Annotated in this window: 49 protein-coding genes and 1 pseudogene (2 of these 50 cut by a window edge); 20 read left to right on the top strand and 30 right to left on the bottom strand. The window is 63.2% G+C overall.

Translation table 11 applies throughout. The features are described from left to right. Window positions 1–864, top strand: the end of a protein-coding gene (locus RQP55_RS05080; RefSeq protein WP_315609106.1) for a S46 family peptidase. Its footprint begins 1,269 nt before the window's first position; 864 of the gene's 2,133 nt are visible here — the last part of the coding sequence; the start codon falls outside the window, past its left edge; the stop codon is at window positions 862–864. Window positions 865–904: 40 nt separating this feature from the next. On the opposite strand, the gene RQP55_RS05075 is transcribed toward RQP55_RS05080, so the two are convergent. The 4 genes from RQP55_RS05075 to RQP55_RS05060 form a co-directional block, all read right to left on the bottom strand. After that, window positions 905–1,657, bottom strand: coding sequence for an enoyl-CoA hydratase/isomerase family protein (locus RQP55_RS05075; protein ID WP_315609105.1), 753 nt, complete (start codon window positions 1,655–1,657; stop codon window positions 905–907). Window positions 1,658–1,685: 28 nt separating this feature from the next. After that, a complete protein-coding gene (locus RQP55_RS05070; RefSeq protein WP_315609104.1) occupies window positions 1,686–4,733 on the bottom strand; it encodes an efflux RND transporter permease subunit in 3,048 nt (1,015 codons plus the stop codon). Next, window positions 4,733–5,776, bottom strand: a complete 1,044-nt coding sequence (locus RQP55_RS05065) for an efflux RND transporter periplasmic adaptor subunit (protein WP_315609103.1) — start codon at window positions 5,774–5,776, stop codon at window positions 4,733–4,735. Before RQP55_RS05065 ends, RQP55_RS05070 begins: the two co-directional genes overlap by 1 nt. Window positions 5,777–5,893: 117 nt before the next feature. Next, window positions 5,894–8,419 carry a TonB-dependent receptor gene (locus RQP55_RS05060; protein ID WP_315609102.1) on the bottom strand — a complete coding sequence of 842 codons (2,526 nt, stop codon included), beginning with the start codon at window positions 8,417–8,419 and terminating at the stop codon, window positions 5,894–5,896. A gap of 117 nt (window positions 8,420–8,536) precedes the next feature. Between RQP55_RS05060 and RQP55_RS05055 the strand changes: the two genes are divergently transcribed. From RQP55_RS05055 to RQP55_RS05025, 7 genes are read left to right on the top strand one after another with little or no spacing between them, the layout of a single operon-like run. After that, window positions 8,537–9,196 carry a GntR family transcriptional regulator gene (locus tag RQP55_RS05055; RefSeq protein ID WP_315609101.1) on the top strand — a complete coding sequence of 220 codons (660 nt, stop codon included), beginning with the start codon at window positions 8,537–8,539 and terminating at the stop codon, window positions 9,194–9,196. Between the two features lie 42 nt (window positions 9,197–9,238). Beyond that, on the top strand, window positions 9,239–10,162 hold the full coding sequence (locus RQP55_RS05050) for a hydroxymethylglutaryl-CoA lyase (protein WP_315609100.1): 924 nt from the start codon (window positions 9,239–9,241) through the stop codon (window positions 10,160–10,162). Between the two features lie 27 nt (window positions 10,163–10,189). Further along, the gene (locus RQP55_RS05045) at window positions 10,190–12,238 is read left to right on the top strand and encodes a hydantoinase/oxoprolinase family protein (RefSeq protein ID WP_315609099.1); all 2,049 of its coding nucleotides are present in this window, start codon (window positions 10,190–10,192) and stop codon (window positions 12,236–12,238) included. A 13-nt stretch (window positions 12,239–12,251) separates the two neighbouring features. Further along, window positions 12,252–14,138: a hydantoinase B/oxoprolinase family protein gene (locus tag RQP55_RS05040; protein WP_315609098.1), complete on the top strand. Its 1,887-nt coding sequence runs from the start codon at window positions 12,252–12,254 to the stop codon at window positions 14,136–14,138. A gap of 2 nt (window positions 14,139–14,140) precedes the next feature. After that, window positions 14,141–15,334, top strand: a complete 1,194-nt coding sequence (locus tag RQP55_RS05035; protein ID WP_315609097.1) for a CaiB/BaiF CoA-transferase family protein — start codon at window positions 14,141–14,143, stop codon at window positions 15,332–15,334. Next, the gene (locus tag RQP55_RS05030) at window positions 15,334–15,969 is read left to right on the top strand and encodes an N-carbamoylsarcosine amidohydrolase (RefSeq protein WP_315609096.1); all 636 of its coding nucleotides are present in this window, start codon (window positions 15,334–15,336) and stop codon (window positions 15,967–15,969) included. The genes RQP55_RS05035 and RQP55_RS05030 overlap by 1 nt, the downstream gene beginning before the upstream one ends. A 49-nt stretch (window positions 15,970–16,018) precedes the next feature. Continuing rightward, window positions 16,019–18,352, top strand: a complete 2,334-nt coding sequence (locus RQP55_RS05025) for a transketolase (protein WP_315609095.1) — start codon at window positions 16,019–16,021, stop codon at window positions 18,350–18,352. Here RQP55_RS05025 and RQP55_RS05020 read toward each other — a convergent pair. Genes RQP55_RS05020 through RQP55_RS05000 form a run of 5 tightly spaced genes read right to left on the bottom strand, consistent with a single transcriptional unit; the run spans window position 18,349 to window position 24,133 of the window. Continuing rightward, window positions 18,349–19,719: a deoxyribodipyrimidine photo-lyase gene (locus RQP55_RS05020; protein ID WP_315609094.1), complete on the bottom strand. Its 1,371-nt coding sequence runs from the start codon at window positions 19,717–19,719 to the stop codon at window positions 18,349–18,351. The two genes, RQP55_RS05025 and RQP55_RS05020, sit on opposite strands and share 4 nt — an antisense overlap. Before the next feature lie 52 nt (window positions 19,720–19,771). Further along, a complete protein-coding gene (locus tag RQP55_RS05015) occupies window positions 19,772–20,749 on the bottom strand; it encodes a metal-dependent hydrolase (RefSeq protein WP_315609093.1) in 978 nt (325 codons plus the stop codon). Between the two features lie 54 nt (window positions 20,750–20,803). Continuing rightward, on the bottom strand, window positions 20,804–21,196 hold the full coding sequence (locus RQP55_RS05010; protein WP_315609092.1) for a GxxExxY protein: 393 nt from the start codon (window positions 21,194–21,196) through the stop codon (window positions 20,804–20,806). 40 nt (window positions 21,197–21,236) lie between these two features. Next, a complete protein-coding gene (locus tag RQP55_RS05005; protein WP_315609091.1) occupies window positions 21,237–22,268 on the bottom strand; it encodes a 2-oxoacid:ferredoxin oxidoreductase subunit beta in 1,032 nt (343 codons plus the stop codon). Beyond that, the gene (locus RQP55_RS05000) at window positions 22,265–24,133 is read right to left on the bottom strand and encodes a 2-oxoacid:acceptor oxidoreductase subunit alpha (RefSeq protein ID WP_315609090.1); all 1,869 of its coding nucleotides are present in this window, start codon (window positions 24,131–24,133) and stop codon (window positions 22,265–22,267) included. The genes RQP55_RS05005 and RQP55_RS05000 overlap by 4 nt, the downstream gene beginning before the upstream one ends. Window positions 24,134–24,340: 207 nt before the next feature. On the opposite strand from RQP55_RS05000, the gene RQP55_RS04995 reads away from it, so the two are divergent. Beyond that, on the top strand, window positions 24,341–25,291 hold the full coding sequence (locus RQP55_RS04995; protein ID WP_315609089.1) for an alpha/beta hydrolase: 951 nt from the start codon (window positions 24,341–24,343) through the stop codon (window positions 25,289–25,291). A gap of 10 nt (window positions 25,292–25,301) precedes the next feature. Beyond that, complete coding sequence (locus RQP55_RS04990; RefSeq protein WP_315609088.1) at window positions 25,302–25,817, top strand: RNA pyrophosphohydrolase; 516 nt, start codon at window positions 25,302–25,304, stop codon at window positions 25,815–25,817. A 6-nt stretch (window positions 25,818–25,823) separates the two neighbouring features. On the opposite strand, the gene RQP55_RS04985 is transcribed toward RQP55_RS04990, so the two are convergent. From RQP55_RS04985 to RQP55_RS04965, 5 genes are all read right to left on the bottom strand, one after another. Next, a complete protein-coding gene (locus RQP55_RS04985) occupies window positions 25,824–26,330 on the bottom strand; it encodes a tetratricopeptide repeat protein (RefSeq protein WP_315609087.1) in 507 nt (168 codons plus the stop codon). 38 nt (window positions 26,331–26,368) lie between these two features. Continuing rightward, complete coding sequence (locus RQP55_RS04980; protein ID WP_315609086.1) at window positions 26,369–27,547, bottom strand: RsmB/NOP family class I SAM-dependent RNA methyltransferase; 1,179 nt, start codon at window positions 27,545–27,547, stop codon at window positions 26,369–26,371. Continuing rightward, window positions 27,544–28,998: an IMP dehydrogenase gene (gene guaB / locus RQP55_RS04975; RefSeq protein WP_315609085.1), complete on the bottom strand. Its 1,455-nt coding sequence runs from the start codon at window positions 28,996–28,998 to the stop codon at window positions 27,544–27,546. The genes RQP55_RS04980 and guaB overlap by 4 nt, the downstream gene beginning before the upstream one ends. A gap of 74 nt (window positions 28,999–29,072) precedes the next feature. Continuing rightward, a complete protein-coding gene (locus RQP55_RS04970; RefSeq protein WP_315609084.1) occupies window positions 29,073–30,536 on the bottom strand; it encodes a M28 family peptidase in 1,464 nt (487 codons plus the stop codon). Between the two features lie 130 nt (window positions 30,537–30,666). Continuing rightward, the gene (locus RQP55_RS04965; RefSeq protein WP_315609083.1) at window positions 30,667–31,422 is read right to left on the bottom strand and encodes a 3-hydroxybutyrate dehydrogenase; all 756 of its coding nucleotides are present in this window, start codon (window positions 31,420–31,422) and stop codon (window positions 30,667–30,669) included. A 153-nt stretch (window positions 31,423–31,575) separates the two neighbouring features. Here RQP55_RS04965 and RQP55_RS04960 point away from each other — a divergent pair, with 153 nt between their 5' ends. Beyond that, on the top strand, window positions 31,576–32,724 hold the full coding sequence (locus RQP55_RS04960) for an alpha-hydroxy acid oxidase (protein ID WP_315609082.1): 1,149 nt from the start codon (window positions 31,576–31,578) through the stop codon (window positions 32,722–32,724). Window positions 32,725–32,726: 2 nt separating this feature from the next. Here RQP55_RS04960 and RQP55_RS04955 read toward each other — a convergent pair whose 3' ends face one another. After that, complete coding sequence (locus RQP55_RS04955; RefSeq protein ID WP_315609081.1) at window positions 32,727–33,428, bottom strand: hypothetical protein; 702 nt, start codon at window positions 33,426–33,428, stop codon at window positions 32,727–32,729. Between the two features lie 215 nt (window positions 33,429–33,643). On the opposite strand from RQP55_RS04955, the gene RQP55_RS04950 reads away from it, so the two are divergent. Further along, a complete protein-coding gene (locus tag RQP55_RS04950) occupies window positions 33,644–34,177 on the top strand; it encodes a MarR family transcriptional regulator (RefSeq protein WP_410000267.1) in 534 nt (177 codons plus the stop codon). Between the two features lie 15 nt (window positions 34,178–34,192). Here RQP55_RS04950 and sdhA read toward each other — a convergent pair whose 3' ends face one another. Genes sdhA through sdhC form a run of 3 tightly spaced genes read right to left on the bottom strand, consistent with a single transcriptional unit; the run spans window position 34,193 to window position 36,784 of the window. After that, window positions 34,193–35,998 carry a succinate dehydrogenase flavoprotein subunit gene (gene sdhA / locus RQP55_RS04945; RefSeq protein ID WP_315609080.1) on the bottom strand — a complete coding sequence of 602 codons (1,806 nt, stop codon included), beginning with the start codon at window positions 35,996–35,998 and terminating at the stop codon, window positions 34,193–34,195. Further along, the gene (sdhD, locus tag RQP55_RS04940) at window positions 35,995–36,381 is read right to left on the bottom strand and encodes a succinate dehydrogenase, hydrophobic membrane anchor protein (protein ID WP_315609079.1); all 387 of its coding nucleotides are present in this window, start codon (window positions 36,379–36,381) and stop codon (window positions 35,995–35,997) included. The genes sdhA and sdhD overlap by 4 nt, the downstream gene beginning before the upstream one ends. A gap of 13 nt (window positions 36,382–36,394) precedes the next feature. Further along, complete coding sequence (sdhC, locus tag RQP55_RS04935; protein ID WP_315609078.1) at window positions 36,395–36,784, bottom strand: succinate dehydrogenase, cytochrome b556 subunit; 390 nt, start codon at window positions 36,782–36,784, stop codon at window positions 36,395–36,397. A gap of 125 nt (window positions 36,785–36,909) precedes the next feature. Here sdhC and RQP55_RS04930 point away from each other — a divergent pair, with 125 nt between their 5' ends. The 4 genes from RQP55_RS04930 to RQP55_RS04915 are packed head-to-tail and all read left to right on the top strand — an operon-like array spanning window position 36,910 to window position 40,363. Next, window positions 36,910–37,626, top strand: coding sequence for an SDR family oxidoreductase (locus tag RQP55_RS04930; RefSeq protein ID WP_315609077.1), 717 nt, complete (start codon window positions 36,910–36,912; stop codon window positions 37,624–37,626). Between the two features lie 55 nt (window positions 37,627–37,681). Further along, a complete protein-coding gene (bla, locus tag RQP55_RS04925) occupies window positions 37,682–38,521 on the top strand; it encodes a subclass B3 metallo-beta-lactamase (RefSeq protein WP_315609076.1) in 840 nt (279 codons plus the stop codon). Further along, entirely contained in the window at window positions 38,518–39,477 is a 960-nt protein-coding gene (locus RQP55_RS04920) for a 50S ribosomal protein L11 methyltransferase (protein WP_315609075.1), read from the top strand. Before bla ends, RQP55_RS04920 begins: the two co-directional genes overlap by 4 nt. A gap of 4 nt (window positions 39,478–39,481) precedes the next feature. Then, on the top strand, window positions 39,482–40,363 hold the full coding sequence (locus tag RQP55_RS04915) for a DMT family transporter (protein WP_315609074.1): 882 nt from the start codon (window positions 39,482–39,484) through the stop codon (window positions 40,361–40,363). A gap of 17 nt (window positions 40,364–40,380) precedes the next feature. Here the strand turns inward: RQP55_RS04915 and RQP55_RS04910 are convergent, their stop codons facing one another. From RQP55_RS04910 to RQP55_RS04890, 5 genes are all read right to left on the bottom strand, one after another. Continuing rightward, on the bottom strand, window positions 40,381–40,554 hold the full coding sequence (locus RQP55_RS04910; protein ID WP_315609073.1) for a Flp family type IVb pilin: 174 nt from the start codon (window positions 40,552–40,554) through the stop codon (window positions 40,381–40,383). Between the two features lie 90 nt (window positions 40,555–40,644). After that, entirely contained in the window at window positions 40,645–42,663 is a 2,019-nt protein-coding gene (gene ligA, locus RQP55_RS04905) for an NAD-dependent DNA ligase LigA (protein WP_410000270.1), read from the bottom strand. A 51-nt stretch (window positions 42,664–42,714) separates the two neighbouring features. Then, complete coding sequence (gene recN, locus RQP55_RS04900) at window positions 42,715–44,379, bottom strand: DNA repair protein RecN (protein WP_315609071.1); 1,665 nt, start codon at window positions 44,377–44,379, stop codon at window positions 42,715–42,717. A gap of 48 nt (window positions 44,380–44,427) precedes the next feature. Then, entirely contained in the window at window positions 44,428–44,862 is a 435-nt protein-coding gene (locus RQP55_RS04895) for an Rrf2 family transcriptional regulator (RefSeq protein ID WP_315609070.1), read from the bottom strand. 78 nt (window positions 44,863–44,940) lie between these two features. Then, window positions 44,941–45,738 (bottom strand): outer membrane protein assembly factor BamD, encoded by a 798-nt coding sequence (locus RQP55_RS04890; RefSeq protein ID WP_315609069.1) that lies wholly within the window; start codon window positions 45,736–45,738, stop codon window positions 44,941–44,943. A 168-nt stretch (window positions 45,739–45,906) separates the two neighbouring features. Here RQP55_RS04890 and RQP55_RS04885 point away from each other — a divergent pair, with 168 nt between their 5' ends. After that, window positions 45,907–46,590: a hypothetical protein gene (locus RQP55_RS04885; protein ID WP_315609068.1), complete on the top strand. Its 684-nt coding sequence runs from the start codon at window positions 45,907–45,909 to the stop codon at window positions 46,588–46,590. A gap of 31 nt (window positions 46,591–46,621) precedes the next feature. Here the strand turns inward: RQP55_RS04885 and RQP55_RS04880 are convergent, their stop codons facing one another. Then, the gene (locus RQP55_RS04880) at window positions 46,622–47,149 is read right to left on the bottom strand and encodes a KUP/HAK/KT family potassium transporter (protein WP_315609294.1); all 528 of its coding nucleotides are present in this window, start codon (window positions 47,147–47,149) and stop codon (window positions 46,622–46,624) included. Between RQP55_RS04880 and RQP55_RS04875 the strand changes: the two are divergent. Further along, window positions 47,141–47,308 (top strand): annotated as a pseudogene (locus tag RQP55_RS04875) (winged helix-turn-helix domain-containing protein); the annotation flags it as partial. The gene RQP55_RS04880 and the pseudogene RQP55_RS04875 sit on opposite strands and share 9 nt — an antisense overlap. A 50-nt stretch (window positions 47,309–47,358) precedes the next feature. On the opposite strand, the gene lepA reads toward RQP55_RS04875, so the two are convergent. Together lepA and RQP55_RS04865 are read right to left on the bottom strand one after the other, a co-directional pair. Beyond that, on the bottom strand, window positions 47,359–49,176 hold the full coding sequence (gene lepA, locus RQP55_RS04870) for a translation elongation factor 4 (RefSeq protein WP_315609067.1): 1,818 nt from the start codon (window positions 49,174–49,176) through the stop codon (window positions 47,359–47,361). A gap of 611 nt (window positions 49,177–49,787) precedes the next feature. Further along, entirely contained in the window at window positions 49,788–50,804 is a 1,017-nt protein-coding gene (locus RQP55_RS04865) for a PAS domain-containing protein (protein ID WP_315609066.1), read from the bottom strand. Between the two features lie 251 nt (window positions 50,805–51,055). On the opposite strand from RQP55_RS04865, the gene RQP55_RS04860 reads away from it, so the two are divergent. Continuing rightward, entirely contained in the window at window positions 51,056–52,366 is a 1,311-nt protein-coding gene (locus RQP55_RS04860) for an FAD-dependent oxidoreductase (RefSeq protein ID WP_315609065.1), read from the top strand. A gap of 94 nt (window positions 52,367–52,460) precedes the next feature. Beyond that, entirely contained in the window at window positions 52,461–54,215 is a 1,755-nt protein-coding gene (locus RQP55_RS04855) for a D-aminoacylase (RefSeq protein WP_315609064.1), read from the top strand. A 60-nt stretch (window positions 54,216–54,275) separates the two neighbouring features. Here the strand turns inward: RQP55_RS04855 and RQP55_RS04850 are convergent, their stop codons facing one another. The 4 genes from RQP55_RS04850 to fabD all read right to left on the bottom strand — a co-directional run. Beyond that, on the bottom strand, window positions 54,276–55,352 hold the full coding sequence (locus tag RQP55_RS04850) for a DUF2855 family protein (protein ID WP_315609063.1): 1,077 nt from the start codon (window positions 55,350–55,352) through the stop codon (window positions 54,276–54,278). Window positions 55,353–55,432: 80 nt separating this feature from the next. Next, window positions 55,433–56,551 (bottom strand): DNA polymerase III subunit beta, encoded by a 1,119-nt coding sequence (dnaN, locus tag RQP55_RS04845; RefSeq protein WP_315609062.1) that lies wholly within the window; start codon window positions 56,549–56,551, stop codon window positions 55,433–55,435. Between the two features lie 153 nt (window positions 56,552–56,704). Further along, window positions 56,705–57,454 (bottom strand): 3-oxoacyl-[acyl-carrier-protein] reductase, encoded by a 750-nt coding sequence (fabG, locus tag RQP55_RS04840; RefSeq protein WP_315609293.1) that lies wholly within the window; start codon window positions 57,452–57,454, stop codon window positions 56,705–56,707. Between the two features lie 11 nt (window positions 57,455–57,465). Next, a protein-coding gene (gene fabD, locus RQP55_RS04835) for an ACP S-malonyltransferase (RefSeq protein WP_315609061.1) crosses the window boundary here: on the bottom strand, window positions 57,466–57,671 show its 3' end. Its footprint extends 730 nt past the window's final position; 206 of the gene's 936 nt are visible here — the last part of the coding sequence; its start codon lies off the right edge, out of view — the gene reads right to left on this strand; its stop codon occupies window positions 57,466–57,468.

Below are 57,671 nucleotides of genomic sequence, written 5' to 3'. Positions count from 1 at the left end.
GGGTTCCAGGATCGTGACCGTACCCCGCGAGCTGAAGGCCTGAAGCAGATCGAGCGCCGCTTTGACGCCGGCGTCGATCGCAAGATCATGGAATGGGCACTGGACCATTATCGCATGGTCCCGGCGGGCGAACGCAACGACGTGATGCTGGCCAAGCTCGACGTGATCGGGCTCGACAAGCTCTATGCCGAGACCAAGCTGGCTGACACGGCCACCCGCCTGGCCTGGCTCGACAAGCCGGCGGCAGAGTTCGAAGCTTCGACCGATCCCTTCATCCAGCTCGCCGTCGCGGCCTATCCCTACAGCCAGAAGCGGCTTGACGAGGACAAGGAGAACGACGGCAAGCTGAACGAGGCCCAGCGCGCCGTGATGGCCGGCCGCATGGCCTTTGCCCGCGAACAGGGCAAGCCCGTCTACCCGGATGCCAACTCCTCGCTGCGGATCACCTATGGCCACGTCACTGGCCGCAAGCAGGATGGCGTTGCCTGGAGCGCCATCACCACCGCCGAAGGCATGGCCGCCAAGCACACCGGCAAGGGCGAATTCGATGCCCCGGACAAGGCGATCGAACTGGTCAAGGCCAAGGACTATGGCAATTACACCGCGCCCGAATTGGGCACGCTGCCGGTCAATTACCTGACCACGGTTGACATCACCGGCGGCAATTCCGGTTCAGCCACGCTCAATGCCAAGGGCGAACTGGTCGGCCTGGCCTTTGACGGCACGCTGGACGGGGTGATTTCCGACTGGCGCTTCAACCCGGCGATCAACCGCACCATCCATGTCGACCACCGCTACATGCTGTGGGTCATGGAAAAGGTCGATGGTGCAACCAACCTGCTCAAGGAAATGGGCGTCAAGTAAGGGCGCATGGCGGGGCGGGCCAATTGGCCTGCCCCGCAGCCTATCCGAACTGCGGCTTGCGCTTGGCAACGAAGGCGCTGGAGCCTTCAAGGAAATCCGGCCCGCTGAAGGCTTCGGCAAAGGTCGCCAGCGTCTGCGCGTCATCGTCCGACTGACCATCAAGCACGCGCCGGACAAACCGCTTCATCGCCGCAGTCGAATGCCGCGAATTGGCAGCGATGAGGTCTTCCAGATGGCCGGGGCTGTCAGCAATTTCATCCACCAGCCCGATCCGCAGCGCTTCCTGCGCATTAACCAGCATGCCGGTATAGAGCAGCCGCTTGGCCTGCCCCGGTCCAACCAGGTCGACCAGCAATTTGGTGTCGTGCAGCGGATAGACCAGCCCCAGCTTGGCCGGCGTGATCCCCAACCGTGCGCGCGGCGTGGCGACGCGAATGTCCGCTGCCAGCGCGATCCCGCAGCCCCCGCCGATGCAATCCCCGTCAACATAGGCAATCACCGGCTTTTCGGCCCGGGCAAGCTCATACTGCGCGCGATTGATCGCCGCCTGGTTGGCGGCAAGCCAGGCTGCATCGTCCTTGTTGGCCAACAATTCCGCAATGTCCGCCCCGGCACAAAAGACGCCAGGCTGGGCGGATTCGATAGTCAGGACCCGCACCGCCGGATCGATCATCGCCTGCCGGACCAATTCGGGCAGGCGTTCCCACATCTGCTGGTCAAAGGCGTTGCGCTTGTCGGGCCGATCAATGAACAGGCGGGCGACATGATCGCCAATTGCAAGCCGCAAGGTCATGTCGGTATCACTCTCCTTCAGGTCCTAGTCAGACCTCTGGCGGCGGCGCACCGCGCACCAGCAACAGATACATCGCCGGGATAACGATCCGGCTGAGCAGAGTCGAGGAAACCAGTCCGCCGATAATCACCCAGGCCAGCGGCGCATAAAGCGGAGAGCCTGACAGCGCGAGCGGCAGGAGGCCGCCAATCGCGGTCACCGAGGTCAGCAGCACCGGCAAGAAGCGGATCTCGCCCGCCCGCTCGATCGCTTCCATCAATTCCATCCCCTGCTGGCGCAGCTGGGTGGTAAAATCGACCAGCAGGATCGAATTCTTAATCTCGATCCCGATCAGGGCGATGAACCCGATGATCGCCAGGTACGACAGCGAATTGCCGGTAATGATCAGCGCCCACAGCCCGCCAAACAGGCCCAGCGGCACCACCCCGGCAACGACGGTCACCTCGCGGAAGCGCCCGAATTCCAGCACCAGCACACAGAGGATGCCGAAAACGGCCAGCATGGCGATGCCGCCAACGCCGTTATTGTTCCGCTCTGAAACCTCGGCCTGGCCACCTACGCTGATCGAATAGCCTGGCGGCAGCGGCAGCTTGCGGACCCGCTCAAGCGCATCGGCGTTGACCTTAGACGCCAGGAAACCGTCTTTCACGAAAGAGGTGATCGTCACCAACCGCTGCAGCTTGAAGCGGTTGATCGTTGCCGGTCCGGCCTCCAGCTTGGGCGCGGTCAGCTGCGAAAGCGGGATAGACGCACCCGACAGCGAACTGACGTAAACCTGATCGAGTAACGCCGCCGGCACCTCGCGCTCGAACGGCAACCGCACGACCACCGGATAGGAATCGCCCTCGGCATCGCGCAGGCTGCTGGCGCGCTCACCCGAAATCGCCAGGCGCAGGGTGCGCCGAACCGCATCGGGAGCGACATTCAGCAAGCCGGCCTTGGCGGGATCAACCGCCATGTCCAGGTCGATCCGGTCTATCGCCAGCGGATCGACCACATCGCGTGTGCCGGGGGTCTGGCGCAGGGTATCGGCAAACTGGGCCGACAGCCGCTTCAGCTCGCTCAGTTCCGGGCCGCTGACCCGGATGGCAATCGGCGCATCGATCGGCGGGCCTTGTTCAAACTGCTCCACCGTCACCCGGGCAGATGGATAGCGCGACAATTCCTGCCGCAGCTGTTCAACCAGCGCCGGCGTCTCGCTCGGCGAGAATTCCTTGAGCGTCACGAACAGCTCGCCAAAGCGGGTGTCGGCTTCACGTGGCAGGGCGTTGTAATAGATCTGCGGGTTGGAACGCCCGGTGTTCTCCATCACGTCCTTCACTTCGGGCTTCTGCTGCATGATCGCGGCCACTTCGCGCACGGCCCGGTCAGTGGTCAGCAGGCTTGAACCCTCAGGCGCTTCGATCCGCACCAGGAAATAGGGCACGTCGGCCTTCGGGAACAGGCTGAAGCCAATCCACGGAATCGTGGCGAACATCATGACGCAGGCAGCCATCGCCCCCCAAACCGTCTTGTGCGGGTTGGCCAGGCTCCAGTGCAAGGCTGGCCGGTACCAGTGCTCGATCCGCTCGGTGACCCAGCGCAGGAAGCGGTTGCCTTCGTGCGATTGGTGCGTCGCAAGGATCCGGCTTGCGGCAAAGGGTACCAGGCTCATCGAAACCAGCAGCGATGCGGCCACCGTCAGCAGCACGGCCATCGGCAGGCTGCGGGTAAAGTCGCCCGCCGTTTCGGGAAGGTTCGCCAGCGGCAGGAAGGCGAAGATCAAGACCCCGGTCGATCCCATCACCGCCAGGGTTATTTCCTTGGTTCCCTCAATCGCCGCCGTAACCCGGTTCTTGCCCATGCGAATGTGGCGCTCGATATTCTCGGTCACCACGATCGAATCGTCGACCAGCAGGCCCAGCGCGACGATAAAGCCCGAAACGGTCAGCTGGTTCAGCGAATAGCCCAGGATGTTAAGACCGGTCAGGCCAATCGCCAGCGAGGTTGGGATCGAAAGCATCACCACCAGCGAGGCGCGCGGCCCCAGCGGCAGCAGGGTAACCAGCACCAGCACCAGCGCGATGCCAAAGTCCTTGGCCAGCTGGTTCAGCTTGCGCTCGATATCGTTGCTCTGGTCGAACACCGGCACCAGCTTGATGTCTGGCGGCAGCTCCTGCTGGAACTGGTCCTTCACCGTCTTCAGCCGGTCGCGCAGGACCAGCGTATCGGTCATGTCCTTCTTGCGCACACCAACGAAGACCGCGCGCTGCCCATTAAGCCGGGTAATGTGCAGCCGCTCGGCCTCGGCCCATTCCACGTTGGCAACATCGCCTACCGTCAGCAGTTGCCCGTCACCGCCGCGCAGAGGGATCGCGCGGATGGCATCAAGGCTGCGATAGGCCCCGCCAGACTGGACGTTGAAGCGTCGGTTACCGGCATTCACCGCGCCGGCCGGCACATCAAGCCCGCCCTGAGCAATCGCCGTGGCGACCAGGCCCGGCGGCAGGCGGCGTTCGGCCAGTCGCGCCGGATCAAGTGCGATCCGCACTTCAGGTGCCGGCAGGCCATAGAGCTCCGTGTTGCGAACCCCATCGAGCCCGGCGAGCCGATCGCGCAGGTCCTCGGCATATTTCTCCATCCGCCGCCACGAAGCCGTATCGCTCACCAGCGCGATCTGCGAAATGGCCGCTTCGGTCGTGCGTGGCCGGCGGATTTCCAGCCGCTGGATCCCGGCGGGCAACTGCGCCCGCAGTGCGTTTACATCGCGCACGGTCCGGTCATATGACTGCTCGGCATCGGTGCCATAATCGAACCAGATCGAAATGCTGGCCAGGCCGTCGCTGGATCTGGAGGTGATGTCACGGACGTTATCCAGGCCTTGCAGCACCCGCTCGAGCGGCTTGGCCACGGTCTCTTCGATCTCGGCCGCATCAGCGCCTGGTAAGGTCACGATCACAACCGTCAGGGGGATCGGGAAATAAGGATCGACCGCGCGCGGAATGGCACGAAAGGCATTGAAGCCCAGCATCGCAAGCAGCAGGAACGCGACAAGCGTGATCTGCCAGCGACGAACGGCGGTTGCAACGAAGCCCATCAGCGCTTGGCACCCACGGGCGCAACCACTGCGCCATCGCGCATCCGGTCAAGGCCCGAAACGGCAATCACATCGCCGCGGTTCAGGCCGGAAAGCACCTCGATCCCCGCCCCAGAGAGCGGCCCCAGCGCAATGCGGCGCGCCTTGGCCCGCTTTTGCGCGTCAATCACATAGACAAAGCCCTCTTCAGCGCGGATCGCAAAGATGGCAGTCGGCGGGATGACCAGTCGGCTTGAAGCAGCGGCGGCCGGTGCGGCGATTGCCGCCCGCCCGACCAGGCCCGAACGCAGGCGGGGATCGGCCGGCAAGGCAATCTCCGCCACGAAAGCGCCGGTCCCGCGGTCCGAACGGCCACCGACCTCAATCACCGGGCCCGACAGAACGGTTCCTGGCAGGGCATCGAACCGGACTTCGGCCGGCACGCCCGCACGAACCCGCACCGCATCGCGATCCGCCAGCAGCACGCGCAGCACAAAGCCACTGCTGGCATCGCCAAGGGTGACCACCGGCATCCCCGCATCGATGATCTGGCCCGGCTCGGCGGTGCGGCTCAGCACGATCCCATCTGCCGGGGCGACAACCCGAGCGGTCTGCAGGGAAAAGCGCCGGGCTGCCACGTTCGCGCTGGCGCTGCGGGCGGCTGCCTCGGCGCCTTCAAGGCGGGCCTTGGTGATCCAGCCCTGCGCATAAAGCTGCTTAAGCCGGTTGAGTTCCGCCCCGGCCCGGTCACGCTCTGCGTTGGCTGCTTCCAGCGATGCATCGACGCTGGTCATGTCGAGCGTGGCCAGAACCTGTCCGCGGCGAACCACATCGCCTTCCTGTACGGTGATCCGGGCGATCTGCCCCGGGGTGGTGAAGCCAAGCGGGATTTCGCGGCGCAGCGCCGCCGTTCCGGCTGCCTCGATTGCCTCGGCCGGGGCTTCCTGCCCGACCGTGATCGTGCTGATCTGCAACGGATTGGCTTTGGGCGCAGGCTGGGCATCGCCACAAGCGGCCAGAAGCGGGATCAGTGTAATGGCGGTAAGGCGGACAAGGCTTTGCATTTAAGCACCTATGCCGATTTAGGTTTCAATTTGCAACCCGGCATTTCTGCCAGGGGCCGATACGAAAAGGGCCGATGGCTCTCGCCACCGGCCCCATCCTTGATTGTGATCGCTGGATTAGAACTTCATGCCCGCTTCCACGCCGATCAGGCGGCGCGCGCCCGGCGAGATGAACGAGCCGCCAAATTCGATCGCGGGGATCGCTTCGGCGATGTACTTCTTGTTGAACAGGTTCTCAGCAAAGGCGACGATGTGGTACTTGTCGGTTTCCAGGCCAAGCCGCGCGCTGAAGACCCCGAAGGTATCGCGCTGGGCCACGTCGTAGCGGGCATTGCCAACCACCGCCGGCAGCGCCAGTGCCGAAATCGGCAACAGGCCGCTGAAGATCGACGGACGCTCCTGATCCTGCACAGTGTGGAACCAGGTCGGGCCAGTCAGGCGATAGTCTGCGCGACCGGTGATCCGCAGCCCATCGTTGACCGGAACCTTGATGTCCGCGCCAACGTTGAGCGTCCAGTCAGCCGTGTAGGGTGACTTGTTGCCCACGGTGTAGGTGCGCGATGCGTTCTTCTTGATCTCGCTGTCGGTGACGTTGAACGAACCGAACAGCTTCAGCCCATCAACGACCTTGGCGGTCATGTTGATTTCAGCACCCTTCACATCAACCGTATCGATATTCGAAACCACGCGCAGCAGGCCAAAGCCGCCAACGAAGAATTCGAAGAACTGCATGTCGCTGATGCGGGTATAATAACCGGCGATATCGTAGGTCACGCGGTTATCGAACAGGGTCCCCTTGATCCCGGCCTCAAACGCGCTCGACTTTTCCTTGCGGTACTGGTCGTCGATCCGGACGTTTGCATTGATCGTGCCCGGGGTCACGCCGTTGTTAAAGTTGGCATTGATAAGCGCCGACGAGCCCTGGTTGTTGAAACCACCCGATTTGAAGCCAATGCCCCAGTTGGCATAGATGTTCAGCTCGCTTGTCGGGGTATAGCTCAGCGTGATCTTCGGCTGGAGCTGCTTGAACGATGCCGACTTTGGCGTCAGCGGGCCAAAGGCCTGACCCGGATTGATCGGACCGCCGGTGAAGGGGTCGGTCGCAGTCGGCACCAGCGAGTTCGAAGAACGATCTTCGATGTCATAGCGCATCGCCAGGCCTGCCTTGAACTGATCGTTGGGCTTGTAATCCAACGAACCGAACGCGGCATAAACCTTGGTGTCGAAGTTATCGGCCAGCAGCAGCGAAGTCGGGTTCGCGGTGTTCGGCGCGTTGTAGAGGTTCTTGATCACCCCTGCCCCGGTATCGCCGCCCAGGCTGACGCCGGTGGTGCGATCGATGCTCAGGAAATAGGTGCCGACCTGCCACGACACGGGACCATCGCCCGTGGAGACCAGGCGGACTTCAGCGCTGATGTCCTGCTGGTTGCGCAGCTGGTACTGGATCCCGTCACAGGTGGTATTGCTGTAAGGTCCGAACGTCGAGCCGTTTGCCGGAGCAAAGATGAACGGTACCGGGATCGCCCCGATCGCCCCGGGCTGATTGACCGGATAGCCGGTGTTGGCGGCAGTCGTGGCAAAGCACGAATTCACCGTGGCCTGCCCGGCCGGCTGCGCCGCGCTGATATAGCGGGCAAAGTCGGCCGACGTGCCATCGGCTACCAGGTTCTGCTTGATGTCCGAGAACAGCGCCCAAGCCACCAGCTTGGTGGTTTCAAAGCTGTGCTCAACCTTGATCGAGCCGTCGAAGCTCTTCTGATCATTGGTTGCCCGGATATTGTTGTAGAACCGGAAATCGTGGGCGTTCACGTCCTCATAGAACTTCGGGTTCACAGCTGCGAAGTTCGGCAGGTGGAACGAGGCGTTGAACGGCAGCGAAGCGCCGTGGAATTCGGCATAGCGCAGCTTCACGTCAAATTCAGTGGCATCGCCGGTCCGAACGATCAGCCGACCATCGACGTTGAACGATTCCTTGTCATCCACCGTCTTGCTGTTGCCCAGGAAGATATTGCGGAAGAAGCCATCGGAATGCTGGAAGCTGCCGCTGACCACCAGGCCTGCATTCTCACCCAGCGGGGTCGAGATATAGGCCGAGGCATCGACCGTGTTCTCGCTGGCGTACGACGCCTTGACACCGCCTTCGAGCACATCCTTGGGCTTCAGCGTCTGCAGCACGATCGCGCCGGCAGCAGCATTGCGGCCATACAGCGCGCCCTGAGGACCCTTGAGGATTTCGACCTGACGCAGCGTGCCCTGAACCTGGTTCAGCTGGGCCGTGTTGGTCTTCAGGATGCCATCGACCACCAGGGCGACCGAGCTTTCAGCATCGCGCGCGCCATTGATGCCGCGAATGTTGATCTGGGTATCCCCCGCTTCCGCCGTGCCGGTGACGATCGTCACCCCCGGGGTCAACTGGGCGAAATCGTCAGCGTTCTTGGCACCGGTGCTTTCCAGCATCGCGGCCGAAAGCACGGCGACCGAAGCCGGAACATCCTGCAACCGCTCGTTCTGGCGGCGGGCAGTGACGATGATAGCCTCTTCTTCATTGATGCCTTCAGCGGCGCTATCCTGCGCGAGAGCCGGCGTAGCACCAAGGACAAGGCCAACGGCTGAAGCCGAAAGCAGCAGGCGCGTGATCCGCATCGTAAAATCCTCCCTGTTCACCGCCGCCCGATCCAACTGCAATAATGCCAAGGCGGCTTGCGAGATGGGCAGCTTATTGTATACAAATGCCTCAGGTCAAGTCATTCAGGCAGCAACATGTCACGCGCGTCGGATCACGCCTATACGGTAATTCGGGGAATGATCCTCGCAGGGGAACTTCAGCCCGGCGCACAGCTTAGCGAGGAAGCGCTCGCCCTGCGCTGCGAAGTGTCGCGCACGCCAGTCCGCGATGCCTTGCGCCGGCTCGAATCAGACCTCCTGATCCGTCGCAGCGAAAGCCAGCGCAGCTTTGTGGCGGACTGGACCGATGACGATATCGAAGACGCCTTTGAGCTTCGCTCGATGCTGGAAGCCCAGGCCGCACGCCGGGCAGCAACACGGATCGCACCCGCCCAGCTTGAGGCCCTGCGTCATCATAACCGCGTGATTGGCGAGAGCATTGCCGGAGAGGTGGCGGATATTCCGAACTTCCTCGAACACAATCGCGCATTCCATGAGATCATTCTGGCGGCAGCAGGATCGTCGCGCCTGGCCAGCCTGCTGACCAGGCTGATCGAGCAGCCGGTGGTCTGGCGCACGGCCCAGAACTATGACCGCGAAAACTTGCAACGCTCGCACCGCGAGCACGAAGAATTGCTTGCCGCCTTTGCCCGGCGCGACGCCGGCTGGGCCGCCTCAATCATGACGGGCCATATTCGCCGCGCCTATTACGCCTATCTCGATGCCTACACCGCGCAGCGCATAGCAGCCGAATAGCCCTCTTGCAGTTTTGTATACAATAATGCCATAGCTGCCTCGATGACCACATCCCCCGCCCCTGCTGGAATCGAATTCGTCGAAGTTGGCCCGCGCGATGGGCTGCAGAACGAAAAGGCTTTGATTGCGACAGCGGACAAGCTGGCGCTGATCAATCACGCCATTGCTGCCGGTGCCCGCCGGATCGAGGTGACGAGCTTCGTGAACCCGAAAAAGGTGCCGCAAATGGCCGATGCCGACGATGTCTGCGCCGGCCTGCCCGACCGGGATGACGTTACTTACATCGGCCTGGTGATGAACCTGCGCGGCGCCGAGCGCGCGCTCGCCACCGGCCGGATCAACCAGCTTGGCGCGGTCTGCGTTGCCACCGATCGCTTCGCCATGGCCAACCAGGGCCAGACCAGCGACGAATCGGTTGATGCGGCCAAGGCCATCGTTGCCCTGGCAAGGGAACACGGGCGCACGGCCCAGGTCACCATTGGTGCCGCATTCGGCTGCCCTTTTGAGGGCGAAGTCAGCGAGGATCGCGTAGTCAAGATGGCCGCGCGGCTGGCCGAAGCAGGCCCGGTCGAAGTGGCGCTGGCCGATACCATCGGGGTAGGCAATCCGGCCCACGTTGCCCGCCTTGTCGAGCGTATCCGGCAGGCGATCAATCCGCTGCCCGTTCGCGTCCACTTCCACAACACCCGCAACACCGGCCTGGCCAATGTCTGGGCTGCAGTGCTGGCTGGTGCGACGGTCATCGACGGATCGCTGGGCGGTCTGGGCGGCTGCCCATTCGCCCCTGGCGCTGCCGGCAACGTGCCCAGCGAAGATGTGGTCTACATGCTTGAACGGGCCGGAATTGCGACGGGCATGGACTTGGCGCGAATGATCGAGGCGAGCCGCTGGCTGGCCGGAGTGATGGACCGAAAATTGCCGGGGATGGTGGCGCAGGCCCCCGTGTTCCCCAAAATTGCAGACTGACACAGATTTTCTCGGGAGTAGGATCGCATGGGTTATCGCCTTGGAGTGGATGTCGGCGGGACGTTTACCGACCTCCTCTTGTTCAATGTCGATACGGGTGGCTTCTGGCGGCACAAAACGCCGTCGACCCCGCACGACAGTTCGGAAGGTATCCTCAATGGCGTGACCGCGATCTGCGGCGCAGCCGGGATCAAGCCCGATGCCATTGAATACTTCCTGCACGGCACCACGGTTGCCACCAATGCCGTGCTGGAAGGCAAAGGTGCCAAGGTTGGCCTGGTCACGACCGAGGGCTACCGCCATATTATGCAGATCGCCCGCTCCTTTGTGCCCGGCGGCCTGGCAGCCTGGATCATCTGGCCCAAGCCGACCCCCCTGGCCCACCTGGAAGACACGGTCACGATCAAGGGCCGCATCGACGCGCAGGGCAACGAAGTTCGTCCGATCGATGAAAATGATGTGCGCACGCAGCTTGGCCTACTCAAGGCCCAGGGCGTCGAAGCCATCACGGTCAGCCTTATCAACGCCTATGTCAGCGGCGCGCACGAAACCGTGGTCGGCAAGATTGCGGGCGAAGTCATGCCGGGCGTGCCCGTTTCGCTCAGCCACGAGGTCCTGCCGGAAATGCAGGAATATGAGCGCACCCTGACAACGGTTGCCAATGCTGCGGTCCGTCCGGTCGTGGGTAAGTACGTTTCGAACCTGCGCACGCGCCTGGCCGATGCCGGCATGGCCGGCAAGCTTTCGCTGCTGCGTTCGGATGGCGGCCTGATGTCAGCCCAGAAGGCGGAAGAACAGCCGGTCAACATCCTGATGTCGGGCCCTGCCGGCGGGGTGACCGGTGCATTGTGGGTTGGCAAGAACGCCGGGATCCGCAACATCCTGACGCTTGATGTCGGCGGCACCAGCACCGACGTGGCGCTGATCGAAAACCTTGAACCGCGCCGCCAGCGCACCACCGAAGTCGGCCACCTCTCGGTCCGCGCCTCGGCCCTGGACGTGAAGACGGTTGGCGCAGGCGGCGGTTCGATCGCCTATGTGCCGGAATTGACCAAGGCGCTGCGTGTCGGCCCGCAATCGGCTGGCGCGGTCCCCGGTCCCGTGGCTTACGGCAAGGGCGGCGAACTGCCGACCGTGACCGATGCCAACGTGGTGCTCGGCTATCTGCCCGAAAACCTCCTTGGCGGGGCGTTCAAGCTTGATCGCGAAGGCGCCAAGAAGGCGGTCCAGACGATTGCCGATGCGCTGGGGATTGACCTGATGGCCGCCGCCCGCGGGATCATCGATATCGTCAACGAGAACATGTTTGGCGCACTCCGCATGATCTCGGTCCAGCAGGGCTATGACCCGCGCCACTTTGCGCTGATGGGCTTTGGCGGCGCTGGCCCGCTCCACGTCAACGCAGTGGCCCGCCTGATGGGTTCCTGGCCCGCGGTTTCGCCAGTTTCGCCGGGCGTGCTTTGTGCGCTGGGCGATGCCACCACCCGGATGCGGACCGAAACCGCCCGTTCCTTCTCGCGCCTTGCCACGGCCACCCAGGCTGATGAGCTGATCGCGATCCTGGATGAGATGGCTGCGCAGACCCGCGCCGAGCTGCTCTCTGATGGGGTTCCCGAAGCGGATATCACCAGCGAATTTGAAGTGGACGTGCGCTATGCCGGCCAGGCCTTTGAAGTGCCGCTGACGATCACGCCCGATGTGCTGCGCGCCGATGGCGTGGCCGGCATCCTCAAGCGCTTTGATGAAGAGCACCACCGGCTCTTCACCTTCAACATGGATACGCCGCACGAAATCGTGAACCTGCGCGCCGTGGCGCTGGGCAAGGCGCTGGACCTGCCCGCCGCCGAACTGCCCAAGGGCGATGGCAACCCGATCGCCGCCAAGATGCGCGACCACACGCTGTGGATGGACGGGCGCGAACAGGCGGCCGTCATCTATGACCGGTCCAAACTGCGGCAGGGGGATGTGATCCCCGGCCCGGCGATCGTGGTGGAAATGGATTCCACCACCCTGATCGAAAGCGGCTGTGTCGCCACCGTCGACGCTGTCGGCAACATCCTGATCAACCTGGCCTGAGGGGAGACGAGCCATGCCTGCAACCATCGTCGAAACCAACCCGACCCCCTTCAAGTCGATCCCGATCGACCCTGTAACGCTCGACATCATTGAAAATGCGCTGCGCAACGCCCGCATTGAAATGGACGCAACCCTGGTGCGCACCGCAATGTCGCCGGGTATCCGCGAACAGGGCGATGCCTTCCCGCTGATTGCCGACCATACCGGCAAGATGATCGTCGGTCAGTTCGGCAGCTTCATCGGCGGCTTCCTCAAGAGTTATGAGGGCACGCTGGAAGACGGCGACATGATCTTCCTGTCCGATCCCTATTCCTGCGGCGGCGCGATCAGCCACTCGAACGACTGGCTGGTGCTGCTTCCGGTGTTCAAGGACGGGCGCCTGCTGGCCTATACCGCGATGTTCGGCCACCAGAGTGACATTGGCGGCAAGGTCGTCGGCTCGATGCCGATCAACGCCCGTTCGATCTTCGAGGAAGGCGTCCGCATTCCGCCCGTCAAGATCTGGAAGAAGGGTGAATACAATGACGACCTGATGAAGCTCGTCATGCACCAGACCCGCAAGCCGGACTGGTGCCAGGCTGACCTAAATGCCTTGATCGCTTCGTGCCGCGTCGCCTCGCGCCGCGTGATCGAAATGGCCGACCGGTTTGGCGATGATGTTTACGTCTCTGCCACGCAGGAGCTGCTGGCACGCAACCACCGCGCGATGCAGGCCCTGATCGGCATGGCGATTGCCGAAGAGCCGGTCAGCTTCGAGGACTACATCTGCGACGATGGCGTCGGCTATGGCCCCTACAAGATCAAGTGCACCATGTGGCGCGAGGACGGCAAGGTCGTGCTCGATTTCGCGGGTACCGATCCGCAATCGGCCGCATCGATCAACTTCTTCCTCAACGAGAACATGTTCAAGATGTTCTTCGGCATCTACATGATCATGGTCTTCGACCCCCAGATCCTGTTCAACGACGGGTTCTATGACCTGATCGATGTGCGGATTCCGGAAGGCAGCCTGCTCAAGCCGAAGTTCCCCGCCGCGCTTTCGGGCCGCACCCACGCGCTGGGCCGGATTTTCGATATTCTGGGCGGCCTGCTGGGCCAGAAGACTCCGGAATTCCTCAACGCCGCAGGCTTCAGCTCGAGCCCGCACCTGTTCTACTCGGGCAATGATACGCGCCCGGGCAAGGGCGGCGAATGGTTCCAGCTGTTCCAGATCGGCTTCGGCGGCATTCCCGGCCGGCCGCTGGGCGACGGGCCCGACGGTCACTCGCTGTGGCCGGGCTTTACCAACGTCCCGAACGAGTTCCTCGAACGTTACTTCCCGATGCTGATCGAGCGGTACGAGACCGAACCGGACTCGGGCGGCGCGGGCCTGCATCGCGGCGGTAACGGCATTCACATGACCTATCGCTTCCTCAGCCCCGGCACGATCTCGATCCATGATGACCGGTGGTTCGTGCCGCCCTGGGGCGTCAACGGCGGCGAACCGGGCAAGCGGGCCAAGAAGATCCTGGAAAAGGCCGATGGCACCAGCGTGATTGTTGGCAACAAGGTTGAGGATGTCGAGGTCGAAGTGGGTGATCAGCTGCACTTCATCACCTGGGGCGGCGGCGGCTGGGGTGACCCGCTGGAGCGCGATCCGGCACTGGTCGGCCTGGAAATCACGCAGGGACTGGTCACGCCCGAAGGGGCAAAGGCCTATGGCGTGGTCGCCAATGCCAAGGGCGTGGTCGATGCAGCCGCAACCGAAGCCTTGCGCGCCGAAATGCGGTCCAAGCGCAGCGAATTGCCGCTGTTTGACTATGGTCCGGGGATCGAAGTCCTTCGCGCCAATTGTCAGGCCGAAACCGGTTTGCCCGCCCCGATCCAGCCCGTCTGGCCGCACCTCGAAGCCGCGGAGTAACCATGGCCGAGAACACTGGTGCGCTGAAGGGGCTCCGCGTCGTTGAACTGGGCCAGCTGCTGGCTGGCCCGTTCTGCGGCCAGCTGCTGGGCGATATGGGCGCAGACGTCATCAAGGTCGAACCGCCGGGCGCGGGCGATCCGTTCCGCGTCTGGGGCATGGGCGATGAAAAGGTTGTCTGGGAGGTACTGGCGCGCAACAAGCAGTCGATCTCGTGCAACCTGCGCGTTCCCGAAGGCCAGGCGCTGGTCCGCAAGCTGATCGCCACGGCTGACGTGCTGATTGAGAACTTCAAGCCCGGCACCCTGGAAAAATGGGGCCTGGGACCGGATGTGCTCCATGCTGAAAACCCTGGCCTGATCATCGCCCGGATGAGCGGCTATGGCCAGAACGGCCCCTATTCCGATCGCGCCGGCTTTGGCGGCATTGGCGAGGCGATGGGCGGCTGGCGCTATATCGTTGGCGATCCCGATCGCCCGCCGGCCCGGATGGGCGTTTCGATTGGCGATACGCTGTGCGCCACCTATGGCACCATGGGCGTGCTGGCTGCGCTCCACCACCGTGACAAGACCGGCCAGGGCCAAGTCGTGGACACCGCGCTTTACGAAGCCGTCTTGCAGGTGATGGAAGGCCTGGTGCCCGAATACGTGCACAACGGCTTCATCCGCGAACGTTCAGGCTCAATCCTGCCTGGCATTGCCCCGTCAAACGTCTATACCTGCAGCGACGGCGTCTACATGATCGGCGCGAACAACGATCAGATCTTCAAGCGGCTGGCCAAGGCCATGGGCCGTCCCGAACTGGGCGATGATCCGCGTTATGCCACCCATATCGCCCGCGGCGAACATCAGACCGAGCTGGATGATCTGATCAATGCCTGGACCCGCACCCTGACCATCGATGAAGTCGATGCGCTGATGATCGAACATTCGATCCCGGCTGGCCGGGTCTATCGTGCGCCGGACATGCTGGTCGATCCGCACTTCCAGGCCCGCGAAGCCATCATCGAGGTCGAAACCGAACGTTTCGGCCCGCTCAAGATGCAGAACGCCTTCCCCAAGCTTTCGGCCACGCCCAGCGGCGTGCGCCGGCCTGCCCCGTCGAAGGTGGGCCAGCACAATGCCGAAATCTATGGTGACTTGCTGGGGCTCAGCCATGATGAGCTCGATGGACTGAAGGCGGCAGGGGTGATCTGATGGCCAAGGGCGAAGGCGATCTGGGAGAGAACTACAAGGGCGCCTTCGACGGCCACCTGCCGTTCGGTCAGAAGCCGGCGCTCTTGATCGTCGACTTTGTGGTTGCCTACCTCGATCCCGCCTCGCCGCTTTATGCCGGGGTCGAGGATGCCCTGGCCAGCAACGAGCGGCTGCTCGCTGCGGCCCGCAAGGCCGGCATCCCGGTGCTCTTCACCAATGTTGAGTACACGCCCGGCGGCGCGGATGGAGGGGTTTTCTACCGCAAAGTTCCCGCGCTCAAGGCTTTCGACCGCGGTTCGCCGCTTGGCGCCTTCCCTCCCGGCCTCCAGCCGCAGGATGGGGAACTGGTGATCACCAAGCAGTACGCCTCTGCATTCTTCGGCACCACGCTGGCGGCAACGCTAACGGCAATGGGCATAGACACCTTGCTGATTACCGGTCTCTCCACTTCAGGTTGCGTCCGCGCGACGGCGCTGGATGCCTGCCAGTACGGCTTCCTGCCCTTCGTTGTGCGCGAGGCCTGCGGCGATCGCCATCCCGGCCCGCACGCGGCCAACCTGTTTGACCTCCAGGCAAAGTACGCAGAAGTCATTTCCGAAGACCAAGCACTCGCTCACCTCAAGGTGCGCGGCTGATCCGGCCGCGCCGCCGTTCCGCAATACTGCACCGCTTTACAGGCTTGCCATGCCAAAACGAGATTCGCGTGCCGAACTGATCCGCACGCTGGAAACCATCGATCAGCGGCTGCGCTGGATGTCTGCGTGGATCATCCACAATGCCAACCACCTGCGCGAAAGCCGTGACGGGCTGAAGGTGGGCGGCCACCAGGCCAGCTGCGCCTCGATGACCGCGATCATGTCGGCGCTCTATTTTCATGCCCTGCGCCCGCAAGACAAGGTGGCGGTAAAGCCGCACGCCGGGCCGGTGCTCCATGCGATCCATTACCTGCTGGGCAACCAGAGCCTTGAACAGCTCAAGGCCTTCCGCGGACTGGGCGGCGCGCAAAGCTATCCCAGCCGCACCAAGGACAAGGTGCCAGTCGATTTCTCTACCGGCTCGGTCGGCCTCGGGGTCGCCGTCACAGCCTTTGCCAGCCTGGTGCAGGATTACCTGATCGCCCACGGCCAGCTGCCCGAGGGCGAAGCCGGCCGCATGATCGCGTTGATGGGCGATGCCGAGCTGGACGAAGGCAACATCTATGAGTGCCTGATCGAAGGCTATAAGCACGATATCCGCAACTGCTGGTGGATTGTCGATTACAACCGCCAGTCGCTCGACAGCACAACTGCCGACCGGATGTTCCGGCGCTTCGACGATATCTTCGAAACCTGCGGCTGGCGCGTCATCACACTCAAGCACGGCAAGCTGCAGCGCGAAGTGTTCAAACGCCCCGGTGGGAAAGCTATCGATAAATGGATCGATGATTGCCCCAACGCGGAATATGCCGCGCTGACCTATCAAGGCGGAGCCGCCTGGCGCGCGCGGCTGAATGCCGACCTTGCCGGGGACCAGCCAGCGCTCGACCTGATCGCCAGCTTCGATGACGATGGCCTTTCGCGGCTCATGCTCAACCTTGGCGGGCACTGCATTGAAACGCTGGTCGATGCTTTCGAACGCGCACAGGATGATGTGCCAACGCTGTTCATCGCCTATACGGTCAAGGGCTATGGCCTGCCGTTCCAGGGCCACAAGGACAACCACGCCGGGCTGATGAACCCCACCCAGATGGCCGATTACCGGGCCAGCCTGGGCATCGCCGAAGGAACCGAGTGGGAACCCTTCTCCGGCCTTGGCGATAACAGCGCCGCCGCGCTCAAGGCTTACCTTGAACCTTTCCGGACGAAATTGACCCACCCGGCCCGCAAGGCAACGGCGGTACCGGCTCCTGTTCGTCTGCCCGTCCCTGACGGAGCCGAACAATCGACCCAGGCGGCCTTCGGGCGGATTCTGCTCGATCTGGCCAAGTCCGGCCATCCCATGGCGGACCGGATCGTAACGACTTCGCCCGATGTCACCGTCTCCACCAACCTGGGGGCCTTCGTGAACCAGCGCGGGCTGTTCCGGCGGCAGGAACTGAAAGACGTCTTTGCCGGGCACAAGATCCCCAGTCCCCAGAAGTGGGCCGGGCACGAGGCCGGCCAGCACATCGAACTGGGCATTGCCGAGAATAACCTGTTCCTGATGCTCGCCGCGCTGGGCCTGTCTGCGCCGCTGTTTGGTGAACGGCTGCTACCGATCGGGACGGTCTATGATCCCTTCATTTCGCGCGGTCTCGATGCGCTGAATTATGCCTGTTACCAGGACGCGCGGTTCCTGCTGGTCGCCACGCCGTCGGGCCTGACGCTGGGGCCAGAGGGCGGCGCGCACCAGTCGATCAACACCCCTCTGATCGGCATGGGCCAACCGGGCCTGACGCATTACGAACCCGCCTTTGCCGATGAACTGGCGCTGTTCATGCAGCGCGCCTTTACCGAAATGCAGGCTGATAACGGCGGCTCAACCTATCTGCGGCTTTCGACGCGGGTGATCGAGCAGCAGCCCCGCCGCGACAGCGACTGGGAGGCTGATGCCCTTGCCGGCGGCTACTGGTTGCGCCAACCCGCGCCAGGATCCCGCGCGGCAATCGCTTTTTCCGGTGCAATCGCGCCCGAAGCGATTTCAGCCTGGGAACAGCTGGTTGATGACCTGCCGGGTCTGGGCTTGCTCAATGTCACTTCGCCCGATCTGCTGCATCGCGGCTGGTCCGCTGCCTGCGCGGCGCGCTGGCAGGGCGGCCAGCGTGCAGCCAGCCATGTCGAGGCGCTACTGGGACAACTCGCGCCCGATGCCGGGATCGTCACCCTGCTCGATGGATCGCCTGGCGCGCTATCGTGGCTTGGCGGCGTGCGCGGGCAGCGGATCAGTCCGCTGGGGATCGATCGCTTTGGCCAGACTGGCGACCTGCCCGACCTTTACCGCACCTATCGCCTTGATGCCGATGCCGTGGTCGAGGCGATGGCCGAACTGCTGCTGCCTTAACCGCCCTTCATCGCCGCATGGGCAGCCAGGGCCCGGGCGCGGCCTTCGACATGCTCGACGATCTTGGCCGGATAGCCGCGCGGGCGCAGCAGGCCGGGATCGTGGATCTCGGCATCGCCAAGCCGGGCCAGTTCGGGCACCCACTGGCGGATATAGCCGGCGGCGTCGAACTTCGGGCTCTGCGTCAGCGGGGCCATGATCCGTACGAACATGTTGGCATCCACGCCTGATCCGGCGCTCCACTGCCAGTTGACCGCGTTCTGGGCATAGTCGGCATCGACCAGCGTATCCCAAAACCATTCCTCGCCGCGTCGCCAGTCGATCAGCAGATGCTTGATCAGGAATGAGGCGACAATCATCCGCACCCGGTTGTGCATCCACCCGGTCGCCCACAGCTCGCGCATTCCGGCGTCGACAATCGGATAGCCGGTGCGGCCCTGCTGCCAGGCTTTGAGGTCAGCCTCGGCCTCTGGCCCGCTGCGCCAGGGCAGGTGATCGAACTCTTCCTTGTAGGAACGCGCGCCATAGTCGGGGAATTGGTGCACCACGTTGGCGGCATAATCCCGCCAGCCCAGCTCTCCCAGGAAGACATCGACCGAACCACCGGCATTGGCCACCGCGTGCCAGACCTGTGCGGGGGAGACCTCGCCAAAATGCAGGTGCCCCGAAAGACGCGAGGTGCCGAGCATCGAAGGCAGGTTGCGCCGGTCGGCATAGCGCGCGGCGCAGCGAGTAAAGGTTTCCAGCCGTTCGGCCGCACCACCCTCGCCCGGCGTCCATTCGGCGCGCATTCTCCCCGCCCAGTCCGGCTTGGTCGGAAGCAGGCTCCAATCCTCCAACCGCTCGCTGGCGGGCCAAGCCGCCGGTGCCATCAGCTTCGGCGCAGGCAGCGGCGGCGCGGGCGGCATCCGCTCCTGTAAGGCCCGCCAGAAGGGGGTGTAGATCTTGAACGGCGTGCCGCCGCCGGTCAGCACCGATCCCGGCGGTGCAAGGTACATGCCGTGATGCAGCGTCAGGTCCAGCACCTTGGCCACCGCGCGTTCGGCATTGCGCCACCACGGCTCGACATGGTGCAGCGCGTGAACCATGTCTGCGCCCGTTTCAGCCGCAAGCGCCGCAAGCACATCCTCGCTTTTGCCGCGCCGCAGGATCAGCCGCGATCCGGCTGCCTGCAGGTCGGCGTCAAGGCTAGCCAGCGAATGATGCAGCCACCAGCGCGAGGCCGCGCCCATCCGGCGATGCTTCGGCGTATCGTCATCCAGCACATAGACCGGGATCACTGGACCGCGCTGGGCGGCGGCGTGGAAGGCAGGCTGATCGGCCAGCCGCAGGTCGCGGCGCAGCCAGACGATGGTGGGCGTGGTCATGGTGCCGCCTTCGTGCGACCGCGCTGGGCCAGCAAGCTGGCCTTTGGTCGGGTCATGGCAGCGGTGCGGGCGGGCGGCACTGCACTTTCGGCAAGGCCACCGAGAACTGACCACGTGCGCGCGGATCATAGAACCGCGCATCGCGCAGGATCACCGAACCGTTGGGCGCTTTCTCCGCAAAGGGCGCGCGCGACCAGAACAGGAAGGCCTCCGCCTGGGTTCCACCCGTCGCGAGTTGCGCCGCCGATGGCCAGGCGCAAGGCTGGTTGGTGATCGGCTTCGCGTTGCGTTCGATCGGGGGAACCCCCGCTTCAACCCGGAACCAGCGGTTCGGCGCCCCAACGATGAATTCGCGCTCCCAGAAAGCCAGCGGTACCGGCGCAGCAATGCGCACCGGATCGGCTATGGCCTTGCTGGTCGACGGGCCCTTGGTATCCAGCGCCCAAACCAGCTGCGTGCCGAAGGTCACCAGGCCATTGTACCCGATGTACAGGCTCATGGCGGCAATGGTCGCCAGCGCTGGCCAGCGCCACGACTTTCCGGCCCGCTCGCGGCGGCGCGAAAACCACACGCCGAAGCCCAGCAGCACCCACAACCAGAGATCGATGATGAACAAGACATCGCCGTGGAACCATCGGCTGGAAAACGGCTCAAGCAGCCGGATGCCGTAAACGTTGAACCAGTCGAACAACGGATGCGTCAGGCAGCCGAACAGGCTGAGCAGGTAAAGCCACCCGAGGCGGAGCGGAAGCCGCCCTTCCGGCCGCGTGCCGCGCCGGGCCTGCCAGCGATCGTAACCCCACAGCGCACCGGCCAGCAGCGCGGGCAACAGGATCAGCGCCGGTGGCCCATGGGTAATCCCGCGCCGGAAGCCAAGATGCTCGGTCCCGTCCAGCCAGAAGAAGCAGGCCGCATCGATATCAGGCAGATTCGCGCCAATGATCAGCGCCGGCATGGCCAGGCCGGTCCGGCGCTTGAGGCCAGCCTGCCCCAGCACCGCACCGATCAGGGAATGGGTCAGATTGTCCATGTTTTACTCACGCAAAGACGCAAAGGCGCAAAGATATTTCGCCCGGCCGCAGGCTCACCGGTGATTGTTGACCACGCGCTGGATGCCATCCTTGAACGTGGCTTGGCCAAAATTCATCAAGAGTCCCAGGGGCATTTCCAGCAGCCGCAGGTATGTCAAAACCTGCTTTGTGTGGACCAGGCTGACTTTTTCGGTGGACTTCAACTCAATGAGCAACGCGCCCTCGATGATCAAATCTGCCCTGAAAGCGTTGTCTACGACAACACCTTTGAACCTGATCGGAACCTCAACCTGCGACGCAACCGCAAGGCCACGCTCACGAAGGCTGGCAAACATCAAGGCCTGATAGACAGACTCAAGCAGCCCAGGTCCGACTTCACGATGAAGTTGGAAACCACAATCAACTGCCAACCGGGCCAGCTCTTCGATTTCCTCAAGGCGCGACATCTTCGCACCTTTGCGTCTTTGCGTGAGGAAAATCAAATACCTACAGGTCCGGCCCGCCCTCAGTCACGGTCCAGGTCTGGCCCTTGGCGAGCAGCTTGGCGAGGTTCGGTTCCTTGCCCGCGGTCGCCTTTTCACGCTCGGCCATGACCGCTGCCTCGAAGGTCGGGCGCGGATCGTCGTAAAGCACGCCCAGCGCCATCGGGAACGGTCCAAACGGCATTTCGACCAACATGTGCGCGATCGAGCGGTTGGTCACGTCGTGAACGATCACCCCTGCCGCCTGCCAGTTGCCATCAACCACATCGACCACCTTAAGCGTCAGCTTTTCGGTATCAAGGGCAATGCCCTTTTCACCCTTTGCGAACAGCATCGGCTCGCCGTTCTGCAGCCATAGCTGGCGGTCCTCGGCGCCCTTTGGTGCGGCGAAGTCTTCGAACCGGTCCTTGTTGTAAACGATGCAGTTCTGGAAGATCTCAACGAAGGCCGCACCCTTGTGATGGTAGGCCGCCTTAAGCACGTCCGGCAGGTGCTTTGACACGTCAAAGCCACGGGCGATGAAGCGCGCGCCGGCACCCAGCGCGAAGGCGCAGGGGCTGGCGGGCCGATCAACCGAGCCCAGCGGGGTTGAGGGGCTGGTCGTGCCCTCACGGCTGGTCGGTGAATACTGCCCCTTGGTCAGGCCATAGATCTCATTGTTGAACAGCAGGATCTGGCAATCGAGGTTGCGGCGCAGCACGTGCATCGTGTGGTTGCCGCCGATCGACATGCCATCGCCATCACCCGTCACCAGCCAGACATCGAGCTGTGGATTGGCGAGCTTGATGCCGGTGGCAAAAGCCGGGGCGCGGCCGTGGATCGTGTGGAAGCCATAGCTTTCGACGTAATAGGGAAAGCGGCTGGAGCAGCCGATGCCCGATACGAACACGGTGTTGGCCGGGTCAGCGCCCAGTTCCGGCAGGGTGCGCTGGACCGCCTTCAGGATCGCATAGTCCCCACAGCCGGGGCACCAGCGGACTTCCTGATCGGTTTCCCAGTCCTTGAGGGTGGTGGTGATGGGAGTAATCGCGTTCATGCCAGCGCTCCTTCGATCGCGGCTTCAATTTCGGCAATGGTGAATGGCTGGCCGCTGGTCTTGGTCAGCGGTTGGGCATCGACCAGGTACTGGTCGCGCAGCACGGTCTTGAACTGGCCGGTGTTCATTTCGGGCACCAGCACCTTGTCGTAACCCTTGAGCAGTTCGCCCAGGTTCTGCGGCAGCGGCCAGATATGGCGGACGTGCACATGGCTCACGTCCAGCCCCTTGGCCCGCGCCCGGCCAACGGCCTGGTGGATCGGACCATAGGTGCTGCCCCAGCCAACCACGGCCAGCTTGCCACTGGAATTGCCTAGGCAGACGTCCTGATCGGGGATCGACTTGGCAATGCCATCGATCTTGGCCTTGCGCGCGTCGGTCATCGCCTGGTGATTGGCGGGCGAGTAATCGAGGTGGCCGGTGTCGACCGCCTTTTCGATCCCGCCGATGCGGTGCATCAGGCCCGGCGTGCCCGGCTTGATCCATGGGCGCGCGCCCTTGGCATCGCGCTTATAGGGCAGCAGGGTCTCGCCAGCGTTCTTCTCGGCCAGGAACGAAACCGGGAATTCCTTGTAGCCCGCCGGATCCGGTACCTTCCAAGGTTCCGCAGCATTGGCGATATAGCCATCGGTCAGCATGATCACCGGGGTCATGTATTCCACCGCGATCCGGCAAGCCTCGATCGCGCATTCAAACGCATCTGATGGGCTGCGCGCGGCGATCACCGGGATCGGGGCATCGCCATTGCGGCCATATACGGCCTGGTAAAGGTCTGACTGCTCGGTCTTGGTCGGCAGGCCGGTCGAAGGGCCACCGCGCTGCGAATTGACAATCACCAGCGGCAGTTCGGTCATCACCGCCAGACCCATCGCCTCACCCTTGAGCGCGATGCCCGGGCCCGAGCTGGAGGTTACGCCCAGCTGGCCGGCATAGCTGGCGCCAATCGCCGCGCAGATCGCTGCAATTTCGTCTTCCGCCTGGAAGGTGGTGACACCGAATTCCTTCAGCCGGACCAGTGCATGCAGGATCGAGCTGGCCGGCGTGATCGGATAGCCGCCAAAGAACATCGGCAAATGCGCCAGCTGCGCGCCCGCAACCAGGCCAAGCGCAACCGCATCGGCCCCGGTGATCGTGCGATAGAGCCCCGCCGGGGTCGGGACCGGGCCCAGGTGCAGCTTCTTGACATGGCCGCCCAGTTCGGCGGTTTCGCCATAGGCGTGGCCTGCGTTAAGCGCGGCGACGTTGGCATCGGCCAGCACCTGATTTTTGGCGAACTTCTGGCTTAGCCAATCGATCAGCGGCTGGCGATCGCGGTCGAACATCCACAGCGCCAGGCCCAGCGTCCACATGTTCTTGCAGCGCAGGGCTTCCTTGTTGCCCAGACCGAACGGCTTCACCGATTCGAGCGTCAGCGCCGAAATGTCGAAAGCCAGCACCTGCCACTTGGCCAGGCTGCCGTCCTCAAGCGGATTGACCTCGTACTTGGCCTTTTCCAGGTTGCGCTTGGTGAACTCACCCGTGTCAGCGATGATCAGGCCGCCAGGCTTGAGCGCACCGACATTGGTCTTCAGCGCCGCCGGGTTCATCGCCACCAGCACGTCCGGGGCGTCGCCTGCGGTATCGACGCTGGTCGAGCCGAAGTTGATCTGGAACGCCGAGACACCAAACAGCGTGCCCTGCGGCGCGCGGATTTCGGCCGGGAAGTCCGGGAACGTCGCGAAGTCGTTGCCCGCGAGCGCGCTGGAGAGGGTAAACTGCCCGCCCGTCAGCTGCATGCCATCGCCCGAGTCGCCCGCAAAGCGGACAACCACGGCCTCAGGCGCGGCGTTGGACTTAACTTCGGGATCGGCCAATTGCGTTGCCATGCGTCTTCCTTGAACGACGTCAAACTTCAGGCGGATTCGCCGCCCCGTCTCTTGCGGAGCGCCCTAGTCCCGTCCCCGCCTGCCCGGCAATCAAGAAAAACTGCGCACCGGGCAACTCCGGTCACAAAAGGAGCGCCAAGGCGGCTAGTCAAGTGGCAAATCGCGACTTAACCTGTCGGTTAAATAGTCAAGAGAGAGGATTCCTGCGTGAGCGAAGCCACCCCATACGTCCGCCCCGATGTAAAGATGCTGCTGGACATGCTGGCCGCCATGGCCGGGCCGAAGATGAACGAAATCCCGCTCGCCGATGCCCGCGCCTCTTATACGCAAATGGCCGCGCTCGTTGAGGCAGACCCCGTTCCACTGGCAACGATCACCGACCTGACCTGTCCCGGTCCGCGCGGAGACATTCCGCTTCGCCTCTATGATCCGCGCGCCGATCGCGGCCCGGGGCCGGTGGTGATGTTCTATCATGGCGGCGGGTTCGTGATCGGGGATCTGGAATCGCACCATGCGCTTTGCACCACGATTGCTGCAGAACTCGATCTGCCGGTCGTGGCCGTCCACTATGCGCTGGCGCCGGAACATCCCTTCCCGGCATCGGACGAGGACTGCATTGCCGCCACCCGCTGGGTCGCGGAAAACGGGCTGAAGCTGGGCCGCGAAGTGACCGGGCTGATTACCATGGGCGATAGCGCCGGCGGGCACCTTGCTATCGTCGTGCCACAAGCCTTGGCAAAAGATCCGGCAAAAGTCCCCGTCATCCTGCAGGTGCCAATCTATCCCGCCACCGACGAATCGAGCGACGGTTCGATGACCGAATTTGCCGACGGCTATCTTCTGACCAAGGAAACGATGGACTGGTTCATGGGCTGCTATGCCCCGGAAGCAGGAAATCCGATGGCCTATCCGATCCATGGTGCACAGGCCGGCTCGCCGCCGACCCTCCTTGTCACCGCCAGCCTCGACCCGCTGCGCGACCAGGGGCGCCGCTATGCAGCAGCCCTCGCCGCCGCCGGGGTGGAGTGTCACTTCATGGAAATGAAGGGTTCGATCCACGGCTTCGTCAACCTGCGCAAGGCCGTGCCAAGCGCCCAGGCCGATTTGCTGGCTATTCTGGCGCAGGCGAAGTTGATGTTGGCGCGCATTTCGGCCTAAGGGCCGGGCGATGAGCGACCTCCCTCCCAAGACTGACCTCGCCGCCCTGCCCTATCGCCCCTGTGTTGGGGTTATGCTGGTCAATGCCGATGGGCTTGCCTTTGTCGGCAAGCGCATCGACATGCGCGGCCAGCCGGATGAGGGCGGAGTCTACTGGCAGATGCCGCAGGGCGGGATCGACGAAGGCGAAGACCTGCGCACCGCTGCGCTGCGCGAGCTGTGGGAAGAAACCGGGGTGGCGGAAGAACACGTCACCATCCTGGCCCAGACGCGCGAGGAAGTGCTCTATGATCTGCCAGACGATCTGATTGGCAAGCTATGGGGCGGCCAATATCGCGGCCAGCGTCAGCACTGGGTGCTGGCCCGGTTCAGCGGAGAGGATCACCACATCCGCCTCGACGCCCACGATCCCGCAGAGTTCTGCGAATGGCAGTGGCTGGAGCCCGCGCAGCTGCCGGACGTAATCGTACCGTTCAAAAAACGCGTCTACCGCGCCGTGCTTGACGCGTTTCGCGACCTGATATGACGCGGGTCAGTTGGCCGATACCGTCGGCTTGGTCTGCACTGCCTCGGCTGTCACGATCTGCGGGCTTGGTCCCTGTTGGATCGCCAATGCAAGGTCCTTTGCCGGGGCACAGCCGTTTCCGCAGACCTGTTCAAGCCGGACGAGGTTGCGGCGGGCCCGTTCTACCGCGCCTTTTTCCACCAAGGCCATGCCTTCGCCCGAAATCGCGTAGACGTTGCCCGGATCGCTTTCCAGCACTTCGCGATAATAACGCAGCGCCTTACCCTGCATCCCCTGCTTACGGCTCGCCTCACCTAGGTTGAGCAGGATCGCGACGTGGCCGGGCTGGATCACCAACGCTGCCTCATAAGCATCAATCGCGCCATTGGTATCACCGCTGGCAAGCGCCTTGCGCCCATCGGCAACCAGCAATGCCGCGCGCGGATCAAGCGGCACGGGCGGCGCTGACACGCTGACACTGGCCGTAACTGCCGCCAGCAACGACAAGGCCAGCGCGGCAGGGGTATAGCGCATCAATTGCTCCCAAAAGCTCGACATCGACCGGACTGTTATCACCTCTTTTTGAAGCAGGCGACGAAAAACCCATCGGTCCCGTCACGGCCCGGTGCGAGGCGCCAACCGGCACCGCGGGCCTCGCCCGCAGCCAGCTTAAGATCGTCAACCGTCCAGTCCGGATGGCGTGACAAGAACGCGCTCGCCTGGTTTGCCCCTTCGGCATCGAGCAGCGAACAGGTGACAAAGCCCAATCGGCCACCGGGTCGCAGCAGCGTTGCGGCCAGGTCCAGCAACCGCGACTGGATCGCAACATAGCGCGAGAGTTGCTCCGGCGTCAGCCGCCAGCGCGCTTCAGGGTTGCGACGCCAGGTACCGGTACCCGAACAGGGGGCATCGACCAGCACGGCATCGGTCTGTGCAACCAGATCGGTCAGCGCTGCCGCCTCTCGATTGGGGTCAAGCAGCCGCGTTTCTACGATTGTCACCCCGGCGCGCAGGGCCCGCGGTTCCAGCCGCGACAGGCGGGCGCGATCAACATCGCAGGCAATCAGTCGCCCGCGATTGTCCATGTCCGCCGCAAGGCCAAGCGTCTTGCCCCCTGCTCCAGCGCAAAGGTCAACCACCAGCTCACCCGCCTGAGCCGCCAGCGCCGCGCAGACCAGTTGCGAGCCGGCATCCTGCACCTCGATCTGGCCGCTGGTATAGGCATCCCAGGTCTCAACCTGGGTCCCATGCGGCAACCGGAGACTGCTCGGAGCAAGGCCGCGTTCGGCCGGTTCCGGCAATTCCAACGTTGCAGGATCCGCTTTCAGCCGATTAATCCGCAGGTCGAGCGGCGCGCGCTCCAACAAGGCCAGCGCGTCTGCGCCGCTCATCCCGCTTTCTTCCAACGCGCTTTCGAGCCAGGCCGGCGCGATCCCGCCTGCCGCGATCGCCTCGTTCGGTGCAATCGGTTCAGGAGCATGGCGTGAACCATCGAACAGACTGGCCAATGCGGAATCGTGCTGGGCCAGGCGCAACATCGCCGCCCGTCCGCTGACCGGGACCGGCCCGCAGGCCCGGATCGCCGCATAGGCCATTTCGCGCACCGCGCGGCGGTCTTTGCTCCCGGCAAAGCGGCGGGTGCGGAACCAGTCGCTGACAATCCGGTCCGCCGGGGCACCATTGGCGCGCACAGCGGCGATCACCAGATCGAGAATCTCGATCGCGGCCTGAACGCGGGCCTGCGGCGTCACAGCTTGTAGTTCGGTGCCTCGCGGGTGATCGTCACGTCGTGGACGTGGCTTTCCTTGAGGCCCGCGTTGGTGATGCGCACGAAATTGGCGCGGGTGCGCAGGTCCTCGATCGTGGCTGAACCGGTATAGCCCATCGCCGCCTTGATCCCACCCACCAGCTGATGAACGACATCACGGGCATGGCCCTTGTACGGCACCTGGCCTTCGATCCCTTCGGGCACCAGCTTCATCTGGTCCTTGATATCACCCTGGAAGTAGCGGTCCGCACTGCCGCGGCCCATGGCCCCGACCGAACCCATCCCGCGGTACGACTTATAAGCGCGCCCCTGGTACAGGAAGGTCTCGCCCGGCGCTTCCTCGGTCCCGGCCAGCATCGAACCGACCATGATGGTCGAAGCACCCGCCGCCAGCGCCTTGGCCGCGTCACCCGAGGTGCGCAGGCCGCCATCGGCGATGATCGGGGTCTTGCTGTCGGCTGCGGCGCGCGCGGCCTCCATGATTGCGGTCAGCTGTGGCACGCCCACGCCGGCTACCACGCGGGTGGTGCAGATCGAGCCCGGCCCGATCCCCACCTTGACCGCATCGGCCCCGGCATCGATCAGCGCCCGGGTCGCTTCATAGGTCGCAACATTGCCGGCAATAACCTGCGCCGAATTCGACAGCTTCTTCACCCGCTCAACCGAACGGGCAACGTCGCGGTTGTGGCCGTGGGCGGTGTCGATGATCACCACGTCGCATTCGGCCGCCAGCAGCGCCTCGGTGCGTTCAAAGCCCTTGTCACCCACCGTGGTTGCCGCGGCAACGCGCAGCCGCCCAGTGGCGTCCTTGGTGGCGTCGGGATAGGTGATCGCCTTTTCCATGTCCTTGACCGTGATCAGGCCGGTGCAATGGAAGTTCTCATCCACCACCAGCAGCTTTTCGATCCGGCGCTGGTGCAGCAGCTTGCGGGCATCGTCCTGGCTCACCCCGGCGCGGACAGTCGCCAGGTTCTCATGCGTCATCAGCTCGCGCACCGGCTGCGCCGGATTGTCGGCAAAGCGCACATCGCGGTTGGTCAGGATGCCAACCAGCCGGCCGCCCGCCTCAACCACCGGAATGCCCGAGATGCGGTTGGCTTCCATCATCATGCGCGCTTCACCCAGCGTGGCATCGGGGCCGATCGTGATCGGATTGACCACCATGCCGCTTTCAAAGCGCTTCACCGCGCGGACGGCGGCAACCTGTTCCTCGATCGTCAGGTTACGGTGCAGCACGCCGATCCCGCCCAGCTGGGCCATGACAATCGCCATGTCCGCCTCGGTCACGGTGTCCATCGCCGACGAAATCACCGGGATATTGAGGCCGATCTGCGCGGTCAGCCGCGTGCTGGTATCCGCCATTGAAGGCAGGATATCGGATTCGGCCGGACGCAGCAGCACGTCGTCGAAGGTAAGGCCGAGAGGAATGTCCATGGGTGCCACTTTGCGTCTGGTTGGAAGATTCGTGGCGGCCCATGTAAACGCACTCCCCGATTAGGGCTAGTGCCTCATTTAGATCGCGGTGGAACCTTTTTCAGGTCGGCAAAGTGCCGCACCAGCGCCACGTGAAAGGCCACGTCTTCAGCCGTGCCGGACAGGTCCAGCCCGGGCTTCACCTGATCGCCCGGCCGGTGATAATCGCCGTCAAAGAAGCGCTCCACCCGGGCAATGTCAGACCAGCTTGATGAAACCATCACCGTGGGGACATCGTGCGCCAGCAGCGCCCAGCCATCCTGGCGGCGGACATAGGCGTTGGCTGCATCGCCATCGACCACCTTGCGCTTTTGCGCCTTGGCCACGGCCAGGATCCCGGCATCAAGCGCGGTCAGCCCGCGCCCGACAATTCCGATCGGGGTGCCGCGTGGCGCCAGGGCAAAGCTGTCCAGATTGAAAGCTGCGACGATCTGGTCGAGCGGCAGTGGCGGGTTTTCGGCAAAGGCTTCGGCGCCAAGCAGGCCGATTTCTTCCGCAGTGGTAGCCAGGAAATAGACATCGCGGTCCATCGCCGGCCCCTTGGCCAGTCGCCGTGCAATCTCGGTCAAGGCGGCGATGCCGCTGGCGTTGTCGATTGCACCGTTGCAAACAAGGTCCTCGGCCGGCGCTGACGCGCATTCGCCAAAATGATCCCAGTGGGCCAGCAGCAGGATTGCCCCGGTTTCGGGTCGGCGACCGGGGATGCGCCCGATAACGTTGTGGGTATTGATCCGCGTTTCACGCGTGGTTGCTTCCAGCGTAACCGCAAGGTCCAGAACCTTGGCAGTAAAATCGGGCTGAGCCGCCAGGGCTCGCAATGCCGTCAGATCCAGCGGCCCGCCGGCGAGCGCCCGTTCTATCCCTTCCGCGCTGATATAGGCATCAAGATCGCCACCCAGCTCTTCGGTGGCCAAGGCATAGCCAGACCGGCTGCGTCGTGCGCGCACCTCGTCCAGCGTGCGCTCACCATCCAGGATGGTCATCACGGCCGCGGCTCCGGCCTTAAGCAGGGCGTTCTGGCGTAGTGCGCTGCTATCACCGCCTTCAAACAGCAGGGCGACCCGCCCTGCCAATTCGGCGCGGCCCACCTCGTGCTGGCCCTTGCCGACGAATAGCACCGGCGCGCTATTCAAAAGGGTGCGCTTGCCCGAGGTGAAAACTTCGGTTGAACCCAGCGGCGAGAACTGGGGGCGGCCGCGACGGCTGAACGCGACCCGGCTTGATGCGGGCTCACGCGCCACCAGCGTGACTGGGGCAAACCAGGCGTTGCGCGGATCATTGGTACCCGACTCAAGCCCGATATCGAACCACTGCCTACCGATATAACGAAGCGTCTTCGCCTCGCCGTCTGTTCCCGGCTCGCGGCCATCATAAGCATCGCTGGCCAGTTCGGTAACATGGGCCAGCAGAGCTGCCTCAAGCGCTGTATCGCGCCGCTGGGCCGCCGCTGGAGAGCACAGCACGGCTGCCGCCAAAGCCGCAGCCGTCAATCGATTCATCGCTCTCAGGCAACGTTTCATCGCCCCGTCCTACAGCAGGTGAGCATACGGACAAGCGGCTTTGAACATCCGCCATACAGATAAGGCGCGGGGGTGGCAGGAAGGTTACACTTCCATGGCGGGTTGTTCGTTATTCGGCCGTCCAGCCACCATCCATAGAGATGTTGGTGCCAGTCATGTTGCCGGCCTCCGCGCGGCAGAGGAACACGGCCAGAGCCGCTACCTCCTCGGGCTGGACGAACCGCTTGGTGGGCTGCTTGGCCAACAGGACATCGTTGATTACCGCGTCGCGGCTTAGGCCCCGGGTCTTCATCGTGTCGGGGATCTGGTTCTCGATCAGCGCGGTCCAGACATAGCCGGGGCTGATGCAGTTGGCGGTGACGCCGCTCGTTGCGAGTTCGAGTGCCAGCGACTTCGTGAAGCCAGCAACCGCATGCTTGGTCGCCACATAGGGCGCCTTGAACGGCGATGCGACCAGACTGTGCGCAGAAGCAGTCGAGATGATGCGGCCCCAACCCCGTGCCTTCATCCCCGGCACGGCAAGGCGGCAGGCGTGGAATACCGCAGAGAGGTTCAGGGCAACGATCTGGTCCCACTTTTCAACCGGGAACTCGTCGACCGGGGCCACGTGCTGCATTCCGGCATTGTTGACGAGGATATCCACCTCGCCCGCACCAGCGAACAGTGCTTCAACCCCAGCGGCGCTCATCAGGTCAGCCGGAACATGGCGGGCGCCCAGTTCCTGGCACAATGCTGCGATCTCTTCGTCCGACCCAAAGCCCGAAAGGATCACTTCTGCCCCTTCGGCATGCATCGCCCGGGCAATCGCCAGGCCAATGCCAGAGGTGGAACCCGTAACCAGCGCGCGCTTGCCCTTTAGAAACATGCTCGACTCCAAATGCCTGTTGAAGGACAGTTCATTGCGGACAGGGCGCGCGCCTGTCCAGTGGCAACACGCCGCTGATAAGCGGTCTAAGCCGCCGAGTGACCGATCAAGAAGTAGCTTTCCCGGGTAGCAGGCCTGCGCTAGCTCATGGCCATGCGCCTGACCGATTGCCACAACATCGCCGATTTTCGCGAACTTGCCCGCCGCCGCCTGCCCTGGCCCGTGTTCGATTACATCGATGGCGCCGCCGATGACGAGGTGACCAAGGCTCGCAACACCAGCGCCTTTGACCAGGTCGACCTGGTGCCGGATGTTCTGGCCGGGGTGGCAGAGATCGACACGTCGATCACGCTGATGGGCCGCAAGAGCGCCCTGCCTTTGATGCTCTCCCCCACCGCGCTGCAACGCGTGTTCCATTGGCAGGGCGAACGCGCCGTCGCCCGAGCGGCGGAAAAGTTCGGGCTGTGGTTCGGCATTTCCAGCCTGGCGACCGTCAGCATCGAGGAAACCGCCGCGCTGACCCAAGGGCCCAAGTTGTTCCAGCTCTACGTCCACAAGGACAAGGGGCTCAACCGTTCAATGATCGAGCGCTGCCAGGCGGCCAGGTTCGATTGCATCGCCCTGACCGTCGACACGATCGTTTCCGGCAAGCGGGAACGCTGCGCCCGCTCCGGCTTCACCTCGCCGCCGAAATTCACGGCCCGCAACCTGCTCGGCTATGCCATGAAGCCGCGTTGGGGGCTGGACTATCTGCTGCGCGAAAAGTTCAGCCTGCCCAATCTCGATACCCACGTAAACGAAGGCACCGGCGAAGCTGTCTCGATCGCCGGATACTTCAACACCATGCTGGACCAGTCGATGGACTGGAACACCGCCGCCGATATCCGCGCGCAGTGGGGCGGCACATTCTGCCTGAAGGGCGTGATGAGCGCCGCCGATGCCCGCCGCGCGGTGGAGATTGGCGCCGATGCGATCATGATCTCCAACCATGGCGGCCGCCAGCTTGATGGCAGCCGCGCACCGTTCGACCAGTTGCGCGAAATCGTCGACGCCGTGGGCGGAGAAATCGAAATCATTTGCGACGGCGGCGTGCGGCGCGGCTCCCACGTGCTGAAGAGCCTCTGCGCCGGGGCGACTGCGGCCTCCGGCGGACGGCTTTACCTCTATGCCCTCGCCGCTGCCGGCCAGGAAGGCGTCGAGCGGGCGATCATGCTGCTCAAGGATGAGATCGAGCGCGGCATGAAGTTGATGGGCGTCACCAGCGTGGAGCAGCTGACGCCCGATCGCCTCCGCTGGCGTTGATCTCAGCCCTGCTTGGACAGCCGTTCGATTTCAGCGTCGAGCTGCTTCAGGATATCGTCGCGGATCGCGGGCGATAGACCGGGATCCTTGCTGATCCGTTCGCGCGCGGCCTTCAGGCCTTCGCCCGCCTTGGCCCCACCGGTGCCAGACTGAGCAAGGCAGAAACGCATCACGGCTTTGCGCTTGGTGCCATAGGCATCCGTTGCCTCGGATTCGAAGTTCGCAGTCTTCGCGCCCTCGGTGCAGGTGACCCGGCTCTCGGCATGGTCCGCATGGCTCCAAGCCATTGCCTCTGGCGCACCTTCGCCCTGGATCCGCTTTACGATCACCCGGCGCTCGCCCTTGCCGGATGCAGCCGATTCCGTCGGTGCATCGGGCATGGCAGCCAGCGCCTTGGCGACCTTTTCGTCAATTTCCGCGTCGGTCACTGCCTTGTTGGTCTTGATGACAATCGTCTTGCCATCCTTTTCGATCACGCGGGTTTTCAGGGCAGTCTCGTCACCTTTCGCCGCGCCATCTTTTTCGATGATGAGGATCCGGTGTTCACGATGAACCTGTGGGGCGGTCGGCGCAGCAGGCGCAGCCGCGGCTGCGGGTTCCTGAACAGCAGCAGAGCCTGCCGATGCTGCCAGCGAGAGGGCAAGCGCAAAACCGGGGAACAATGCACGCGCTGGAAACCGGCGCGCGGGGATAGATTTGGTCATTATCAGGCTCCTCAATCAGCAACTGACGATGGCTGGGCCAACAGCGGACTACAGGTCGAAACGATCATCAAACTTCTGGCATACTAGGACGAAATTAACTCGACCTCCTTGCCCTTCGCTTAGATTTCCAACCTATTGGCGGAGACCGGAAGGTTAGCCTTGGTCTTGGCCGGCGGCAACCAGTTGGATCATTCAACTACGTTCGGGGGCGAGCGGTGAACGCGTATTCGGCGGACTTTGTAAACAATCTGGAAGCCTTATCGGAATCGCTGTGGGACATTTTGGCCAAGCTGGATGCCGAAGACCGCCAGGATGCGGGAGTGTCTGATCTCAGCCCAACGCTGCGCAATCGCATGGCAAGCCCTGGCCTGGCCATCAGCAAGTCAGCAGGCCGGCCTCCGCTGCCAGATCCGCGGCTGGTGCGGCGGATTATCCGGCAACGCCGCCTGCGTTCGCGCTATTTTCCCGGAGATCTGTTTGCCGACCCGGCCTGGGACATGCTGCTGGACCTGACGGCCGCAGCGGCGGAGCACTCCAGAATTTCCGTAACCTCGCTGTGCCTGGCTTCGGGCGTTCCGCCCACCACGGCACTGCGCTGGATCACGCAGATGGAAGAGGCCGGTCTGGTCAACCGCGAGGGTGACAGTACCGACCGCCGCCGCGCCTTTATCGTGCTGAGCGACAAGACGATCGCCAGCATCGCGCGCTACTTCGAGGCCATCGGACCTGGGCGAATTCACCCGGTCTGATGGCCTCAATCCGGCTTAGTACACCCGCTTCTTCGGCTTGATGTACTCAACGTCGTCGGTCAGCGTGTATTCGTGGACCGGGCGGTAGTCGATCTTGACCGCTCCGCCCTTGCCGCCCCAGCCTTCGAACCAGGCTGCGGTGTGCTTCATCCACTTCTTGTCGTCACGCTCGGGGAAGTCCTCGTGCGCATGGGCGCCGCGGCTTTCCTTGCGGTTGTGCGCGCTGTGCAGGGTAACGGCAGCCTGGCTGATCAGGTTGTCGAGCTCAAGCGTTTCAACCAGGTCCGAGTTCCAGATCAACGAGCGATCGTGGACCTTGATATCCTGCATCCGCGCATAGGTCTTGGCCAGCTTTTCCTTGCCTTCGGCCATCAGCTCGTCGTTGCGGAACACGGCTGCATGGGTCGACATGGTCCGCTGCATTTCGGTGCGGATTTCCGCAGTCGGCGAGCCGCCATTGGCGTGGCGGAAGTGATCAAGCCGCGACAGGGCCAGGTCGGCGCTGTCCTTGGGCAGTTCGGCATGGGCCGTGCCCGGCTTGATGTTTTCCTTAAGGTAGTGGCCGGTTGCACGGCCAAACACCACCAGGTCGATCAGCGAGTTCGAGCCCAGGCGGTTCGCGCCGTGGACTGAAACGCAGGCCGCTTCACCCACCGCGAACAGGCCCTGTACCGGGGTTTCCGGATTGCCATCGGGGCCGATGGTCATCACCCGGCCGTGATAGTCACAGGGGATGCCGCCCATGTTATAGTGCACGGTCGGAACCACCGGCAGCGGCTGGCGGGTCAGGTCGACACCGGCAAAGATCTTGCCGCTTTCGGTGATGCCCGGCAGGCGTTCGGCCAGCACCTTGGGATCGATGTGATCGAGGTGCAGGTAGATGTGATCCTTGTTCGGGCCGACACCGCGGCCTTCGCGGATTTCAAGCGCCATTGAGCGCGAGACCACGTCACGCGATGCCAGATCCTTCGCCGACGGGGCATAACGCTCCATGAAGCGTTCGCCTTCGGAGTTGGTCAGGTAACCACCCTCACCGCGTGCGCCTTCGGTGATCAGCACGCCCGCGCCATAGATGCCGGTCGGGTGGAACTGCACGAATTCCATATCCTGCAGCGGCAGGCCGGCGCGCAGGACCATGCCGCCACCGTCACCGGTGCAGGTATGGGCCGATGTGGCCGTGTAATAGCTGCGACCATAGCCGCCGGTCGCCAGAACCACGGCCTTCGAACGGAACCGGTGGATCGAGCCATCATCCATGCACAGCGCGATCACGCCGCGGCATTCACCGTTCTCCATGATCAGGTCGATCGCGAAGTATTCGATGAAGAAGTCCGAATTGTACTTCAGGCTCTGCTGATAGAGCGCGTGCAGCATGGCGTGGCCGGTGCGGTCAGCCGCGGCGCAGGTGCGCTGCACCGGCGGGCCTTCGCCCATGTTCTGCATGTGGCCGCCGAACGGGCGCTGATAGATCGTGCCGTCGGGGTTGCGGCTGAAGGGCACGCCGGCGTGTTCCAGCTCGTAAACGGCCTGCGGCGCTTCGCGGACCATGTATTCGATCGCGTCCTGGTCACCCAGCCAGTCCGATCCCTTGACGGTATCGTACATGTGCCACGTCCAGTGGTCGGGCGTGTTGTTGCACAGCGATGCGGCAATCCCGCCCTGCGCGGCCACGGTGTGGCTGCGGGTCGGGAAGACCTTGGTGATGCAGGCAGTGCGCAGGCCGGCTTCGGCGCTGCCCATCGTGGCGCGCAGGCCCGAACCGCCCGCGCCGACGACCACCGTGTCATAGGTGTGGTCGATGATCTTATAAGCGGCGGTCATGCAGCAGCTCCCAGAGCGATACGGACAATCGCGAAGACGCCAAAGGCGCCCCCGGCGAAGGCAACAAGGTTAAGCAGGGTCAGGCAGGCGTACTTGTTGGCGTGTTCGTGGACATAGTCCTCGATCAGTTCCTGCAAGCCCATCTGCGAATGCCACATGCTGGAGATCACCAGCAGGACCAGGCCGGTGGCGCTCAGCGGCTGCGCGGCCCAGGCCTTGACCGTCTTGAAGGTCAGATCCGGCAGGCCAATCAGCGCGAAGACCAGCCAGAAGCCCAGCACCAGCAGGGCGATCGAGGTGAGGCGCATGGCCAGCCAGTGCTTGGTGCCCGAATGCGATGAACCCAGTGCGCGAACGCGGCCGATATTGGTTCCGTTACCCATCAGAGCGTTCCTTTCAGCGCAGCAGCACGTAGGCCCAGGTGGCAGCGGTCAGCGCCAGGGCGATCAGCGGGGTCAGGACCGACCACAACGCGTTGCTCTTAAGCTCAAATCCGGCGCCGATATCCAGCACCAGGTGCCGGATGCCCGAGGCGGTGTGGTTGAAGAAGGCCCAGGTGAGGCCGATCAGCACGATCTGACCGTACCATTCGCCCATGTGATGGGTGAAGGTAAGATAGCTGGCATCGCCGCCGGCCAGGGCCCCAAGCCACCACAGCAGCACGGCCATGCCAACGATGGAAAGACCATCGCCGGAAATGCGGTGCAGGATCGAGACCAGCATCGCCGGCCCCCACTTCCAGATCTGCAGGTGCGGCGAAATCGGACGGTTGCTGGCTCCGGCCATGCGTGCGTTCCCCTATCTTCTTCTGCGGCGGCACGTGCCACCTTCGCGCCACCCCCTTAATCAAAACGCGAAACCGTGCAAGCGGTGGCTTGGCGCACATGCACCAAAGTCCTAGAGCATGCCCTATGACCCAGCTTACTGCTCTTGTTACCGGTTCCTCGCGCGGGATCGGCGCCGCCATCAAGTCCGCCCTCATGGCGCGCGGCATCAATGTGATCGGCCATGCCAGCAAGGCCCACGATGCCGACACGATCGGCGCCGATTTGGCAGACCCGACCGCCGCCGCGAAAATCTGGGAATCCGCGCTGGAACGCAGCGGCGGGCGGATTGACATTCTGGTCAACAACGCTGGGCTGTTTCAGGCCAACCCACTGGGCCTGTCGGACATCGAATGGCTCGATAACTGGGAAGACACCCTGCGGATCAACCTGACCGCCGCAGCTGAACTGTCGCGCTTTGCTGTGCGCCACTGGCTGGATGGCGGGCGCCAGGGCCGGATCGTCCACATCGCCAGCCGCGCGGCCTACCGCGGTGATTCGCCTGATCACTGGCACTATGCCGCAGCCAAGGCCGGTATGATTGGGCTGCACAAGACGATTGCCCGTCATTACCCGGCCAAGGGCATCATGAGCTATGCGATCTGCCCGGGCTTTACCGACACCGCGATGGCCGATGATTACCTTGCCAGCCGCGGCGGTCCGGGCCTGCTGGCCGATATCCCGTTGGGTCGGGTCGCCCAGCCGGAAGAGATTGCCACCATGGCCGTGTTCTGCGCGCTGGATGCCCCCGAAAGCATGACCGGTGCCGTGCTCGACGCCAATGGAGCCAGCTTTGTCCGCTAAGCAGCTAATCGCCGCGTTCATGGCCCTTGCCGTGGCGGCACCAGCATCGTCGCAAATGTCCATTCCGCGCCCGCAGGCTGAGCGCGACATGGCCAGTGCCTGCGCTGGACGCGATGGCTGGGGCGATCCGGCTCCGCCGGCCCATATCTTCGGCAATACCTGGTATGTCGGCACCTGCGGCATCACCACGCTGCTGGTGCAGACGCCGGACGGGCTGGTGCTGCTGGATGGTGGCATCCCGCAGGCGGCCAGCCTGGTGCTCGACAATGTCCGCAAGCTCGGCTTTCCGGTCAAGGCGATCCGCTGGATCCTGGTCAGCCACGAACACTTCGATCATGCGGGCGCCGTGGCCGATCTTCAGCGCCTGACCGGCGCCAAGGTCATTGCTGGGCCGAACCAGGCCGCCATGCTGCGCAGCGGCAAGCCCCATCCGGCCGATCCACAGGCCCCCCTGCTGCTCAAGGAACCGATGAAGCCGATCAAGGTCGCGAAAACCCAGGCTCACGGAACCGCGCTTGTCGCCGGCGGGGTTTCCTTCACGGCCTGGGCCAACCCTGCCCATGCACCGGGATCGACCAGCTGGACCTGGCGGCAATGCCAGGGCACCGAATGCCGGACAATTGCCTATGCCGACAGCACATCGACCATTTCGGCAGACGGATACCGCTTCGTGAACAATCCCGAGCGCAGCAGCGCAGTGCGCAAGGGTTTGGCGATCATCGCCGCGCTGCCCTGCGATATCATCATCACACCGCACCCCTCCGCCAGCAACCTGTTCCCGCGCTTGTCGGGCAGTGCTCCACTGGTCAACCCGGATGCCTGTGCAACCTATGCAGCGACAGCCAGTCAGCGCTTCAGCGAACGGCTTGTCCGCGAAACGGACATGCCCCGATGACCAGCTGGAAGATGACCGTCTTCGCCCCGCGGGCAATGATCGAAGGGGCGCTGCTGGCGCACGAGGATGCCTGGGACTGGGATCCGGATATCGTCATTTCCGGCAGCGAGATTGCCGAGGACAAGCCCGATGACTGGCAGCTTGAGGCCTGGCTCCCGCGCAAACCAACCAAGGCCGACAAGGCTGCGGTCCTTGCCCTGTTTGCCGGTGCCGCGCCGGACCTGACGATCGAACAATTGCCCGAAGTCGATTGGCTGACCGCCAGCCAGAGCGGGCTGGAGCCGATCCGGGCCGGGCGGTTTCATGTCCACACGCCAGAGCATCCGCCACTGAACCAGCCGGGTGTGCGCGATTTCTGCATTCCCGCCAGCCAGGCCTTCGGCACGGGGCAACACGCCACCACTGCCGGCTGCCTGACCATGCTGACCCATATGAAGCGGCAGGGCGTGGTGGTGCGCAATCTGGCCGATATCGGTACCGGCACGGGCCTGCTGGCTTTTGCCGCGCTGAACCTGTGGCCGCGCGCGCTGGCAACCGCCAGCGATATCGATGCGGTCTGTATCGGCGTGGTGGAAGATAACGCCGCCGGCAACGCCGTGCCAATGGGGGCGGGTCACGGCGCGTTGACCATGCTGGTCGCCGATGGGATGGATCACCCGTTGCTCAACGCGCGCGGCCCCTATGACCTGATCATTGCCAATATCCTTGCCGGGCCATTGATCGGGCTGGCGCCGGATTTTGCCCGGCATCTGGTGCCGGGCGGCCACCTGGTGCTCGCCGGACTGCTCGAAACGCAAGAAGCGGCAGTGCGCCGCGCAGCACGCCGTGCCGGAATGCGCCTGGCAGCCCGGCTTGTGCAGGGAGACTGGTCGATTCTCTGGCTGCGCAAACGCAATGGGGCCGCAACACGGACCTCGCGCCCCGGCCAGTTGGACGACTGGTCGATGCGCTGGTGAGGGCATGAACCTTCGCGATTTCCTTCTGCTGATCGGCATCTGCCTGATTTGGGCCGCCAACAATGTCATCAGCAAGATTGTGGTGAGCGATTGGGGCGTGCCGCCCGTGCTCTACGCGGCCATTCGCTTTGCTATCGTCGCCGCGGTAACATTGCCGTGGCTGCGGCCCATACCGCAGCCGACTTGGCGCATTGTCGCCATTGGTCTGCTGATGGGTGGCGGCAGCTTCGCGCTGCTGTTCATGGCGCTACAATCCGTCTCTCCCTCTGCCGCGGCCGTGGTTAGCCAAGCGGGTGTCCCGATTACCACCCTGCTTTCCATTCTGATCCTGGGCGAACGGATCCACTGGCGGCGGGCGTTAGGGATCGCCTTAACGCTGATCGGGGTGCTGGTAGTGGTCTGGAAACCAGGGCTGACGATCTCGGCCGGTCTGCTGCTGGTCTTGGCTTCGGCCACCTGTGCCTCGCTTGGTGCAGTGCTGATGAAGCAGATGGGGGATATTGCACCGCTTCGCTTCCAGGCTTGGGTCGGAATGACCAGCGCCTTGCTGCTGGCTCCGCTTTCACTGCTGATGGAATCGCCTGACTGGGGCCAGGTGCTAGCGGCCGGCTGGCCCTTCCTTGGTGCGCTGGTGTTCTCGGCGCTTGTCGTTTCGGTGGGCGCGCACACGCTCTATTACACGCTGATCGCGCGTTATGAGGCCAACCTGATTGCCCCGCTGACCCTGATCACCCCGCTGGCGACGATCGGTCTGGGAGTAGCGATCACCAATGATCGGCTGGATTTCCAGATGATCGCCGGATCTGTCACCGCGCTGACCGGTGTCCTGATTGTTGCCTTGCGGCGGACCCGCGCACCGATTGCCGAAGCGCAGGAACACTCCTGACCAGCCAGCCGAATGGCTTACTTGGTGGCTTCGAAGACTTTGCGTGCCGTCGAGTTGAAGGAATTGGTCGTCTCGTTCCCAAGACTGTTCACTGCAGCAAAAATGCCAATCACGATCAGCCCCAGGATCAGGCCGAGCTCCACCGCAGCCGTGCCCTGCCGATCGCGCAGCAGCTTCTTCAAGAAAGACATTTGCCACCCTCCCTTTGCAGCCTTGGCTGACAAGCTTCGGGATTGATTACCTTTCTCACCTTAACATCAGGTTAGGCCAGATCAGGATTTCTACCCGGCCGAACGGACGATTTCAGCCCAGCCAGCTTCGTCGATCACTGGAATGCCAAGCTCGGCAGCCTTCTTGAGCTTGGAGCCGGCACCCGGTCCGGCCACCACCAGGTCCGTCTTGGCCGAGACGGATCCGGCCGCCTTGGCCCCCAGCCGTTCAGCCTGGGCCTTGGCCTCGTCGCGGCTCATCGTTTCCAGACTACCGGTGAAGACCACGGTCTTGCCGGCCACTTCGCTGTCCTTCGTTTCCACCACGTAGGGCGGCGGCGAGACTTCGCCCAGCAGGTCTTCCCAGACCGCGACATTATGCGCCTCGTGGAAGAAATCGCCCAGCGCTTCGGCCACGGCCGGGCCAATCCCGTCAATCCCGGTCAGTTCTGCCAGGGCCTCGGCATCACCGCCATGTGCGGCCTCCGCGATCTGGCGCAGCGCCCCAAGCGTCGTGAATCGCTTCAGCAGATCGCGCGCGGTTACGGCGCCAACGTGGCGGATCCCCAGCCCGAACAGCAGCCGCGCCGCATCGGGCGCGCGCTTGGCCTCGATCGCTGCCAACAGGTTGTCCACAGACTTGTCCTGCCAGCCCTCGCGCCCGACAATCTCACCGCGACGCTGGCGCAGACGGAAGATGTCGGCCGGGCTTTCCAGCCAGCCGAGCCCGAAGAATTCGATGATCGTCTTTTCGCCGAGCCCCTCGATATCAAGCGCCCCCCGGCTGACGAAGTGCTTCAACCGCTCGACCCGCTGGGCCGGGCAGATCAGCCCGCCGGTGCAGCGCACGTCAACCTCGCCCTCCTCGGCCACCGCCTCGCTGTGGCATTCGGGGCAATGGTCGGGGAAAGGATAGGCTTCGCGGGCCACGTCGCGGGTCAGGTTTTCGACCACCTGCGGGATCACGTCCCCGGCGCGTTGCAGGACCACGCGGTCCCCAACCCGCAGCCCCAGCCGGGCTATCTCGTCGCGGTTGTGGAGGGTCACATTGGCGACCACCACCCCGCCGACCGTCACCGGGGTCAGCCGACCGACCGGGGTCAACTTACCGGTCCGGCCAACCTGGATGTCGATCGCTTCCAGCGTGGTCTCGGCGCGTTCGGCCGGGAACTTGTGCGCAATCCCCCAGCGCGGCGCCTTGGCGACAAAGCCCAGCCGCTCCTGCCAATCGAGCCGGTCCACCTTGTAGACCACGCCATCAATATCGTAAGGTAAGTCAGCGCGTTGATGCTCAATGCTGCGATAGTGGTTCAGCATCTGCTCAACGCTTTCGCACCGTACCAGCAAGGGTGAAACCGGCACCCCCCAGCCCGCGATCGCGGCCATCACCGCGCTCTGGGTCTCCCCCGGCACGGCCGAAGCCGCACCCCAGCCGTGCGCCAGGAACCGCAGCGGGCGCGCCGCCGTGACTGCGGCATCCTTTTGCCGCAGTGATCCCGCCGCGGCATTGCGCGGATTGGCAAAGACCTTGTCCCCGCGCGCTTCCTGCGCAGCGTTGAGCGCAGCGAAATCCGCCTTGGCCATATAGACCTCACCCCGGATCTCGAAGACCTCGGGCACGTCGCCGGCAAGCTGCTGCGGAATGTCGGCAATGGTCGCCACGTTGGGCGTCACGTCTTCACCCACCTGCCCATCGCCGCGGGTCGCGGCCTGGACCAGCCTCCCCTGCTCGTACCGCAGCGAGCACGACAGGCCGTCAATCTTGTCCTCGGCGGTCATCGCCACCGGAGTATCGTCAGGCAAGGCCAGGAAGCGCCGCACCCGCGCGACGAAATCGGCCACGTCCTCGTCCGCGAAGGCGTTGTCGAGGCTCATCATCCGCACTTCGTGGGTGACCTTGGCCAGCGGCGAAGCGGCCACCTCGTGCCCCACCTGCCGCGATGGCGAATCCGGGCGGATCAGGTGCGGATAGCGGGCCTCCAGCTCGGCATTGCGGCGCACCAGCGCATCATAGTCCGCGTCCGAAATCTCGGGCGCGTCCTCGGCGTGATAGCGCTTGTTGTGATAGGCGATCTGCTTGGCCAGCCGCATCAGCTCATTGGCGGCGTCCGCTTCGGAAAGATCAAAAAAGCTGCTCACCGCTTACACCCCTTCGAGCAGCCTGTCCGCCTGGGCTCGCGCTTCGGCGGTGACCTCTGCGCCCGACAGCATCCGCGCGATCTCTTCCTGCCGCCCGCCGCTATCCAGCAGCACGACCGAGGTGCGCGTAACCGTGCCCTCACTCGACTTGGCGATCATGTAATGCTGGCTGCCCCGCGCGGCGACCTGCGGGCTGTGGGTGACGGCCAGCAATTGCCCGCCACAGGCCAGCCGCGCCAGCCGTTCGCCGATTGCGCTTGCCACAGCGCCGCCCACGCCGCGGTCAATCTCGTCGAAGATCACCGTCGCCGCGCCGCCCTGCTCGGCCAAAGCAACCTTGAGCGCGAGGATGAAGCGCGACAGTTCACCGCCAGAGGCGATCTTGTTCAGCGGGGCGAAGTCCGCACCCGGGTTGGTTGAAATCAGGAACTCCACCGCGTCGATCCCCGCCGCGCCCCAGCGATCCTCGGGCAACGGGGTAACGCTGGTGCGGAACTTCGCGGCATCAAGCTTGAGCGGAGCCAGCTCTGCCGCAACTGCCGCATCAAGCTTGCCCGCGGCGGCTTGTCGCGCCGCGGAAAGGGCTTCGGCCCGCGCCCGGTATTCGACCGCCGCCGCCGTGGCCGCTGCTTCCAGTGCCGCCATATCCGCCTCGCCGCCCTCAATCGCATCGAGCGCGGCGCGCAGCCCGCGCATCTTCGCCGGCAGTTCATCAACCGTGCACTGGTGCTTGCGCGCGGCGGCGCGCAGATCGAACAGGCGGGTCTCGATCCGGTCAAGCATGGCCGGATCGTGGTTCAGCGCCTCGGCCGCGCGGGCTAGCCGGTCTTCGGCCTCGCTCGCTTCGATCACCGCACGGTCAAGCGCAGCCAGCGCCTCGCCCAGCAGGGGATGCTCGCCCGCGATCCGGTCCAGCCGCCGCGCCGCGCCGCGCAGGGCGGCCAAGGCCGAATCCGATCCGGCCCAGAGGTGCTGCAGTTCAGCCAGATCGCCGGAAAGCCGCTCGCCCTTCTGCATATCGGCCCGGGCACCGGCCAGTTCCTCTTCCTCGCCTTCGACCGGTTCAAGCGCAGCAAGTTCGGCCAGGTGGGCAACGATCAGGTCCCGGTCCGCCGCCGCCTGATCCAGCGCCGATCGCGCCGCATCCAGGGCGTCGACGCGCATGCGCCATTCGCGCCAGGCCCCTTCAACCGCCCCAGCATCACCGCCGCAATAGCGATCCAACAAGGCGCGGTGGCCGCGCGGATTGACCAGCCCGCGATCGTCATGCTGCCCATGCAGCTCAACCAGCGCTGGCGCCAGTTCGCGCAGCAGGGCCACGCCCACCGGCTGGTCATTGATGAAGGCCTTGGAACCACCGTCGGCCTTGACCCGGCGCTTGAGGATCAGCGGCTCGCCCGGTTCAACGTCAACTTCCGCCTCGGCCAGCGCCGCCCGCACGAGATCGGGCAGGCGGGTAAATTCAAAGCTGGCAGTGACGCTGGCCTGATCCTCGCCGGCGCGAACCAGCCCGGAATCGGCCCGGTCCCCCAGCACCAGGCCCAGGGCATCGAGCAGGATCGATTTGCCCGCCCCGGTCTCACCAGTCAGCACGCCCAGCCCGCCCGCGAAATCCAGGTCGAGCGCCTCGATCAAGACAACATTGCGGATGGAAAGACGGGTCAGCATGTTCGCGGACTGTTCTAGCGGCTGATCGCGCGCAGGGCAAACCCCGCCTCAACTCTCTGCGAAGGGCGGCTCCAGCGTGATCGGATCGGCCAGGCTCATCCGGTCAAGCATCGTCGCCATCTCGTCGCGCAGGGTCAGCATCAGCCCGCGCAGGCGGCATTCGGCTTCGGGCAGGCAGTTCTGGCAATGCTCGTGCGCGTTGCGGCTGGCACAGGGGACCAGCGCCAGGCTGCCGCGGGTCAGGCGGATGATGTCGCCATAGCGGATGTCGACCGGCGGCAGCGCGAGTTCATAGCCGCCATCACGCCCGCGGGTTGAAACGACCAGCCCTTCCCGCCCCATTTCCGACAGGATCACGGTCAGGAACTTGCGCGGGATGTTTTGCGCCTCGGCGATCGCATCCAGCCGGATCGGCCCCTCGCGATAGTGATCGGCAAGGTGCTGCAATGCGCGGATGGTATAACGGGTCTTCTGCGACAGCATGGGACGCTATCTCAGCGCCCACCGCGCCCAATTGTCAACCTTTGGAGTAGAACTCTGTCCGCAGACAGGTGCGCTGGATCAGGCCGCCGGGGTATTCGGCGCGTACTTCTGCATCAGGTCAAAGGCCTTCTTGTACCACTCGCTGCCCGGGTAGTTCGAACCGAGCACCGCTGCGGCCTTCTGCGCCTCGGCCGGAACGCCAATCGCCAGGCTGCTTTCAACCATGCGATACAGCGCCTCGGGCGTGTGGCTGGTGGTCTGATAGCTGTCGATCACGTTGCGGAAGCGCAGGCTGGCTGCCAGCCAGCGGCCCGAACGCTGATAGAACCGGCCGATTTCCATTTCCTTGCCGGCCAGGTGATCGTTCACCAGGTCAATCTTCAACCGCGCATCGGCGGCATAGCGGGTGCCGGGATAGCGGCGCACCACTTCGTTCATCGAATCGAGCGCCAGGCGGGTGATCTTCTGGTCACGGCTGACATCGCTGATCTGCTCGTAATAGCTCAGCCCGATCAGGTAATAGGCATAGGGCGCATCGCGGTTGCCAGGGTGGATCGAGAGGAACCGCTGCGCCGACTGGATCGCCTTGGTGTAATCGCGCGCCACGTAATAGGAGAACGCGCTCATCAACTGGGCGCGGCGGGCCCAGGGCGAATAGGGATGCTGGCGCTCCACCTCGTCAAACAGGGCGGCGGCCAGCTTGGTGTCACCGCGATCGAGCCGATCCTTCGCCGCCATGTAGAGCGTATCGACATCGCGCGCGACGAAGGCGGTATCCTTGGCCTGATTGCCTCGCCCGGCGCACCCGGCGGTAACCAGCATGGCCACAGAGGCGGTGGCGATAAGGGCGAGCTTGATCGGCGAGCGGGCGTTCATGCGCCAGCCTATAACCGCCACGCACCTGAACGCCAAGTGAAGTTGCCACACTTATGCCGGGTGTGATTGCGCCCGCGCCCCCCGCCTCCGCCAAAACCATTTTCCTACACCCCCGCGCTTGAGTCATGGTCGCAGGTTGCCTCCCCCCACCCGGAGAACCCCCGCCCGATGACGATCGACAAGCGCCAGCTCCCCGCCGCCCCCGGCCAGATCCCCGATTTCACCACCGTCCCGCGCGAAAAGCAGCGCCACGACGGCTGGACCGAAGACCGCCAGCGCCGCTTTATCGAGGCGCTCTCGCTCACCGGCAGCGTCAAGGCCGCCGCCCACCGCGTCAACATGACGCCAGAGGGCGCCTACCTGCTGCGCCGCCACCCCCAGGCCGCCAGTTTCCGCAAAGCCTGGGAAGCCGCCCTCGCCCTTGGCGTGCAACAGCTTGAGGACGTGGCCCTCGAACGCGCGCTCCACGGCACCGAAGTGCCGGTCTATTCCTATGGCAAGCTGGTCGGCAGCCGGATCAAGCACAATGACCGGCTGCTGATGTTCATGCTGAAAAACCGCGCCCCCACCCGCTTCAACGCCCAGGGCCAGGTCACCGCTCGCGCCAACAGCATCGGCGACCCCGGCCATGCGACAGAGCTATCCCGCCTGAAGAAGAAGTGGCGCAAGGAATGGGAAGCCGAACGGCTGGCCGAGGACCAGGCCAGCGAAGCCGACACCTTTGCCGCAATCGACGCCCTGATCGACCAGATGCGCGAACGCACCCTCGCCGCGATGAGCGCCAAGACCCGGCGGCTCTACGAGGCCTATCTGGAAGCGCAGCGAGAGGATGCGGTCGGTGGGGGTGAGTGATGGAAATCTGCCTTGGTGTGGTCTGACTTGTTCAAATCCGTAATTGACTGCCCAGTTCGACAACCCGGTTGGCTGGAAGTCGATAGTAATCCATCGCAGATTCGGAAGCCTGAAGCATCCAAGCGAATAACCTCTCCCGCCAGAGGGCCATGCCGGCAACCTCCTTGGCCGCAATCAGTTTCTCGCGTCCAAGGAAATAGCTGGTCCTCATCGGCTCGATCGCAATTCCCAGACTCGAAGCACTCGCCAGATCACGAGGGATGTCGACCTCGTCCATGAAGCCGTAATGCAGAACGATGCGATGAAAACCACAGCCTATTTCGGCATGTTCCAAACGGTCTTCTGCCCCAATTCTCGGCATTTCAGCTACCGCCACGGTCAGTAAAATGACATTCTCATGCAGAACCTGGTTATGTTTTAAATTGTGAAGCAATGCCGCAGGCACGCCATCTTTAGCCGACGATAGGAACACCGCGGTTCCTTTAACCCGATGAACCGACCGCGCGGTGGATCGCACAAAGAGAGCAAGCGGAACTGAAACCGCGTCAAGCTTACTCATGCCCAGTTGCTGCGAGCCGTCTGGGGGCCCGCGCATCAGGATCATGTCGATTATCTGCGCGTGGCGGTACGCGCCCTTCGCCAGAAACTTGAAAACGATCCCGCCAACCCTCTCTTGATCGTCAACGAACCCGGGATCGGCTACCGGCTATCATCGTAGTCCACCCCACGAAGCGCCGCAGATCAGCCAAACCACTATAGTGCCGGGGCCTATTCCTCACCCATCCTCAAGGCCGCAATGAAGGCTTCCTGCGGGATGCTCACGTTGCCGTATTCCCGCATCCGGGCTTTGCCCTTCTTCTGCTTTTCCAGCAGCTTCTTCTTGCGGGTGATATCGCCGCCATAGCATTTGGCGGTCACGTCCTTGCGCATGGCGCTGATGGTTTCGCGGGCGACGACCTTGCCCCCGATCGCCGCCTGGATCGGGATCTTGAACAGGTGGCGGGGGATCAGGTCTTTCAGGCGTTCGCACATGTGGCGGCCGCGGGTTTCGGCGACCGAGCGGTGGACGATCATGCTGAGCGCGTCGACGGGCTCGTTGTTGACCAGGATGCCCATCTTGACCAGGTCGCCCTCGCGCAGGCCGATCTGTTCATAGTCAAAGCTGGCATAGCCGCGGCTGATCGATTTCAGGCGGTCATAGAAATCGAACACCACTTCGTTGAGCGGCAGCTCGTAAGACACCTGGGCGCGGCCGCCCACGTAAGTCAGCCCGGTCTGGATGCCGCGGCGATCCTGGCAGAGCTTGAGGATGCTGCCGAGGTATTCGTCGGGCGTATAGATCGTCGCCTTGATCCACGGTTCGTCGATCTGCTCGATCCGGCTGGGATCGGGGTAGTCGGCCGGGTTGTGGAGATAGATCTCGCGCGCATCGTCGGTCCGGCTGGCGCGCAGCTGGATGCGGTAGACCACGCTGGGGGCGGTGGTGATCAGGTCCAGGTCATATTCGCGGGTCAGGCGTTCCTGGATGATTTCCAGGTGGAGCAGGCCCAGGAAGCCGCAGCGGAAGCCAAAGCCCAGGGCCGCGCTGCTTTCCATTTCAAAGCTGAAGCTGGCGTCATTGAGGCGCAGCTTGCCGATGGACTCGCGCAGCTTTTCAAAGTCCGCCGCGTCAACCGGGAACAGGCCGCAGAACACCACCGGCTGGACTTCCTTGAAGCCCGGCAGAGGATCGCTCGCCCCGCCCTTGGTGGAGGTGATCGTGTCACCCACGCGGGCCTGGGCCACTTCCTTGATCTGTGCGGTGATAAAGCCGATTTCGCCGGGGCCCAGCTCGCTCAGCTGCTCGATCTTGGGGGTGAAGCAGCCGACCCGGTCAATCAGGTGTTCGGTGCCGCCGGCCATGAACTTGACCTGCTGGCCCTTGCGGATCGTGCCATCGACCACGCGGACGAGGATCACCACGCCAAGGTAGGGATCGTACCAGCTGTCAACCAGCATGGCCTTGAGCGGGGCATTGGCATCGCCCTTGGGCGGGGGGATGCGCTTGACCACGGCTTCGAGCACGTCCTCGATCCCGATGCCGGACTTGGCGCTGGTGAGGACGGCTTCGGAGGCGTCGAGGCCGATCACTTCCTCGATCTCGGCCTTGACCTTTTCCGGCTCGGCGGCGGGCAGGTCGATCTTGTTGATGACGGGGACGATCTCGTGATCATGCTCGATCGACTGGTAGACGTTGGCCAGGGTCTGCGCCTCAACCCCCTGCGCGGCGTCGACGACCAGCAGCGCGCCCTCGCAGGCGGCCAGGCTGCGCGACACTTCATAGGCAAAGTCAACGTGGCCGGGCGTGTCCATGAGGTTCAGCTCATAGTCCTTGCCGTCCTTGGCCTTGTACTTCAGGCGGACCGTCTGCGCCTTGATCGTGATCCCGCGCTCACGCTCAATATCCATGTTATCCAGCACCTGCGCCGACATCTCACGCTCGGTCAGCCCGCCGGTGAACTGGATCAACCGGTCCGCCAGGGTGCTCTTACCATGGTCAATATGGGCAATAATGCTGAAATTACGGATACTTGATAGATCAGTCATAAAACTTCCGGAACCTTTCCCCCGCCGTTAGCAGCTAGTCGGAGCACTGTCACCGCCTCGAAAAGCCGTGCGGGTACATTTGCCTCGCGCTTGCGCGGCTCCAGAACCGGCAACAATCTGAAAAGCGATAAGCCAAAGCTGCCCAAGGGCATCGATCGCCAACTCGGGCGATCTTGAACGCCCAATCTAAGAGGTTCTCTGGTCCAATGTACGCTCTTGCAGTTGCGCGACCTGCTTGAACAATTCGTCCCCAGCACTTAGCCCAGCGCGTATCGCTGACCTGTTTGAAGCGATCTAGATCGACCAGGAACATCCCACAGGATCGGTTCGCCGGGCCAGATAGGGAGCCATAATGCACGATCCGCAGCCCATCTTTGTGAGACTATCGCGCTACTGTAATATCCGAGGCATCGCCAAATAGCCCTTGAAATTAGCTGTGCTGGCAAACTGCGCCCGGCCCGCGATTGACGACCATAGCCCTTCATCTCTGCCGGCGGCTTTGAAAGGCAAATCAGCAAAGGTCCCAGGTGCACTAAGGATATGAGGGAGTGCGCGCTCAACCCCCATCATTTTCGCCGTGCTAAAGGATGATCGGCAACTGGAATGGCTGTTTATCCAGCAGGTCGCGTATCATGCGAAGAGGAAAGACGATTCCTCCGGTCATTTTTCTCGCTCACTTTTGCAGCTTGGCTACCGAACTCGTCGTGCAGCGGACGGCCACTGATCGACCACCACCTCTCCTCGCCCGGAAAGTTTGCACGCAGCGCCAACTCGTTGAAAGCAGACCTGGCGGTTAGGTGAAAGGTCAGGGTCCGTTCGCCCTCCTCTGCGTCAGGCTGGAACAACTCGCTGAACGGCTGGCCGATCAGATGCTGCGGGCCCCGCCCCAGAACCTTGCTAACAATCGGCGAGATATAGAGTAGTGCGCCGCGCCGGTCTGTCTCAAAAAACCAACCTTGCCCGCTCTCCTCAAACTCATTGAGCAACTGCTCTGCCCGCAGTTGATTGTGCCGTCGCTGCCGCTCTATTTCGGCCGCGACGCGATCGCTGCGAACTTGCCTGATGGCGGCATGGATCCCAATTGTGGCGCCTCCAGCCAGGATCAAAACCATCTTCAAGTTGCCTGCAACCAGCGCAACGCCAAGCCAGATTGACACTGTCGCCGCCAATATGCTGGCGCTCCGACGGTTTAAGATTACCGCCGCCAACGCTGAGACAATTATTGGCGCGCTGATGGTATCACGCCAGTTGATCATGGGGACCTTTTCAGTCCACCAACCGATCGCCATGCCAAACAGAAGCATCGGCATGCTGATGTGGAGACCGTGAAGGATCTGGCGGCGCAGCTCATCATGGCTGCGCAGCTGTTCACGTGCGTTGACGCGCCGTATAGTCCAAACCAGCCAGATCGCTACCGCAAGCAGAGCGATACTTGTCAGGCTCAGGACAATGCCGTTCGAAGCTGCAGTGACCAGGCCAACAGCAGCCATGACTGGCGCCATCAACCGCCAATTGTCATCGACTAAAGACCGGTCGTGAACAGCATTGCGCTGCCGCGCTCCGCCCTGCGCAGAAAGGGCTGGCCTTGGTTCCTTATTGGTGTGCTTTGCGACCATTTCCTGCGGCAAATGCCAGAATGGCTTTGCAAAAGCGTTAAGCTCATGAAAGGCTATGGCATTACCAAAAGGGCACAGCCGTGATGACTAATCCTCAGGCGCGGGTTGCAATGGGCCGATAGGCGAGGCATCCTGTTCGCTGAAACAAGGACGGAGAGGCTGGTATCGGGTTAGGCAGGTGAGCCCGGCAGCGCTGACGCGCTTTCGATCTTGCGGATGTCTGGCCAGGATCGGCCCCGTACCAGCGGGAGGCAGACCGGTTCATGCGCCACATCGCGATTATCGGCTCGGGTCCTGCCGGATACTATACCGCCGAAGCAGCGCAGAAGCAGTGGGGGGATGATGTCCGGGTGGATATCTTTGATATGCTGCCGGTCCCCTATGGCCTGATCCGCACCGGCGTTGCACCGGATCACCAATCCATCAAAGGCGTGTCCCGGCGCTATGAAGGCACGGCACTGTCCGATAATGTCAGGTTTGTCGGCAATGTTACGATCGGTGAAGACCTAACGATTGCTGAGCTACAGGGTCTCTATGACGCAGTGGTCCTGGCCACGGGCGCGCCGAATGACAAGCCGGCAGGCATCCCTGGCGAAGGCCTCAACAATGTATTTGGTAGCGCCGCTTTTGTTGGCTGGTACAATGGCCACCCGCAATTCGCAAAGCTGGGCCCCGACCTGACGGGCAGCACCGCCGTGGTGATCGGCAACGGCAACGTCGCACTCGATGTCGCACGGATCTTGGCCAAGTCCGCAAGCGAGTTCACCGGCAGCGATATCGTTGCCCATGCACTCCACTCGCTGCAACGGTCGCGCATTTCCCGGATTGTTATCCTCGGACGCCGCGGACCGCATCAGATCGCAATGACGCCCAAGGAACTGGGCGAGTTGGCGCATCTGCAACGCGCCTGCCCACGGGTCGATCTCGCCGACCTGCCGGCTGACGGCGAAGACCTGTTCCTTGAACCCGGCCAACGCAAATCCGTGAGCCACCTGCGCAGCTACGCCGCGATCCCGGAGGAGTTTCGCGCTGATAAGCCGGTGGAGATCGACTTCGATTTCTTCGCCAGCCCGCACGCTATCATGGGCGATGGAAAGGTCGGCGGGATCGAAGTGGAACGCACCGTGCTTGACGCGGACGGTCGTGCGAGCGGTACGGGTGAGATCTACACGATCCCCTGCAGCCTGGTCGTCACCTGCATCGGCTATAAAAGCAGCCCGATCCCCGGCGTACCGTTTGAGGAAAGCGCCGGCCGCTTTGCCAATGACGACGGCCGCATTTTACCCGGTCTATACTGTGTCGGCTGGGCGCGACGGGGACCTTCGGGAACGATCGGCACCAACCGTCCAGATGGCTTTGCCGTGATCGAACTGATCGCTGCAGACATCGGTGACGGCGCCGACAAGGTCGGTCGGTCAGGCTTTGATGCACTGGCTGAGGCACGCGGACTTGATGTCGTCACATTCCGCGACTGGAAAAAGATCGAGGCCGCAGAAGAACAGCGCGCCCGCGATGGTGCCCCGCGTGAGAAATTCGTCGATGTGGCCGATATGATTCGGGCCTTGGGGGAATAGCACCCGTTCTCTCCTTGCCCCCATCCAGAAGCCATGTTTTAATCGCACGGTTAAAGGCGCGTACCCTGAGAGTCGCGCCCAGTGGAGAGAAGCCATGCCCAGTTACGACCTGATCATTCGCGGTGGCACGATTGTCGACGGTACCGGCGAAGCGCGCTTTACTGGCGATGTTGCAATCAAGGGCGGTCTGATCGCGGCAGTCGGCACCTTCAAAGGCGACGCCACAGATGAGATTGACGCCACCGGTAAGATCGTAACGCCGGGCTTTGTAGACGTACACACCCACTACGATGGTCAGGCAACCTGGGATCAGGAAATGGCCCCTTCATCGTGGCACGGTGTGACCACAGCGGTGATGGGCAATTGCGGTGTCGGCTTCGCACCGGCCGCGCCGGATCGCCACAACTGGCTAATCGGGCTGATGGAAGGTGTGGAAGACATTCCCGGGACGGCACTCGCAGAGGGGATGAAATGGGATTGGGAAACCTTCCCCGAGTACCTTGATGCGCTTGAACGCTTGCCGCGTTCGATCGACGTTGGCACACACGTACCGCACGGTGCAGTACGCGCCTATGTGCTGGGTGATCGTGAACAACCCGGAGCGATCCCGACAGCTGATGATATCCAGAAGATGGCTGATATCGTCGAGGACGGGGTGCGGGCCGGGGCGCTCGGCTTTTCCACCAGTCGGACGGTGCTACACCGCTCGATCGACGGCGAAGTCGTGCCCGGCACAACGGCGACCAAAGAAGAGTTGATCGAGATTGGCCGTGCAATGGGCCGCGTCGGCCACGGCGTGTTCGAGATGGCGAGTGATATGCGCCGCGAATGGGATGAGTTCGGCTGGATGGGTGCTCTCAGCCGCGAAACCGGCTTGCCTTGCACCTATGCAGCGCTGCAATCGATCGCCAAGGAAATGCCGCTTGACGAGCAGATCGCCTGCATGCGCGCCGAGAACGATAACGGTGCCAATATTGTCGCCCAGATCGCGCTGCGGGGGAACGGCATCATCATGGCGTGGCAAGGTACGGTCAACCCATTCCGCCTGCGCCCAAGCTTCCAGGCCATTTCCGAACTGCCGTGGGAGCAGCAGAAGGCCAAGCTGCTTGATCCGGCGTTCAAGGCAAAGCTGCTGTCCGAGCAGAACGACTTTTCGCAGGTCAACCAGGACATTATCGGTCTGATCATGGTGGTCTGCGGTGGCTGGACCATGCAATTCGAAATGGACCCGGACTTCAACTATGAGCCGCAGGCAGACGAAAGCATCGCCGCCCGCGCCGCCGCTGCGGGCGTTTCGGCTGATGAATATGCCTATAACCTGCTGTGCCGCGATGAAGGCAAGGGTTTCATCTACCTGCCAATCCTCAACTACGCCGATGGCAACCTCGATTTCCTTGAGGCCCTGCAGTATAGCGACGATACGGTAAACTCGCTGTCCGATGGCGGGGCACATTGCGGCACGATCTGCGATGCGGCCAGCCCCACCTTCATGCTCCAGCACTGGGTCCGTGATCGCAAGCGCGGCGGCAAGATCAGCCTTGAAAACGCAATCAAGCGTCAGTGCCGCGACACGGCTCGGCTCTATGGCCTGGACGATCGCGGGATCATTGCCCCGGGCTACCTTGCCGATCTCAATGTCATCGACCTCGACAAGGTCAAGCTGGGCAAACCCTGGCTGGCCTTTGACCTGCCCGCTGGCGGCAAGCGTCTACTGCAGAAAGCCGAAGGCTATGTTTGCACGATCAAAACTGGCGTTGTGACCTTCAAGGATGGGGCATGGACCGGTGCCACCCCAGGCGGCCTTATCCGTGGCCCCCAGCGGGCAGACCTGCTGGAAGCAGCGGAGTGAGCTTTACCCTTCAATCGCCATCCCTGCGAAAGCGGGGATGGCGATTGTAAATCAACTTCATCAGGGCCGGATCACGATCCCCACCGCCGGGTCGGCCTTGCCACCAAGCGTCGCCAGATAGGCGTCTCGCGCAGCTTGCAGGCCGTGGCGGACGTCGATTGTCAGTGCTCCACCGGCTTCGGCGATAAAGCGCAGCCAGCTCTCGCCCACAGCTTCACCAAAGGCCTTGGTACCAAGCGCCTTGATCGCTGCCACCGCATGGTCAGGAGCGAAAAACAGAACTGGCGCAGGCCCTGGCAACGGACCATTGTCCTTGCCAAACCCGGCGCCAACATGGGTTGCCCCGACGGTGCAGGAATACTTGAGGTTATCACCCAGTATGGTGTGCACGCCGTGGATCAGCGCTGCATTACCAGCAAAATCCACCAACACTGAGGTCAGCTGCGGCAGACGGGGCAGGTCGTCGTAAGCGATCACTTCATCATAGAACCCGCTGCGCTGCACGAAATCGACGTTCCCGACCGAAGTCAGGCCGATGCGTTTGATCCCCGGCGAGCGATGACGCGCGACAGAGGCAAGCCCCATTGCTGTTTTGGACGAGGCCGAAGTCATCACGACTGCCTCCGCCGCGAACCAGCGCTCACGACGCATAAAGCTCTCGATCAGAAAGCCGGTCTTGAATAGCGGTCCAAAAATCATCCGCTCTCCCTCACGCATCGGATCGTGTTCGGGATCAGCGGCAAGGCGGCTATACTGATTGTAAATTGGGCTCATTGGTTGGCGATGAGCCGCTGCATCGGTGAAGCCGCTGGCGCTCACCCCCGCAGGCAGTACATCAAGGCTGTTAGCCATCGGTAGATAACCGTAAACACGTTCATCCACCACGATGTCCGGGTGGCGGCTTTCAGTGACCACCGCATGCCCCCACATTGGCACTACGCCCCAGCCCCCCTCTCCCGGGAAGAAGTTCCAGTAACCGAAAGCATCGCCCGCGACGGCATAGGTCACATTGTTGGCGGTGACCGAGAAGCTCTCCACTTGCAACCGCACCTCGCCATCACCAAGCGGCGCATCGCCGTGCTCAGCGATGCGGGTTTCAGCGAGCGCATTGCGCTTTACCTGGACGGTCGTGGTCATGGTTCTCTCCCGGAAACGAATTGGGCGCGCCGATCGCGGCGCGCCCATTCAATCAAGCCTATGGGGCCAGGTAAAGCAGATTAGACGCGCATCGGCATCAGCACATAGAGCGCCGGGCTCTTGTCATCCTGACGGATCAGGGTCGGCGCACCAGCATCGGCCAGGTGCAGTTCAACCGTATCGCCTTCGATCTGGCCAAGGATATCCTTCAGGTAGCCGGCGTTGAAGCCGATTTCGAACCCGCTCGACTTGTAATCAGCCGGGACTTCTTCCGAAGCCGTGCCATTGTCGGGCGAGGTGACCGAAAGCGTCACGCGATCCGTATCGAGCGCCATCTTGACCGCGCGGGTCTTTTCGGTGGCAATAGTCGCAACGCGGTCCACACCTTGCCAGAAGCTTTTCGGATCAAGCCGCAGCAGCTTGTCATTCCCGGTCGGGATGACCCGGCTGTAATCGGGGAAGGTGCCGTCAATCAGCTTGCTGGTCAGAACTACACCGTTTTCGCCACCCAGGGTGAAGCGGATCTTGCTGGCCGACAGGTCAATCAGAACATTGGCATCCTGCGCTTCTTCCAGCAGCTTGCGCAGCTCGGCCACGCATTTGCGAGGTACGATCACGTCGGGCATACCTTCAGAGCCATCCGGGCGCTTGATCGTGAAGCGGGCCAGGCGGTGCCCGTCAGTCGCGGCGGCCTTCAGCTCATCGTCGCTGACATGAATGAAAATGCCGTTGAGGTAATAGCGCGTTTCCTCCGTGCTGATCGCAAAGCGGGTGCGATCAATCAGCTGGGCAAGCGTGGCGGCTGGCAGCTCAAAACTGGTCGGCAGATCGCCTTCGACGATCACCGGGAAATCATCGCGCGGCAGGGTTGGCAGCGAGAAGCGGCTACGGCCTGCCTTCACCGTCATGCGATTGTCGGCAGTTTCCAAGCTAACTTGGCTGCCATCGGGCAGCTTGCGGGCGATATCGAACAGCAGGTGCGCCGAGACAGTGATCGCACCTGCGCCTTCGACCGAAACGGCGCCAAGCGTTTCGACCACTTGCAGGTCAAGGTCGGTCGCCATGATCTTCACTGTGCCGTCCGAAGCAGCTTCGATCAGTACGTTTGACAGGATTGGGATCGTGTTGCGCCGTTCAACGACGGACTGCACGTGCGACAGGCACTTGAGAAGCGTCGCGCGTTCGATGGTGGCCTTCATGATCGGTCTTTCGTCCCCACAAGACGCACAGCCGGAATCGGCCGCAGCGCCGGAAATTCACTCGACCGTTCTTAGCGCTGGGGGGCCACCGGGCAAGTTTACCGCATCCGATTCCCGGCTAAACTGGGGATAAATCCAGCGTTCCGGACTGGATTAGAGCATCGCCATCCCGCCATTCACATGCAGAGTCTGTCCGGTGATGTAGCCGGCTTCCTTGCTGGCAAGGTAAGCCACGGCCGCACCGATATCCTCGCCCTCGCCCATCCGACCCATCGGAATCCGGGCGTTAAGCGCATCCTTTTGCGCGTCTGGCAGCACGTCAGTCATGGCGGTGCGGATAAAACCTGGCGCCACACAGTTCACCGTAACCCCGCGGCTGGCGATTTCCTGGCCGAGCGACTTCGACATGCCGACCAGGCCGGCCTTGGCGGCGGCATAGTTCATCTGCCCGGGATTGCCGGTTGCGCCAACCACGCTGGTGATGGTGATGATCCGGCCAAAGCGCGCCTTCATCATAGGCTTGGTTGCTGCGCGCATCAGGCGGAAGGCGGCTTCAAGATTAACCTTGATGACCTGTTCCCATTCCTCGTCCTTCATCCGCATGGCCAGGTTGTCGCGGGTGATCCCGGCATTGTTCACCAGGATATCGATCTTGCCGAGCGTATCGACCGTGGCGGGAACCAGGTGTTCGACCTGTTCGGCGTTAGATAGATCACAGGTGATCTCGACATGGTCATGACCATAGGTGTCGTTCAGCTCTTCGCGGAAGGCGCGCAGCTTGCCAGGATTGGTGCCCGACAGCGCCAAACGCGCACCCTGCCGTGCCAGCGCATGACTGATTGCCGAGCCGATGCCGCCAGCAGCGCCAGTAACAAGAGCAGTCATTCCGGAAAGATCGAACATACGGTCCATGATCACAGCTCCTTCACCAGCGCTTCAATATCGGCCATGCTGACCACGCTGGTCACGGTTACATCGTTAACAGTGCGGCCAATCATCGGGCCCAGCACCTTACCGCCCAGCTCAACGAACGTTTTGACCCCAGTTGCATGCATGGCAATCACGCTTTCGCGCCAGCGGACCCGGCCGCAGACCTGCTCAACCAGCAAACGCTGCACAT

Source organism: Novosphingobium sp. APW14, assembly GCF_032337075.1.
GTDB lineage: Bacteria > Pseudomonadota > Alphaproteobacteria > Sphingomonadales > Sphingomonadaceae > Novosphingobium.
Note: the sequence above shows the minus strand (reverse complement) of the source record. Positions and strands in the feature narration are given on the sequence as shown.

Coding starts and splice junctions, on each gene's coding strand:
- RQP55_RS04855 (WP_315609064.1), top strand. CDS start 52,461: ATGCCCAGTTACGACCTGATCATTCGCGGTGGCACGATTGTCGACGGT.
- RQP55_RS04880 (WP_315609294.1), bottom strand. CDS start 47,149: ATGAGTAAGCTTGACGCGGTTTCAGTTCCGCTTGCTCTCTTTGTGCGA.
- RQP55_RS04915 (WP_315609074.1), top strand. CDS start 39,482: ATGAACCTTCGCGATTTCCTTCTGCTGATCGGCATCTGCCTGATTTGG.
- RQP55_RS04850 (WP_315609063.1), bottom strand. CDS start 55,352: ATGACCACGACCGTCCAGGTAAAGCGCAATGCGCTCGCTGAAACCCGC.
- RQP55_RS05030 (WP_315609096.1), top strand. CDS start 15,334: ATGGCCAAGGGCGAAGGCGATCTGGGAGAGAACTACAAGGGCGCCTTC.
- RQP55_RS04960 (WP_315609082.1), top strand. CDS start 31,576: ATGCGCCTGACCGATTGCCACAACATCGCCGATTTTCGCGAACTTGCC.
- RQP55_RS05075 (WP_315609105.1), bottom strand. CDS start 1,657: ATGACCTTGCGGCTTGCAATTGGCGATCATGTCGCCCGCCTGTTCATT.
- RQP55_RS04985 (WP_315609087.1), bottom strand. CDS start 26,330: ATGCGCTATACCCCTGCCGCGCTGGCCTTGTCGTTGCTGGCGGCAGTT.
- sdhD (WP_315609079.1), bottom strand. CDS start 36,381: ATGGGTAACGGAACCAATATCGGCCGCGTTCGCGCACTGGGTTCATCG.
- RQP55_RS04970 (WP_315609084.1), bottom strand. CDS start 30,536: ATGAATCGATTGACGGCTGCGGCTTTGGCGGCAGCCGTGCTGTGCTCT.
- fabG (WP_315609293.1), bottom strand. CDS start 57,454: ATGTTCGATCTTTCCGGAATGACTGCTCTTGTTACTGGCGCTGCTGGC.
- RQP55_RS04965 (WP_315609083.1), bottom strand. CDS start 31,422: ATGTTTCTAAAGGGCAAGCGCGCGCTGGTTACGGGTTCCACCTCTGGC.
- dnaN (WP_315609062.1), bottom strand. CDS start 56,551: ATGAAGGCCACCATCGAACGCGCGACGCTTCTCAAGTGCCTGTCGCAC.
- RQP55_RS05035 (WP_315609097.1), top strand. CDS start 14,141: ATGGCCGAGAACACTGGTGCGCTGAAGGGGCTCCGCGTCGTTGAACTG.
- RQP55_RS04890 (WP_315609069.1), bottom strand. CDS start 45,738: ATGAACGCCCGCTCGCCGATCAAGCTCGCCCTTATCGCCACCGCCTCT.
- RQP55_RS05060 (WP_315609102.1), bottom strand. CDS start 8,419: ATGCGGATCACGCGCCTGCTGCTTTCGGCTTCAGCCGTTGGCCTTGTC.
- RQP55_RS04930 (WP_315609077.1), top strand. CDS start 36,910: ATGACCCAGCTTACTGCTCTTGTTACCGGTTCCTCGCGCGGGATCGGC.
- RQP55_RS05020 (WP_315609094.1), bottom strand. CDS start 19,719: ATGACCACGCCCACCATCGTCTGGCTGCGCCGCGACCTGCGGCTGGCC.
- RQP55_RS05040 (WP_315609098.1), top strand. CDS start 12,252: ATGCCTGCAACCATCGTCGAAACCAACCCGACCCCCTTCAAGTCGATC.
- RQP55_RS05015 (WP_315609093.1), bottom strand. CDS start 20,749: ATGGACAATCTGACCCATTCCCTGATCGGTGCGGTGCTGGGGCAGGCT.
- RQP55_RS04920 (WP_315609075.1), top strand. CDS start 38,518: ATGACCAGCTGGAAGATGACCGTCTTCGCCCCGCGGGCAATGATCGAA.
- RQP55_RS04910 (WP_315609073.1), bottom strand. CDS start 40,554: ATGTCTTTCTTGAAGAAGCTGCTGCGCGATCGGCAGGGCACGGCTGCG.
- RQP55_RS04895 (WP_315609070.1), bottom strand. CDS start 44,862: ATGCTGTCGCAGAAGACCCGTTATACCATCCGCGCATTGCAGCACCTT.
- RQP55_RS05005 (WP_315609091.1), bottom strand. CDS start 22,268: ATGAACGCGATTACTCCCATCACCACCACCCTCAAGGACTGGGAAACC.
- lepA (WP_315609067.1), bottom strand. CDS start 49,176: ATGACTGATCTATCAAGTATCCGTAATTTCAGCATTATTGCCCATATT.
- bla (WP_315609076.1), top strand. CDS start 37,682: ATGTCCATTCCGCGCCCGCAGGCTGAGCGCGACATGGCCAGTGCCTGC.
- guaB (WP_315609085.1), bottom strand. CDS start 28,998: ATGGACATTCCTCTCGGCCTTACCTTCGACGACGTGCTGCTGCGTCCG.
- RQP55_RS05070 (WP_315609104.1), bottom strand. CDS start 4,733: ATGGGCTTCGTTGCAACCGCCGTTCGTCGCTGGCAGATCACGCTTGTC.
- RQP55_RS05000 (WP_315609090.1), bottom strand. CDS start 24,133: ATGGCAACGCAATTGGCCGATCCCGAAGTTAAGTCCAACGCCGCGCCT.
- RQP55_RS05050 (WP_315609100.1), top strand. CDS start 9,239: ATGACCACATCCCCCGCCCCTGCTGGAATCGAATTCGTCGAAGTTGGC.
- ligA (WP_410000270.1), bottom strand. CDS start 42,663: ATGCGGCTGGCCAAGCAGATCGCCTATCACAACAAGCGCTATCACGCC.
- RQP55_RS04885 (WP_315609068.1), top strand. CDS start 45,907: ATGACGATCGACAAGCGCCAGCTCCCCGCCGCCCCCGGCCAGATCCCC.
- sdhC (WP_315609078.1), bottom strand. CDS start 36,784: ATGGCCGGAGCCAGCAACCGTCCGATTTCGCCGCACCTGCAGATCTGG.
- RQP55_RS04955 (WP_315609081.1), bottom strand. CDS start 33,428: ATGACCAAATCTATCCCCGCGCGCCGGTTTCCAGCGCGTGCATTGTTC.
- RQP55_RS05055 (WP_315609101.1), top strand. CDS start 8,537: ATGTCACGCGCGTCGGATCACGCCTATACGGTAATTCGGGGAATGATC.
- RQP55_RS04990 (WP_315609088.1), top strand. CDS start 25,302: ATGAGCGACCTCCCTCCCAAGACTGACCTCGCCGCCCTGCCCTATCGC.
- sdhA (WP_315609080.1), bottom strand. CDS start 35,998: ATGACCGCCGCTTATAAGATCATCGACCACACCTATGACACGGTGGTC.
- RQP55_RS05045 (WP_315609099.1), top strand. CDS start 10,190: ATGGGTTATCGCCTTGGAGTGGATGTCGGCGGGACGTTTACCGACCTC.
- recN (WP_315609071.1), bottom strand. CDS start 44,379: ATGCTGACCCGTCTTTCCATCCGCAATGTTGTCTTGATCGAGGCGCTC.
- RQP55_RS05065 (WP_315609103.1), bottom strand. CDS start 5,776: ATGCAAAGCCTTGTCCGCCTTACCGCCATTACACTGATCCCGCTTCTG.
- RQP55_RS04860 (WP_315609065.1), top strand. CDS start 51,056: ATGCGCCACATCGCGATTATCGGCTCGGGTCCTGCCGGATACTATACC.
- RQP55_RS05025 (WP_315609095.1), top strand. CDS start 16,019: ATGCCAAAACGAGATTCGCGTGCCGAACTGATCCGCACGCTGGAAACC.
- RQP55_RS05010 (WP_315609092.1), bottom strand. CDS start 21,196: ATGTCGCGCCTTGAGGAAATCGAAGAGCTGGCCCGGTTGGCAGTTGAT.